Annotated in this window: 43 protein-coding genes, 2 tRNA genes, 15 pseudogenes and 1 other annotated feature (1 of these 61 running past the window's edge); of the genes and pseudogenes, 15 read left to right on the forward strand and 45 right to left on the reverse strand. The window is 57.7% G+C overall.

From position 1 onward, the window contains the following. Window positions 1–221 precede the first annotated feature (221 nt). The 3 genes from clpB to rluD all read right to left on the reverse strand — a co-directional run bounded on the left by clpB (window position 222) and on the right by rluD (window position 4,625). Window positions 222–2,795 (reverse strand): ATP-dependent chaperone ClpB, encoded by a 2,574-nt coding sequence (clpB, locus tag EIO60_RS08820; protein ID WP_258576563.1) that lies wholly within the window; start codon window positions 2,793–2,795, stop codon window positions 222–224. 124 nt (window positions 2,796–2,919) lie between these two features. Further along, entirely contained in the window at window positions 2,920–3,648 is a 729-nt protein-coding gene (gene yfiH / locus EIO60_RS08825; protein ID WP_258576564.1) for a purine nucleoside phosphorylase YfiH, read from the reverse strand. Next, on the reverse strand, window positions 3,645–4,625 hold the full coding sequence (rluD, locus tag EIO60_RS08830; RefSeq protein WP_258576565.1) for a 23S rRNA pseudouridine(1911/1915/1917) synthase RluD: 981 nt from the start codon (window positions 4,623–4,625) through the stop codon (window positions 3,645–3,647). The genes yfiH and rluD overlap by 4 nt, the downstream gene beginning before the upstream one ends. Window positions 4,626–4,766: 141 nt before the next feature. Between rluD and bamD the strand changes: the two genes are divergently transcribed. The 4 genes from bamD (at window position 4,767) to pheA (ending at window position 7,512) form a co-directional block, all read left to right on the forward strand. Beyond that, entirely contained in the window at window positions 4,767–5,501 is a 735-nt protein-coding gene (gene bamD, locus EIO60_RS08835; protein ID WP_258576761.1) for an outer membrane protein assembly factor BamD, read from the forward strand. Window positions 5,502–5,772: 271 nt separating this feature from the next. Continuing rightward, window positions 5,773–6,099 (forward strand): ribosome-associated translation inhibitor RaiA, encoded by a 327-nt coding sequence (raiA, locus tag EIO60_RS08840; protein ID WP_258576566.1) that lies wholly within the window; start codon window positions 5,773–5,775, stop codon window positions 6,097–6,099. 99 nt (window positions 6,100–6,198) lie between these two features. After that, window positions 6,199–6,323 (forward strand) — a sequence feature (Phe leader region). After that, window positions 6,200–6,247 carry a pheA operon leader peptide PheL gene (gene pheL, locus EIO60_RS08845; RefSeq protein WP_100703679.1) on the forward strand — a complete coding sequence of 16 codons (48 nt, stop codon included), beginning with the start codon at window positions 6,200–6,202 and terminating at the stop codon, window positions 6,245–6,247. Its footprint overlaps the feature before it by 48 nt. 22 nt (window positions 6,324–6,345) lie before the next feature. Beyond that, window positions 6,346–7,512, forward strand: coding sequence for a bifunctional chorismate mutase/prephenate dehydratase (gene pheA / locus EIO60_RS08850; protein ID WP_258576567.1), 1,167 nt, complete (start codon window positions 6,346–6,348; stop codon window positions 7,510–7,512). Between the two features lie 32 nt (window positions 7,513–7,544). On the opposite strand, the gene tyrA is transcribed toward pheA, so the two are convergent. Further along, on the reverse strand, window positions 7,545–8,666 hold the full coding sequence (tyrA, locus tag EIO60_RS08855; protein ID WP_258576568.1) for a bifunctional chorismate mutase/prephenate dehydrogenase: 1,122 nt from the start codon (window positions 8,664–8,666) through the stop codon (window positions 7,545–7,547). A 6-nt stretch (window positions 8,667–8,672) separates the two neighbouring features. Continuing rightward, window positions 8,673–9,752, reverse strand: coding sequence for a 3-deoxy-7-phosphoheptulonate synthase (locus EIO60_RS08860; RefSeq protein ID WP_258576569.1), 1,080 nt, complete (start codon window positions 9,750–9,752; stop codon window positions 8,673–8,675). A gap of 289 nt (window positions 9,753–10,041) precedes the next feature. Here EIO60_RS08860 and EIO60_RS08865 point away from each other — a divergent pair. Further along, a pseudogene (locus EIO60_RS08865) lies at window positions 10,042–10,458 on the forward strand (GNAT family N-acetyltransferase). Between the two features lie 80 nt (window positions 10,459–10,538). On the opposite strand, the gene rplS reads toward EIO60_RS08865, so the two are convergent. The 5 genes from rplS to ffh form a co-directional block, all read right to left on the reverse strand. Further along, complete coding sequence (gene rplS, locus EIO60_RS08870) at window positions 10,539–10,886, reverse strand: 50S ribosomal protein L19 (protein ID WP_258576570.1); 348 nt, start codon at window positions 10,884–10,886, stop codon at window positions 10,539–10,541. A 42-nt stretch (window positions 10,887–10,928) separates the two neighbouring features. After that, window positions 10,929–11,690: a tRNA (guanosine(37)-N1)-methyltransferase TrmD gene (gene trmD, locus EIO60_RS08875; RefSeq protein ID WP_258576571.1), complete on the reverse strand. Its 762-nt coding sequence runs from the start codon at window positions 11,688–11,690 to the stop codon at window positions 10,929–10,931. Window positions 11,691–11,725: 35 nt separating this feature from the next. Next, window positions 11,726–12,274, reverse strand: coding sequence for a ribosome maturation factor RimM (rimM, locus tag EIO60_RS08880; protein ID WP_258576572.1), 549 nt, complete (start codon window positions 12,272–12,274; stop codon window positions 11,726–11,728). Beyond that, window positions 12,240–12,545 carry a 30S ribosomal protein S16 gene (gene rpsP / locus EIO60_RS08885; RefSeq protein WP_258576573.1) on the reverse strand — a complete coding sequence of 102 codons (306 nt, stop codon included), beginning with the start codon at window positions 12,543–12,545 and terminating at the stop codon, window positions 12,240–12,242. Before rpsP ends, rimM begins: the two co-directional genes overlap by 35 nt. Before the next feature lie 144 nt (window positions 12,546–12,689). Beyond that, the gene (gene ffh / locus EIO60_RS08890) at window positions 12,690–14,051 is read right to left on the reverse strand and encodes a signal recognition particle protein (RefSeq protein WP_258576574.1); all 1,362 of its coding nucleotides are present in this window, start codon (window positions 14,049–14,051) and stop codon (window positions 12,690–12,692) included. A gap of 167 nt (window positions 14,052–14,218) precedes the next feature. Here ffh and EIO60_RS08895 point away from each other — a divergent pair, with 167 nt between their 5' ends. Next, window positions 14,219–15,016, forward strand: a complete 798-nt coding sequence (locus tag EIO60_RS08895; protein WP_258576575.1) for a cytochrome C assembly family protein — start codon at window positions 14,219–14,221, stop codon at window positions 15,014–15,016. Window positions 15,017–15,033: 17 nt separating this feature from the next. After that, a pseudogene (locus EIO60_RS08900) lies at window positions 15,034–16,147 on the forward strand (CNNM domain-containing protein). 56 nt (window positions 16,148–16,203) lie between these two features. On the opposite strand, the gene luxS reads toward EIO60_RS08900, so the two are convergent. From luxS to tam, 12 genes and pseudogenes are all read right to left on the reverse strand, one after another. Next, window positions 16,204–16,719 carry an S-ribosylhomocysteine lyase gene (gene luxS / locus EIO60_RS08905; protein WP_258576576.1) on the reverse strand — a complete coding sequence of 172 codons (516 nt, stop codon included), beginning with the start codon at window positions 16,717–16,719 and terminating at the stop codon, window positions 16,204–16,206. Between the two features lie 151 nt (window positions 16,720–16,870). Next, window positions 16,871–18,475: a glutamate--cysteine ligase gene (gshA, locus tag EIO60_RS08910; protein ID WP_258576577.1), complete on the reverse strand. Its 1,605-nt coding sequence runs from the start codon at window positions 18,473–18,475 to the stop codon at window positions 16,871–16,873. 33 nt (window positions 18,476–18,508) lie between these two features. Then, window positions 18,509–18,939 (reverse strand): annotated as a pseudogene (locus EIO60_RS08915) (YqaA family protein). Next, window positions 18,936–19,504, reverse strand: a pseudogene (yqaB, locus tag EIO60_RS08920) (fructose-1-phosphate/6-phosphogluconate phosphatase). The pseudogenes EIO60_RS08915 and yqaB overlap by 4 nt, the downstream one beginning before the upstream one ends. 399 nt (window positions 19,505–19,903) lie before the next feature. Then, window positions 19,904–19,980 (reverse strand) — tRNA-Arg (locus EIO60_RS08925). Window positions 19,981–19,989: 9 nt separating this feature from the next. Further along, window positions 19,990–20,082 (reverse strand) — tRNA-Ser (locus EIO60_RS08930). A 277-nt stretch (window positions 20,083–20,359) separates the two neighbouring features. Beyond that, window positions 20,360–20,545, reverse strand: coding sequence for a carbon storage regulator CsrA (gene csrA / locus EIO60_RS08935; protein ID WP_004155916.1), 186 nt, complete (start codon window positions 20,543–20,545; stop codon window positions 20,360–20,362). Window positions 20,546–20,794: 249 nt separating this feature from the next. Beyond that, window positions 20,795–23,422: an alanine--tRNA ligase gene (gene alaS / locus EIO60_RS08940; protein ID WP_258576578.1), complete on the reverse strand. Its 2,628-nt coding sequence runs from the start codon at window positions 23,420–23,422 to the stop codon at window positions 20,795–20,797. Between the two features lie 135 nt (window positions 23,423–23,557). Continuing rightward, a pseudogene (locus tag EIO60_RS08945) lies at window positions 23,558–24,069 on the reverse strand (regulatory protein RecX). A gap of 111 nt (window positions 24,070–24,180) precedes the next feature. Then, a complete protein-coding gene (gene recA / locus EIO60_RS08950) occupies window positions 24,181–25,254 on the reverse strand; it encodes a recombinase RecA (protein ID WP_258576579.1) in 1,074 nt (357 codons plus the stop codon). A gap of 96 nt (window positions 25,255–25,350) precedes the next feature. Beyond that, window positions 25,351–25,845, reverse strand: a complete 495-nt coding sequence (gene pncC / locus EIO60_RS08955; RefSeq protein ID WP_258576580.1) for a nicotinamide-nucleotide amidase — start codon at window positions 25,843–25,845, stop codon at window positions 25,351–25,353. A gap of 98 nt (window positions 25,846–25,943) precedes the next feature. Beyond that, window positions 25,944–26,726, reverse strand: a pseudogene (gene tam, locus EIO60_RS08960) (trans-aconitate 2-methyltransferase). 141 nt (window positions 26,727–26,867) lie between these two features. Here tam and EIO60_RS08965 point away from each other — a divergent pair. Next, window positions 26,868–27,757, forward strand: a pseudogene (locus EIO60_RS08965) (dihydrodipicolinate synthase family protein). A 34-nt stretch (window positions 27,758–27,791) separates the two neighbouring features. Here the strand turns inward: EIO60_RS08965 and EIO60_RS08970 are convergent. After that, window positions 27,792–28,082 (reverse strand): annotated as a pseudogene (locus EIO60_RS08970) (zinc ribbon domain-containing protein YjdM). A gap of 36 nt (window positions 28,083–28,118) precedes the next feature. Then, window positions 28,119–29,161, reverse strand: a pseudogene (gene mltB, locus EIO60_RS08975) (lytic murein transglycosylase B). 515 nt (window positions 29,162–29,676) lie between these two features. Here mltB and EIO60_RS08980 point away from each other — a divergent pair. The 3 genes from EIO60_RS08980 to mutS all read left to right on the forward strand — a co-directional run bounded on the left by EIO60_RS08980 (window position 29,677) and on the right by mutS (window position 33,159). After that, on the forward strand, window positions 29,677–29,721 hold the full coding sequence (locus tag EIO60_RS08980; protein ID WP_258576762.1) for a hypothetical protein: 45 nt from the start codon (window positions 29,677–29,679) through the stop codon (window positions 29,719–29,721). Between the two features lie 30 nt (window positions 29,722–29,751). Then, entirely contained in the window at window positions 29,752–30,243 is a 492-nt protein-coding gene (locus EIO60_RS08985) for a prepilin peptidase (RefSeq protein ID WP_258576581.1), read from the forward strand. Between the two features lie 345 nt (window positions 30,244–30,588). Beyond that, window positions 30,589–33,159 carry a DNA mismatch repair protein MutS gene (gene mutS, locus EIO60_RS08990; protein ID WP_258576582.1) on the forward strand — a complete coding sequence of 857 codons (2,571 nt, stop codon included), beginning with the start codon at window positions 30,589–30,591 and terminating at the stop codon, window positions 33,157–33,159. A gap of 103 nt (window positions 33,160–33,262) precedes the next feature. Here mutS and rpoS read toward each other — a convergent pair whose 3' ends face one another. The 13 genes and pseudogenes from rpoS to cysG form a co-directional block, all read right to left on the reverse strand. Beyond that, on the reverse strand, window positions 33,263–34,255 hold the full coding sequence (gene rpoS, locus EIO60_RS08995; protein WP_258576583.1) for an RNA polymerase sigma factor RpoS: 993 nt from the start codon (window positions 34,253–34,255) through the stop codon (window positions 33,263–33,265). A 50-nt stretch (window positions 34,256–34,305) separates the two neighbouring features. After that, window positions 34,306–35,358, reverse strand: coding sequence for a murein hydrolase activator NlpD (nlpD, locus tag EIO60_RS09000; protein ID WP_258576763.1), 1,053 nt, complete (start codon window positions 35,356–35,358; stop codon window positions 34,306–34,308). A gap of 168 nt (window positions 35,359–35,526) precedes the next feature. Further along, window positions 35,527–36,153, reverse strand: a complete 627-nt coding sequence (locus EIO60_RS09005) for a protein-L-isoaspartate(D-aspartate) O-methyltransferase (RefSeq protein ID WP_258576584.1) — start codon at window positions 36,151–36,153, stop codon at window positions 35,527–35,529. Further along, window positions 36,147–36,908 carry a 5'/3'-nucleotidase SurE gene (gene surE, locus EIO60_RS09010; protein ID WP_258576585.1) on the reverse strand — a complete coding sequence of 254 codons (762 nt, stop codon included), beginning with the start codon at window positions 36,906–36,908 and terminating at the stop codon, window positions 36,147–36,149. The genes EIO60_RS09005 and surE overlap by 7 nt, the downstream gene beginning before the upstream one ends. Next, window positions 36,889–37,913: pseudogene (gene truD / locus EIO60_RS09015) on the reverse strand (tRNA pseudouridine(13) synthase TruD). Before truD ends, surE begins: the two are co-directional and overlap by 20 nt. Further along, window positions 37,910–38,392, reverse strand: coding sequence for a 2-C-methyl-D-erythritol 2,4-cyclodiphosphate synthase (gene ispF, locus EIO60_RS09020; RefSeq protein WP_309484706.1), 483 nt, complete (start codon window positions 38,390–38,392; stop codon window positions 37,910–37,912). The pseudogene truD and the gene ispF overlap by 4 nt, the downstream one beginning before the upstream one ends. Then, entirely contained in the window at window positions 38,392–39,108 is a 717-nt protein-coding gene (gene ispD / locus EIO60_RS09025) for a 2-C-methyl-D-erythritol 4-phosphate cytidylyltransferase (protein WP_258576587.1), read from the reverse strand. Before ispD ends, ispF begins: the two co-directional genes overlap by 1 nt. A gap of 3 nt (window positions 39,109–39,111) precedes the next feature. Beyond that, a complete protein-coding gene (ftsB, locus tag EIO60_RS09030) occupies window positions 39,112–39,426 on the reverse strand; it encodes a cell division protein FtsB (protein WP_258576588.1) in 315 nt (104 codons plus the stop codon). Window positions 39,427–39,595: 169 nt separating this feature from the next. Continuing rightward, window positions 39,596–39,919 carry a DUF3561 family protein gene (locus EIO60_RS09035; RefSeq protein ID WP_258576589.1) on the reverse strand — a complete coding sequence of 108 codons (324 nt, stop codon included), beginning with the start codon at window positions 39,917–39,919 and terminating at the stop codon, window positions 39,596–39,598. Between the two features lie 55 nt (window positions 39,920–39,974). Continuing rightward, complete coding sequence (cysC, locus tag EIO60_RS09040; protein ID WP_258576590.1) at window positions 39,975–40,580, reverse strand: adenylyl-sulfate kinase; 606 nt, start codon at window positions 40,578–40,580, stop codon at window positions 39,975–39,977. Beyond that, window positions 40,580–42,007 carry a sulfate adenylyltransferase subunit CysN gene (cysN, locus tag EIO60_RS09045; RefSeq protein ID WP_258576591.1) on the reverse strand — a complete coding sequence of 476 codons (1,428 nt, stop codon included), beginning with the start codon at window positions 42,005–42,007 and terminating at the stop codon, window positions 40,580–40,582. The genes cysC and cysN overlap by 1 nt, the downstream gene beginning before the upstream one ends. A 10-nt stretch (window positions 42,008–42,017) precedes the next feature. Continuing rightward, entirely contained in the window at window positions 42,018–42,926 is a 909-nt protein-coding gene (cysD, locus tag EIO60_RS09050; RefSeq protein ID WP_258576592.1) for a sulfate adenylyltransferase subunit CysD, read from the reverse strand. A 9-nt stretch (window positions 42,927–42,935) separates the two neighbouring features. Beyond that, window positions 42,936–44,351, reverse strand: a complete 1,416-nt coding sequence (gene cysG / locus EIO60_RS09055) for a siroheme synthase CysG (RefSeq protein ID WP_258576593.1) — start codon at window positions 44,349–44,351, stop codon at window positions 42,936–42,938. A gap of 253 nt (window positions 44,352–44,604) precedes the next feature. Between cysG and EIO60_RS09060 the strand changes: the two are divergent. Next, window positions 44,605–45,593: pseudogene (locus EIO60_RS09060) on the forward strand (aminopeptidase). A gap of 8 nt (window positions 45,594–45,601) precedes the next feature. Further along, window positions 45,602–45,896, forward strand: a pseudogene (locus EIO60_RS09065) (YciI family protein). A 36-nt stretch (window positions 45,897–45,932) separates the two neighbouring features. On the opposite strand, the gene EIO60_RS09070 reads toward EIO60_RS09065, so the two are convergent. Genes EIO60_RS09070 through cysJ form a run of 3 tightly spaced genes read right to left on the reverse strand, consistent with a single transcriptional unit; the run spans window position 45,933 to window position 50,193 of the window. Then, window positions 45,933–46,667: a phosphoadenylyl-sulfate reductase gene (locus EIO60_RS09070; RefSeq protein ID WP_258576594.1), complete on the reverse strand. Its 735-nt coding sequence runs from the start codon at window positions 46,665–46,667 to the stop codon at window positions 45,933–45,935. Continuing rightward, window positions 46,664–48,388 (reverse strand): assimilatory sulfite reductase (NADPH) hemoprotein subunit, encoded by a 1,725-nt coding sequence (gene cysI / locus EIO60_RS09075; RefSeq protein ID WP_258576595.1) that lies wholly within the window; start codon window positions 48,386–48,388, stop codon window positions 46,664–46,666. Before cysI ends, EIO60_RS09070 begins: the two co-directional genes overlap by 4 nt. After that, window positions 48,388–50,193, reverse strand: coding sequence for an NADPH-dependent assimilatory sulfite reductase flavoprotein subunit (cysJ, locus tag EIO60_RS09080; RefSeq protein WP_258576596.1), 1,806 nt, complete (start codon window positions 50,191–50,193; stop codon window positions 48,388–48,390). The genes cysI and cysJ overlap by 1 nt, the downstream gene beginning before the upstream one ends. 292 nt (window positions 50,194–50,485) lie before the next feature. Between cysJ and queD the strand changes: the two genes are divergently transcribed. Both queD and EIO60_RS09090 read left to right on the forward strand, forming a co-directional pair. Beyond that, on the forward strand, window positions 50,486–50,848 hold the full coding sequence (queD, locus tag EIO60_RS09085) for a 6-carboxytetrahydropterin synthase QueD (protein WP_258576764.1): 363 nt from the start codon (window positions 50,486–50,488) through the stop codon (window positions 50,846–50,848). 130 nt (window positions 50,849–50,978) lie between these two features. Next, window positions 50,979–51,663: pseudogene (locus EIO60_RS09090) on the forward strand (inorganic diphosphatase). Here the strand turns inward: EIO60_RS09090 and queE are convergent. The 5 genes and pseudogenes from queE to relA form a co-directional block, all read right to left on the reverse strand. Further along, the gene (queE, locus tag EIO60_RS09095) at window positions 51,628–52,299 is read right to left on the reverse strand and encodes a 7-carboxy-7-deazaguanine synthase QueE (protein WP_258576597.1); all 672 of its coding nucleotides are present in this window, start codon (window positions 52,297–52,299) and stop codon (window positions 51,628–51,630) included. The pseudogene EIO60_RS09090 and the gene queE sit on opposite strands and share 36 nt — an antisense overlap. A 161-nt stretch (window positions 52,300–52,460) precedes the next feature. Beyond that, on the reverse strand, window positions 52,461–53,759 hold the full coding sequence (gene eno / locus EIO60_RS09100; protein ID WP_258576598.1) for a phosphopyruvate hydratase: 1,299 nt from the start codon (window positions 53,757–53,759) through the stop codon (window positions 52,461–52,463). Window positions 53,760–53,835: 76 nt separating this feature from the next. Next, window positions 53,836–55,473 (reverse strand): glutamine hydrolyzing CTP synthase, encoded by a 1,638-nt coding sequence (gene pyrG / locus EIO60_RS09105; RefSeq protein ID WP_258576599.1) that lies wholly within the window; start codon window positions 55,471–55,473, stop codon window positions 53,836–53,838. Between the two features lie 209 nt (window positions 55,474–55,682). Continuing rightward, window positions 55,683–56,483, reverse strand: a pseudogene (gene mazG, locus EIO60_RS09110) (nucleoside triphosphate pyrophosphohydrolase). A 12-nt stretch (window positions 56,484–56,495) separates the two neighbouring features. Then, window positions 56,496–57,671, reverse strand: a pseudogene (gene relA, locus EIO60_RS09115) (GTP diphosphokinase) (it continues 1,082 nt past the right edge of the window).

The following is a 57,671-nucleotide window of genomic DNA, read 5'->3' on the forward strand; positions in this document are numbered from 1 at the left end:
CGACTCAGCTGCCTGCACCTCCTGAACACCGCATTCCGTAAGCCGTTGTGCCGTGTCAGTGGAGGCGCGTTATAGGGAGTTCTTTCCGGCTGATAAGCGTTAATTCAAATCAAACTTTTTATCTGACCGCCTAATTTCCAGGCGCTGCGCAGCAATTTAGCGCAAAAGTGGTGTTTTTTGCACAAAAAAACGGGCCCGCAGGCCCGTTTCGCTTTCGACAATTACTGATGCGCGACGATTGCGCCCTCTTCGACATCCATTTCGATAGTTTTGCCCGGCACCAGCTGGCCGGAAAGTATCTGCTGCGCCAGCAGGTTTTCGATCTGCTGCTGAATAGCACGTTTCAAAGGACGCGCGCCGTAAACCGGATCGTAACCGTTTTCTCCCAACAGCTTCAGCGCGTCGTTGGAGATATGCAGCTGATAGCCGCGTTCATCCAGACGCTGATAAAGCCGCTGCAGCTGTATCTGCGCAATCAACGCGATCTGTTGTTCGCCCAGCGGATGGAACACCACCACTTCGTCGATTCGGTTAATGAACTCAGGGCGGAAATGATGACTCACGATGTTCATCACGATATTTTTCATTTCGCCATAGTTGAGCTCGCCGAAACGCTCCTGGATCAGATCGGACCCCAAGTTGGAGGTCATAATCACCACCGCGTTGCGGAAGTCTACGGTACGTCCCTGGCCATCCGTCAGACGGCCATCATCCAGCACCTGCAGCAGAATGTTGAATACATCCGGATGCGCCTTCTCCACTTCGTCCAGCAGAATCACCGAGTAAGGACGACGACGCACCGCCTCTGTCAGATAGCCGCCCTCTTCATAGCCGACATAGCCCGGAGGCGCGCCGACCAGTCGCGATACGGAGTGTTTCTCCATAAACTCCGACATATCGATACGCACCATCGCGTCATCGCTGTCAAAGAGGAAGCTCGCCAGCGCCTTGCAGAGTTCAGTCTTACCGACACCGGTTGGCCCCAGGAACAGGAACGAACCGATGGGACGATTCGGATCCGACAAGCCGGCGCGGCTGCGGCGAATCGAATTTGATACCGCCTCTACCGCTTCGTTCTGACCAATCACGCGTGCATGCAGCTCCTGCTCCATACGTAACAGCTTATCGCGCTCGCCTTCCATCATGCGCGCCACAGGAATACCGGTCCAGCGCGCCAGCACGTCGGCAATTTCAACGTCGGTCACGCGATTACGCAGCAGCTTCATCATCTTGCCTTCTGACTGCGTGGCGGCCGCCAGCTGTTTTTCCAGCGCAGGGATCTTGCCGTACTGCAGCTCAGACATCTGCGCCAGATCGCCGATTCTTCGCGCCTGCTCCAGCGACAAACGCGCCTGCTCCAGCTCGGCCTTGATACTCTGCGTGCCAGAGAGCGACGCTTTTTCCGCCTTCCACTCCTCCTCCAGCTCCGCATACTCGCGTTCTTTCTGATCGAGCTCACTTTCCAGCATCTCCAGACGTTTGATGCTGGCATCGTCAGAGTCTTTCTTCAGCGCCTGCTGTTCCAGCTTTAGCTGGATGATGCGGCGTTCAAGGCGATCCAGCGCCTCGGGCTTGGAGTCGATTTGCAGACGAATGCTGGAAGCGGCCTCATCAATCAGGTCGATGGCCTTATCCGGCAGCTGGCGATCGGCAATATAGCGATGCGACAGGGTTGCTGCTGCCACAATCGCCGGGTCGGTGATTTGCACATGGTGATGCAGCTCATAGCGCTCTTTCAGGCCGCGCAGAATCGCAATAGTGTCCTCTACGCTCGGCTCCGCGACATAGAGTTTCTGGAAGCGACGCTCCAGCGCCGCATCTTTTTCAATATACTGACGATACTCATCCAGCGTGGTGGCGCCAACGCAGTGCAGCTCGCCGCGCGCCAGCGCAGGCTTCAGCATATTGCCGGCGTCCATCGCGCCATCCGCCTTACCGGCTCCGACCATGGTGTGCAGCTCGTCGATAAACAGAATGACATTGCCTTCCTGCTTGGCCAAATCGTTGAGCACGCCTTTCAGGCGCTCTTCGAATTCACCGCGGTATTTCGCACCCGCCACCAGCGCGCCCATATCCAGCGCCAGCACGCGTCGGCCTTTCAGGCCTTCCGGCACTTCGCCATTGATGATGCGCTGCGCAAGACCTTCGACGATGGCGGTTTTACCCACGCCGGGCTCACCGATCAGCACCGGGTTGTTTTTCGTACGGCGCTGCAATACCTGAATGGTGCGGCGAATCTCTTCGTCGCGTCCGATGACTGGGTCAAGCTTGCCCTGTTCAGCGCGCTCGGTCAGGTCGATTGTGTATTTCTTTAATGCCTGGCGCTGGTCTTCAGCCCCTTGATCGTTCACGTTTTCTCCTCCACGCAGCTGTTCAATAGCCCGGGTCAGCTTATCGCTGGTCGCGCCAGCTGATTTTAGCAGATCGGCTAAAGAGCCGCGTGAGTCGAGGGCCGACAGAACAAAGAGTTCAGATGAAATAAAATTGTCGCCGCGCTTCTGCGCCAGCTTGTCGCAAAGGTTAAGAACGAGTATCAGGTCGGACGAGGGCTGGACGTCTCCTGCGCTGCCTTCTACCTGAGGCAGGCGATTGATGGCCTGTTTAATGCTGGTACGTAGCGCCGCGACGTCAACGCCGGCAGAAGCTAATAAAGGGCGAACGGATCCGCCTTCCTGATTGAGCAGCGCGCTCATCAGATGCTGTGGTTCAATAAACTGGTTGTCGTGTCCCAGAGCAAGGGACTGCGCGTCGGCAAGGGCCAGTTGGAATTTGTTGGTAAGACGATCCAGACGCATGATTCCTCCCATTACAGGTCAAAATGCTACTGGAGATTAAAATGAGGTAATCCCTCAAATTTTCAAGGTTAATGACCTGATTCTGAGCAAAAAATCCGCTGCTGGATCGTCTTGTGGCGTAAGGTTACCTCAGCCAAATCAAAGAAGCCATACGCCCGGTAGTCCCGTCGCGTCGGTAGGAGAAAAAATCATCCCTTTCATGGAAAGTGCAGCGCCGCGCCGCGCTCACCGATTTCACGCCGGCCACCTGTAAACGCTGCTGCGCCAGTAGCCAGATATCGGCGAAATACTTCGCGCCTGCCGGACGGAAGGCCTGCTTCGCGCGCGTATCTTTGGCGATAAAGGCGGCGCGAACCTCACCGCCGATCTCAAACGCTTCTGGTCCTATCGCCGGCCCAAGCCAGGTATGAATGCGGCTGGCAGGCAAGGCGAACTGCATCAGCGTCTGCTCCAGCACGCCGCCGCACAGGCCGCGCCAGCCGGCATGGGCCGCGGCGACCTCTGACCCGTCGTCAGAACAGAACAGCACGGGTAAACAATCTGCAGTCATCACCGCGCAAACCACGCCCATTTCGCGCGTGATGCAGGCATCCGCCTGTAGGCTTTCCTGTTGCGATAAAAGCAGACGCGCCACCTCCGTGCCATGCACCTGCTCCAGCCAGCGCGGCATCGCCGGCAAGTCAGCCTTTGTCACCAGACGCTGCCGGTTGGCCGCTACGTGCGCCGGATCGTCGCCGACGTGCGCGCCGAGATTAAATGTATCCCAAGGCGCCAGGCTCACGCCGCCGCGACGCAGTGTCGAGCAGGCGCGAACGTTGGCCGGCGCGGGCCAGTCCGGCAGCAGCAGGCTCATAGCCAGTCCAGCTGATCGCGGAACTCATCGGTATCGGCTTTCAATACCTCGATCAGATTAACCATGTCCTGCGGCAGCGGCGCATGCCACTCCATTCCAATGCCGGTAATCGGATGATAGAGACGCAGCATCGTCGCATGCAGCGCCTGGCGATCGAAGGCACGCAGCGTCGCGATGAACTGCTCGGAAGCGCCTTTTGGCAGACGCGGACGGCCGCCGTAAAGCGGATCGCCCACCAGCGGGTGATTGATGTGCGACATGTGCACGCGGATCTGGTGCGTACGTCCGGTTTCCAGACGCAGACGCAGACGCGTGTGCGCCCGGAAGTGCTCCATGATGCGATAGTGCGTAATCGCCGGTTTCCCCATCGGATACACCGCCATATGGGTGCGCTTTATCGAGTGACGACTGATCGGCTCGTCTACCGTGCCGCCCGCCGTCATGGTGCCAATCGCCACCGCTTCATATTCACGGGTGATTTCGCGCAGCTGCAGCGTTTCCACCAAGTGCGTCTGCGCCGGTACGGTTTTCGCTACCACCATCAGGCCGGTGGTGTCTTTATCCAGGCGATGCACGATACCGGCGCGCGGAACATCGGCAATAGCAGGATAGTGATAAAGCAGCGCGTTCAGCACCGTGCCGTCAGGGTTGCCCGCGCCGGGATGCACCACTAAATCGCGTGGCTTATTAATGACGAGGATATCGTCATCTTCATAGACGATGTTCAGCGCGATATTCTGCGCTTCCCAACGCTGCTCTTCTTCTATTTCCGCGTCGATAGCGACCTGATCGCCGCCCAGCACTTTCTCTTTGGGCTTATCGACGATCGCGCCGTTAATGCTGACGCGACGGTCCAAGATCCATTCTTTTATGCAAGAACGTGAATAATTAGAGAACAATTCCGCCAAAGTTTGATCTAAGCGTTGTCCCAGCTGCGCTTCGGAGACCGTCGCGGTGAGTTTAACTTGTTGTGCCATATACAGCTTCTTCGTTAACGTTGGGTTTTCACGGCGATGCCGTTTAATATCGTTTAATATAATGTACTATCGTACTTGGTCATTACCGGGAGCTATGCGGACAGCTTCCGCCATAACAAATTTGAGGATAACCATTTTGTCATGACGCGTATGAAATATCTGGTGGCTGCTGCCACACTGAGCCTGGCCCTTGTGGGTTGTTCCAGCTTAAAGGACACAGTACCGGACAACCCGCCTTCCGAAATCTACGCTACCGCGCAGGAAAAGCTGCAGGACGGTAACTTTAAAGCGGCGATTAAGCAACTGGAAGCACTGGACAAACGTTATCCTTTCGGTCCCTATTCTCAGCAGGTACAACTGGATTTAATCTACGCCTACTATAAAAACGTCGATCTGCCGTTGGCGCAGGCCGCGATCGATCGTTTCATGCGCCTCAACCCGACCCATCCGAATATTGACTACGTCATCTATATGCGCGGTCTGACGGATATGGCGCTGGATGGCTCCGCGCTGCAGAGCTTTTTCGGCATTGACCGTTCCGATCGCGATCCCCCCCATGTGCGCAGCGCCTTCCGCGATTTCTCGCAGTTGGTTCGTAATTACCCGAATAGCCAGTATGTAGCCGACGCGCAGAAGCGCCTGGTCTATCTGAAGAATCGTCTGGCGAAATATGAACTCTCGGTGGCACAATTCTATACCAAGCGCGAGGTCTATGTCGCGGTTGTTAACCGCGTTGAAGGCATGATGCGTGATTATCCAGATACGCAGGCCACGCGCGATGCGCTGCCGCTGATGGAAAATGCTTACCGTAAACTGCAGCTCACCGCGGAAGCGGATAAAGTGGCGAAGATTATTGCCGCCAACTGCGCAGCCTGAGTATCTCCCGATAAAGAAAAAGCAGCCGTCTGGCTGCTTTTTTTATGCGCGTAAAACCGACACTTTTTCGGTTCTGCCGCGCGACTAACTTACTACTGATTATGCCCTTCTCTTTTATCGGGTTCAAGGCTTTTGCGCATCATTCCAGGCCCTCCTCACAAAATGTCTTCCTTGACAAAAAGTGACATTTTCGTGCTCCATATCACATGTTTCATTCTTCAAAGGGCTATTCTAAACTTATCCAGACGGAAATGACAGAGGAGGTAGACTTATGATTCTGAACATTACTAGTAAACAAATGGAAATCACTGCGGCTATCCGCAACCATGTCGAAGATCGTCTCGCCAAGCTGGAAAAATGGCAAGCTCATCTGATAAACCCCCATATCGTTCTGTCCAAAGTGCCTAAAGAGTTCGTGGCTGATGCAACCATCACGACGCCAAACGGCACGCTTGTTGCCAGCGCTAAACACGAAGATATGTACACTGCCATTAACGAACTTATCGGCAAGCTGGAGCGCCAGCTGAACAAGGTTCAGCATAAGCCAGAAGCTCGCCGCGCGGCTGCAAACGTGAAAGCCTTTTCGCCGGCCAGCTAGACAACCCGTTTTTTGAATGACGCGCCTGCGGGCGCGTTTTTTATTGACAGCCTTAAATCAGTGCAGGTACTCTCAGGTCACTTCTTGAATGGAAATCAACATGAAACATCTGCCGTTTTTCTTCGCTTTCTTTTTTACCTTCCCCTGACTGGGAGGCGATTCGTCGTGTGAAAACGAAAGCGAAGACGAATAAAAAAGCCTCCCAACCGGGAGGCTTTTTTATTGGACAGCTTACAGGTGAGCCCTATGAATCCCGATAATCCTTTGCTGGCGCTGCGTGACGAAATCAGCTCCGTTGATGAGAAATTGCTGACGCTGCTGGCGGAGCGTCGCGCGCTGGCGGTGAAAGTTGCCGAAGCGAAACTGGCGACGCACCGCCCGATCCGCGATATCGAACGCGAGCGCGCACTGCTGGAGCATTTAATTGTGCTTGGCAAAAAGCATCAGCTGGATGCGCACTACATCACGCGGCTGTTTCATCAAATTATTGAAGATTCCGTGCTGACGCAGCAGGCGCTGCTGCAGAAAAACCTGAATAATGCGCACGCGCTGGCGGCGCGCATCGCCTTCCTCGGGCCGAAGGGCTCTTATTCGCATCTTGCCGCACGCCAGTACGCCGCTCGCCACTTTGACAATATGGTGGAGATCGGCTGCCTGAAGTTTCAGGACATTATTCGTCAGGTGGAAAATGGCCAGGCCGACTATGCGGTATTACCCATTGAAAACACTAGCTCCGGCTCGATTAACGACGTTTACGATCTGCTACAGCAAACCAGCCTCTCAATCGTTGGCGAGCTGACCCAGCCTATCGATCACTGCGTACTGGTCACGGGCAATACCGATCTGCAGCAGATTGAAACCGTCTACAGCCATCCGCAGCCGTTCCAGCAGTGCAGCCAGTTTATTAGCCGTTTCCCGCACTGGAAGATCGAGTACACCGAAAGCACCGCCGCCGCGATGGAGAATGTCGCCGCGTTCAACTCGCCGAAAGCGGCCGCGCTGGGCAGCGAAGCGGGTGGCAAGCTGTATCATCTACAGGTGCTGGAGCGCAACCTGGCCAATCAGCAGCAAAACCATACGCGGTTCATTGTGCTGGCGCGTAAGCCGATTGCGGTCTCCGATCAGATTCCGGCTAAAACCACGCTGCTGATGGCGACGGGCCAGCAGGCGGGCGCGCTGGTAGAGGCGCTGCTGGTGCTGCGCCAGCATAACCTCATCATGAGCAAGCTAGAGTCGCGCCCGATTAACGGCAATCCGTGGGAAGAGATGTTTTATATCGACGTGCAGGGCAACCTGGAATCGGAGAGCATGCAGCAGGCGCTGCAGGAGTTAAAAGGGCTGACCCGTATGCTGAAGGTGCTGGGATGCTATCCCGGCGAAAATATCGTGGCGGTAGAGCCGCGCAGCGCATAAACGAAAGGCATCCTGATGGATGCCTTTTTCATTTATGGCCTGCTGTCGTTAGCGGAGCGCAGCAGGCTGCGGCTTTCGACCATAAAGCGTTTGGCGTGATCGCCGAACCAGTGCTCAACGCGGTTAAAGCTGTCGATAAAAGCCTGCTTATCGCCCTGCTCCAGCAGCCCTATCGCTTCGCCGAAGCGCTGATAGTAGCGCTTAATCAGCGCCAGATTGCTTTCCGACGACATAATAATGTCTGCGTAAAGCTGAGGATCCTGGGCGAACAGGCGCCCTACCATCGCCAGCTCCAGCCGGTAAATTGGCGAGGAGAGCGCCAGCAGCTGATCGAGATTGACGTTCTCTTCCGCCAGATGCAGTCCGTAAGCGAAAGTCGCGAAGTGACGCAGCGCCTGGATAAACGCCATATTCTGGTCATGCTCGACCGCGCTGATGCGATGCAGCCGCGCGCCCCATACCTGAATCTGCTCAAGGAACCACTGATAGGCTTCCGGCTGCCGTCCGTCGCACCAGACCACCACCTGTTTCGCCAGGCTGCCGCTGTCAGGGCCGAACATAGGATGCAGTCCGAGTACCGGACCAGCATGCGCCGCCAGCATCGCCTGCAGCGGACGGTTTTTTACCGACGCTAGATCCACCAAAATGCAGTCATCTGGCAGCGGCGGCAGCTGAGCAATGACCTGCTCCGTCAGGTGAATCGGCACGCTGATGATCACCATACCGGCATCGCTCAGGATAGATGCGGCGTCGTTCCAGTCATCTTTATCCAGCGTCTTCACGCTGTAGCCTGACAGCGTCAGCATGCGGGCGAACAGGCTGCCCATCTGCCCTTTTCCGCCGACAATGACGACCGGGCGCAGCGCCGGATTCAGCGTCTTGAAGCCTTTGTCGTTTTCACTGGTATAGGATTCGCGCATAACCCGGCGCAGCACATCCTCAATCAGATCGGGTGGCACGCCGAGCACCTCCGCCTCTTTGCGACGCGACGCCAGCATCGACGCTTCACGTTCAGGGACATAGATGGGCAAGCCATAGCGGCTTTTCACTTCGCCCACTTCCGCTACCAGTTCCAGCCGTTTCGCCAGCAGATCCAGCAGCGCCTTATCGACAGTGTCTATTTGATCGCGCAGTGCGGTCAGTTCAGCCACCATTGCTCATTACACCTCGTGTGACAGACGCGCCGACAGCACCTCTTGCAGATCCTGATGCATATCACGCAGCAGCGCGGCGGTAGTTTCCCAGTTGATGCAAGCATCGGTGACGGAAACACCGTATTTCATTTCGCTGCGCGGCTGCTCGGAAGATTGATTGCCTTCATTGATGTGGCTCTCCAGCATCAGGCCAATAATCGAGCGGTTGCCATCTTTGATCTGGGCAATCGCCGATTCGGCGACGCCAGGCTGGCGGCGGTAGTCTTTGTTAGAATTGCCATGGCTGCAATCTATCATCAAGGCTGGACGCAGTCCCGCATTGCGCATCTCTTTTTCACACTGCGCGACATCTTCCGGACCATAGTTCGGCGTTTTGCCGCCGCGCAGAATCACATGTCCGTCTGGATTGCCCTGCGTCTGTAGCAGGCAAACCTGACCCGCCTGGTTGATGCCAACAAAACGATGTGGCATCGAGGCGGCGCGCATGGCGTTGATGGCGGTGCCGAGGCTGCCGTCAGTACCGTTTTTGAAGCCAACCGGCATTGAGAGTCCAGAGGCCATCTCGCGGTGAGTTTGCGACTCTGTGGTGCGCGCACCGATCGCCGACCAGCTAAAGAGATCGCCGAGGTACTGCGGACTGTTGGGATCGAGCGCTTCAGTAGCCAGCGGTAGGCCCATCTCTACTAGGTTCACCAGCAGCTGGCGCGCAATGTGCAGACCCGATTCCATATCAAACGAGTTATTCATATAGGGATCGTTGATTAACCCTTTCCAGCCCACGGTGGTACGGGGTTTTTCAAAATAGACGCGCATAACGATATAGAGCCGATCCTTTAGCTGTTCAGATAGATCTTTCAGGCGACGTGCATAATCCAGCGCAGCTTCGGTGTCATGAATAGAGCAAGGACCGCACACGATCAGCAGGCGCGGATCGCGGCCCGCAATGATGTCGGAAATTGTCTGGCGTGACGCAGCAATCTGCGCTTCCTGCTGGGCGTTCAGCGGGAATCGCGCCTTCAGCTCCTCAGGAGTGATTAAAATCTGCTCATCAGCGATATGCACATTGTTCAGCGCGTCTTTTTGCATGGCTACGATCCTTTTTTTCCTCATTATGCGGGTAAATGATCCTCTGAAAGGAGGGAGATACTTTATCATAGAGCGTAAAACAAACAACCCATTCATGTACACTTTTATTAACACAATGGCAATCCCATCCACGGTAAATATAATTTATTATATAAATTCAGTTATTTAATATATGAATTTACGCCTGAATTTATCCTCTAAGTGTAAACTTATAATTACATGCACGTTTTAGCCTTTGTAAAATCCGCCTAAGTAAGCTTGCCTTACGCCTCTTTCAATTGGATAGCCTATGCCTTGTCCCTCCATTCAATTACACCCGTTTACCCCGGCCGATATAGCGGCGTTTACCGCTGCCGTTAATGCCTCGCTGGATACGCTGCTGCCCTGAATGGCATGGGCGTATCCTGATATATCAATCTGAGGAAGCCGCCAGCTGGATTGCCTTTACGCAGCAGCAGCGAGAAAAAGGCGAAGCGGAGGAGTTCGCCATCGTTGACGCTGATGATCGGTTACTGGGCGGCGCCGGGATCCGCTTTACTCGCGCGCCTGGCCAGTTTGCCGGTATTGGGTGCGCAGCGGCAGGGGGATCGCCAGCCGCGCGATGGCAGAACGCTGCGGCGCACGTTTTATAGATATGCGTTACGGGTTGATTATCTTGCAGAGCGGGCCTGTTAATACGGCCATTTATCACTGCCGACGCCCATAATACGGCCATAAAAAAAAGGGGCTAGCACCACGCCAACCCCTTGCTTGCTATTAACTTTTAGATGTCGCGTTAGCGATACCTTAGTTAAGACGCTCTTTGATACGAGCAGACTTACCAGTACGCTCACGCAGGTAGTACAGTTTGGCTTTACGCACAGCGCCACGACGTTTGACAGCGATGCTGTCGATGACCGGAGAGTGAGTCTGGAAGACACGCTCAACGCCTTCGCCGTTAGAAATCTTGCGAACAGTGAATGCAGAGTGCAGACCGCGGTTACGAATAGCGATAACCACGCCCTCGAATGCCTGCAGACGTTTCTTAGAACCTTCAACGACCCATACTTTCACTTCCACGGTATCACCCGGACGGAAGGAAGGTACGTCCTGTTTCATCTGCTCTTGTTCAAGTTGCTTGATAATGTTGCTCATAATTAAATCTCTTATCCTGGGTAAACTGATAGTTGCGGTAGATTACTCTGCCGCCTCATCGTTTTGTTGCTGCTGTTCCAGCTGGAACGCTTTCAGCAACCTTGCTTGCTCTTCAGTCAGAGCCAGGTTTTCCAGAAGTTCAGGTCTTCTTAGCCAGGTCCGGCCCAGCGACTGTTGCAGGCGCCAGCAGCGAATCTCTGCATGGTTGCCGGACAGTAACACTGCCGGTACCTCCATGCCTTCCAGCACTTTAGGTCGGGTATAGTGCGGGCAGTCCAGCAAACCGTCAGAGAACGAATCCTCATCGGCCGACGCCTGTTTGCCCAGTACGCCGGGAATTAACCGGGCGACTGAATCAATCATCGTCATGGCTGGCAGCTCACCGCCGCTGAGTATGTAATCGCCGATTGACCACTCTTCATCAATTTCGGTTTGAATCACGCGCTCATCAATACCTTCGTAGCGACCGCAGACCAGAATCAGCTTCTGCTGCGTCGCCAGTTCGCAAACGCCCTGTTGGTCAAGTTTGCGTCCCTGAGGTGACAGATAGATCACCCTGGCCCCTTCTCCCGCCGCCACTTTCGCTGCGTGGATTGCATCCCGTAAGGGCTGCACCATCATCAGCATTCCCGGTCCGCCGCCGTATGGACGATCGTCCACCGTGCGGTGCCGGTCGTGAGCAAAGTCGCGAGGACTCCAGCTCTCGATGCTGAGCAGGCCATTTTTTACTGCCCGGCCAGTTACCCCGTAATCGGTCATAGCACGAAACATCTCTGGAAAGAGGCTAATAACACCAATCCACATCGTTCTCGCCGTTACATTACCTTGTGATTCGGAGATCAAAAACTAAGATCCCAGTCTACTTCAATGACGCCAGTAGCGAGATCGACTTTCTTGATAACCTGTTCATCAAGAAACGGTATTAACCGCTCCTTCACACCGAACGCATCTTTCAGGTTTGCCTTCACGACGAGGACGTCGTTCGAGCCGGTCTCCATCATATCGATAACTTTGCCCATCTCGTAACCGTCGACGTTGACCACCTGGCAACCCATTAGGTCTTTCCAGTAGTAGTCGCCATCGTTCAGTTCCGGCAGCTGCGTCGAGTCGACCATGATTTCGCAATTGGTCAACTGCGTCGCCGCATCCCGATCGTCAATGCCTTTGACTTTGATGATCAGGTCCTGATTGTGATGCCGCCAACTTTCCAGCTCAACCTGCTGCCATTTACCGGCGCGCTGAATGAACCAGGGTTGGTAGTCGAAGATACTTTCGGCCACTTCGGTGGAGGAAAACACTTTGAGCCAGCCACGAATGCCGTAGGCAGCGCCCATTTTGCCTAGTACAAGGGGCTTAACGGGAGCCTGTGCGGCAATTTCTTTGCTCATGCTCACCACCGTGACAGATTAAGCTACTTTTTTTTTTTGCTTTTTTGATCAGCGCGTTAACGCGATCGGAAAGCGTTGCGCCCTGGCCAACCCAGTGTTCGATGCGGTCCAGATCTAGACGCAGCGTTTCAGCCTGACCAGAAGCGATCGGGTTAAAGAAGCCTACGCGCTCAATGAAACGACCGTTACGTGCATTGCGGCTGTCAGTAATGACGACCTGATAAAACGGACGCTTTTTCGCGCCGTGACGTGCCAAACGAATTGTTACCATAACATCCTCTTCAAGTTAATAAAACAATCGGGCCCCATCGAGGAACGGGGCCCGGGTGCTGTATAAAAAGCCCGGGATTTTTACTCATTTCGGCGCAAAAAGCAACCTGTAAGCGTAACCTTTCGGGCTTTTACTGTCGAACGCTTAGCATCCGGGGAATCCTGGCGGCATCATGCCTTTCATACTGCGCATCATTTTCGCCATGCCGCCCTTCTTCATTTTCTTCATCATGCGCTGCATGTCGTCGAACTGTTTAAGCAGGCGGTTAACGTCCTGCACCTGCATGCCGGAACCCACGGCGATGCGGCGCTTGCGCGAACCTTTGATAATTTCCGGTTTCTCGCGCTCTTTGCGCGTCATGGAGTTGATAATCGCCTCCATACGCACCAGCACTTTGTCGTCCATCTGCGACTTAACGTTGTCCGGCAACTGGCCTATGCCCGGCAGCTTGCCCATCAGGCTCGCCATGCCGCCCATATTGCGCATCTGCTTGAGCTGCTCAAGAAAATCGTTGAGGTCGAAGCCGTCGCCAGTTTTAAGTTTCTTCGCCAGCTTTTCCGCCTGATCGCGGTCAACTTTGCTCTCGATATCTTCGATCAGCGACAGCACGTCGCCCATGCCGAGAATACGCGAGGCTATACGATCGGGATAGAACGGCTCCAGCGCCTCGGTCTTCTCGCCGACGCCCATGAACTTGATCGGCTTGCCGGTAATGTGACGAATCGAGAGCGCCGCACCGCCGCGCGCGTCACCGTCGACCTTGGTCAGGATGACGCCAGTCAGCGGCAGCGCTTCGTTAAAGGCTTTCGCGGTATTCGCCGCATCCTGACCGGTCATGGCATCGACCACAAACAGCGTCTCGACCGGATTAATCGCGGCGTGCACCTGTTTGATTTCGTCCATCATCGCTTCGTCAACGTGCAGACGACCGGCGGTATCCACCAGCAGCACGTCGTAGAACTGCAGCTTTGCCTCTTTCAGCGCGTTTTTAACAATATCGACCGGCTTCTGACTGAGATCGGAGGGGCAGAAATCGACGCCGACCTGCTGCGCCAGCGTCTTGAGCTGTTTGATCGCCGCCGGGCGATAGACGTCCGCGGAGACGACCAGCACTTTATTCTTGTGCTTTTCGCGCAGGAATTTACCCAGTTTACCGACGCTGGTGGTTTTACCCGCGCCCTGCAGACCCGCCATCAGCACCACGGCCGGCGGCTGCGCGGCCAAGTTAAGCGCTTTGTTGTCCGCGCCCATCGCCGTAACCAGCTCGTTGCGGACGATTTTGATAAGTTCCTGACCGGGCGTCAGGCTTTTGTTAACATCCTGACCTATCGCGCTCTCTTTGACGCGGTTGATAAAGTCGCGCACCACCGGCAGTGCGACGTCCGCCTCCAGCAGCGCCATGCGCACTTCGCGCAGCGTGTCTTTGATGTTGTCTTCGGTCAGCCTTCCGCGGCCGCTGATATTGCGCAGGGTTTGCGACAAACGATCGGTTAAATTATCAAACATGGTCTCTCACTTTCAGAAAAATCGCGAGGCGCCTGATCGGCATAATGCAGCAGATTATAACACGAAGCTGCAGCGATCTCTGCAATTGCGCCTCAGATCGGTTGGAGGTGGCAGCTGCTGGCGCTATACTGCTCTTTTCCTTTTTATCTGACTGATACCTATGATCTATGTCCGTTTTCTCGCTCCTGGCGCTGTTCGCCTACTCCCTGAGTCTTGCACTGATTATTCCCAGCCTGCTGAAACGCAACAGCGGATGGCGGCGAATGGCGGTGCTTTCTGCCTGCGTCGCGCTGGTGGCGCATGCCGTGGCGCTGCAGCAGCGGATCTTCTCGGGCTACAGCGGACAAAACCTCAGCCTGTTGAATATCGGCTCGCTGGTAAGTCTGCTGATCTGCGCCATCATGACCATTGTCGCCTCGCGCAATCGGGGATGGCTGCTGCTGCCGATCGTCTACAGCTTTGCGCTGATCAATCTTGCGTTCGCCACCTTTGTGCCGAACACCTTTATCATCCACCTGGAAACCACGCCGGGCATGATGATCCATATCGGCCTGTCGCTATTCGCCTATGCGACACTGATTATCGCCGCACTCTACGCGCTGCAGCTGGCATGGATCGACTATCAGCTAAAAAACAAAAAGCTGGCGTTTACCCAGGATATGCCGCCGCTGCTGAGCATCGAGCGCAAAATGTTTCATATCACTCAGGTCGGCGTGGTGCTGCTGACGCTAGTGCTCTGCACCGGCCTGTTTTATATGCATAATCTGTTCAGCGCCGAGAATGTGGATAAGGCGGTGCTCTCGATCCTCGCCTGGTTCGTCTATATCGTTTTGCTGTGGGGGCACTATCATAAAGGCTGGCGCGGTCGTCGCGTAGTGTGGTTTAACTGCGGCGGCGCGCTGCTGTTGACCATGGCCTATTTCGGCAGCCGTATTTTACAGCATCTGCTTACTCACTCCTCTTAATAAAAGGAACACCTGCGTTGGAACCGGTTTCAACCATCCCCCTCATTATTATTCTGGTCGTTATGGTGCTGGTTTCCGCCTGGTTCGCCGGGTCGGAAACCGGCATGATGACGCTTAACCGCTATAAGCTGCGCAATCAGGCGAAAAACGGCAGCCGCGCTGCCCGCCGAGTGGAAAAGCTGCTGCGTCGCCCCGATCGCCTGCTCAGCCTGGTGCTGATCGGCAATAACCTGGTGAATATTCTGGCTTCCGCGCTTGCTACCATCGTGGGAATGCGTCTGCATGGCGACGAGGGCGTCGCGGTTGCTACAGGCATCCTGACTTTTGTGGTACTGGTGTTTGCAGAGGTGCAGCCGAAAACCGTAGCGGCTCTCTATCCCGAGCATGTCGCTTTCCCAGCAGCCTGCTGCTAGGAGCGTTGCAGATTGTTATGTCGCCGCTGGTCTGGCTGCTGAACACCATAACGCGCCTGCTGATGCGCATGGCTGGCATTAAAACCCAGGGTGCCACCAGTTGGGCGCTGAGCAAAGAGGAGCTGCACACCATCGTCTACGAGTCGCGTAGTCTGATGTCGCGGCGTAATCAGAACATGCTGCTGTCGGTGCTCGATCTGGAGAAGGTCAGCGTTGACGATATTATGATTTCAATAAAGAGATGCTGCTGCGCGCGACAAATGAGATTTATTATGTGCCGGAAGGCACGCCGCTTAACGTTCAGCTGGTGAAATTTCAGCGCAACAAGAAAAAGGTCGGCCTGGTGTTCGATGAGTATGGGGATATTAAAGGCCTGGTGACTATCGAAGATATCCTTGAGAAGATCGTTGGCAACTTCACCGCCTCGATGTCGCCGACGCTGGCGGAAGAAGTGATGCCGCAGAACGATGGCTCCGACCTGGTAGAAGGCAGCGCCAATGTGCGCGAAATCAACAAAGCCTTTAACTGGCATCTGCCGGAGCAAGAGGCGCGAACCATCAACGGCATGCTACTGGAGGCGCTACAGGAGATCCCGGAAATCAACACGCGCATCGAGGTCTCTAACTACGCCATCAATATTCTCGACGTGCAGGAAAATATGGTGAAGCAGGTGCGCATTACCCCTCAGACGCCATTAAAAGCCTCCATCGGCTCCTGAACCGCGCCCATAAAAAAACGCCGCAGTGATGCGGCGTTTTTTTCAGTCGTCAGCCACTAGATATGCAGCGCCTGCAGCTTCTCTTGCGGCAGTTTCAGATCTTCGTTGCGGTTGACGCCGATATTATGTGCCAGCACGTTGCGCGCAATCTGCTGCGCTTCGTACAGCGAGTGCAGCTTGTAGCTGCCGCACTGATATTCGTTCAGCTCCGGGATCTGGTTCTGCTCCTTAACCTTCAGAACATCTTCCATCGCCCCTTTCCAAGCGCTGGCGACACGCTGTTCGTCCGGCGTGCCGATCAGGCTCATATAGAAACCGGTACGGCATCCCATCGGGGAGATATCGACGATTTCTACGCCGTCGCCGTTGAGGTGGTCACGCATAAAACCGGCAAACAGATGCTCCAGCGTATGGATACCGCGCTCGGTAAGGATCTCTTTGTTCGGACGGCAGAAACGCAGGTCAAAAACGGTGATGGAATCGCCATGCGGAGTCTTCATGGTCTTCGCAACACGCACTGCGGGCGCGGCCATAATAGTATGGTCAACGGTAAAACTGTCCAGTAGTGGCATACGTCACCTCCTGTTTTGAGAATTTTTTTATAAACGATGAAACTTTTCTGTTCTCCCAGCGTCTATATATGAAAGACGCGCATTTATCATCATCATCATCTCTGACAACAGGGATGCTGATTTGGCCACATTCGTGTGGCCTTTTTCTTTTCTAGCCTTCGCGACCGGCAAGATACGCCTCAAAATCCAGCGTGTCGCTCTCTTCCAGCGCTTTTTGCGCCGCAACCGACTCAAGCGCCTGTCGCATAAATTCCTCTTCGCTGATCACTTCCAGCGGCTCTCCGCACAGCATATGACGATACTTCTCCGCCAATGCGATGCCCGTACCGGCCATGCCGTTTTCTTTGATGGCCTGCAGAATGCGCGCCGAGTAGGTTAGCTCAGGATCGTCGAAGGATGCGACCAGTTGATCGCACACCTGTTGATATTGCGTGCTGCCCTGATTGCTGTCGAGCACTTCTGCCACGCAGTGCAGATCGGCGAACAGCGCTTTGCCAACGTCGATCAGTGGATGTTCGGTCTCGCTGCAGCCAACGGAGATAGTCTGATTCGGCTTGCACCCTTCCAGCACGACGCGATTCCAGTTTTTACTGCTGCACAACAGTTCATCAGCGCTCATTTCGGGCGCGTCGGCCAGCGTACACCAGATCAGAAACAGGTCGAGGAAACACACCTGGGTCGCATCGACGCCGGTTGCAGAGAACGGGTTGATATCTAGCGAGCGGACTTCGATATATTCGATACCGCCACGCAGCAGCGCATCGGACGGCGCCTCGCCCGACCGCGTCACCCGTTTTGGGCGAATCGGCGCATAGAGCTCATTCTCAATCTGCAAGACGTTGGTATTCAGCTGCAGCCAGTTGCCGTCTGCGTCTTTGGTCCCCATCGCGGCATACTCGTCCGACGGTGTTTTAATCGCGGCCTTAAGAGCCTTGACGTAGCCTTCCAGCGAGTTGAAGGTAATGCCGAGACCGCTCTGCGACTTATTGGTGTAGCCCAGATCGCTGAGGCGCAGCGAGGTGGCGTAGGGCAGCCACAGCGTCTCTTTGCCGTCGGTTTCAAAGGGCAGCTTGCTTTCGCGCCCCTGCAGGAAGCTGGAGCTGATGGCTGGCGAGGCGCCGAACAAATAGGGGATCACCCAGCCAAAACGGTAGTAGTTGCGAATCAGGCGCAGATAGCCGGCGGAGATAGTTTCTTTCCCGCTCTCGGCGTCTTTCACGTCTGCCCACTCTTGCCAGAAGTTGAGCGGCAGCGAAAAGTTGTAGTGAATGCCGGAAATGGTCTGCATCAGCACGCCGTAGCGATTTTTCAGCCCCTGACGATAGAGCGTCTTCATGCGGCCAATGTTGGAGCTGCCATACTGCGCCAGTTCAATGCGATCGGCGTCGTCGATCAAACAGGGCATGCTGAAGGGCCACATCCGCTCGTCGCCAAGCTCGCGCGCGACGTGGCGGTGGATGTCGCGCAGGAACGTCAGCATATGATCGATATTGCGATCGACCGGCGTGATAAATTCCAGCAGCGTTTCGGCAAAATCTGTGGTGATCCAGTCATGCTTGAGTGCCGATCCCAGTGATTCGGGATGGCCGCTGTCAGCCAAGTGACCATTAGGCTTTACGCGCAGCGTCTCGCGTTCAATACCGCGGCCAATGCCTTTCAGGGCATTGGGGTGCGCCTCCAGCCAGGAGAGCGCTTTAGATACGTCCGGGATCACATTAACCTCCCGCTGGGACAATAATTTATTTTTGTTCAGCATAATGTTAACCCCCTAGCCTCGAATCTGTGCGAATCAATACCGCCATTGCAAACCTTTCAAGGTGGCGGTCGCGATAACGATATAACGCAGTGTTTTCCCGACGGCGAGAAACAGCAGGACCGGAAGCCAGGCAAAGCGCAACCAGCCTGCCAGTACGCAAAGCAGGTCGCCAATCACCGGCACAGCCAGCTGAACAGCAGCACAGCAGGTCCTAGTCGGTTCAACCACGTTATTGCTGTGTCATGCCATCGCCCCTGCCGTTTCAGCGGCAGCAGGCGACCAAGAAAAATATTGGTCAAACCGCCCAGCGTATTGCCCACTGATGCGGCGATAATCAAACTATAAACGGACGCCTTTTTTGCCAGCAGCAACGCAATCAGCAGCGCTTCGGAACTGCCAGGCAGCAGCGTCGCGCTCAGAAAGCTGCTGCCCAGCAGAGAAGCGAGCGCCAGCGCGTCGCTCACAGTAAGCGCACGTCTACGACATCCATACCGGCCGATTTCGCCGCCTGCACGCCGAAATCGGCGTCTTCAAATACCACGCAGCGCGCCGGATCCACGCCCATCAGCGCGGCGCAGCGTAAAAAGGTATCGGGTCCAGGCTTATGCCGCTCGACGTCATCCACGCCGACCACGGCGGTGAAAAGCTGCCGCACGCCCAGCTGATTGAGCAGCGCATCCGCCATGCTGTGTTCACTGCCGGTGCCGACCGCCATAGGACGTTTTCCGTGATAGGCCTTGACCACCTCCATGAGCGGAAGCGGCCGGACATTCTCCAGCAGTATCGCTTTAACCGCGGCGGTTTTCTCTGCGGCCAGCACGTGCGGATCCTGTGAAGAGTGGTTTGTTTCGATAATAAACTGCGCGAGGCGCCAGAGCTGGGCGCGCCGTTGAAGCCGACCATGCGCGATTTGTCCAGAGTCAGTCCATAGCGTTCTAGCACCTGATGCCACGCTTCTCGATGTGTCGGCTCGGTATCTAAAATCGTGCCGTCCATATCGAAAATCAGTGCGTCATATTGATCGTACATTACCACTCCGGACCTTCAACAAATGTGCCCTTACTTTAGCGTAATGCGCCCAGGTTGTCGCCAGGTGGCATGAACAGCAAATGCTTTGAAAGCATTAGCAATTTTTCTTTTCAGAAAAAGGTGATCGGGCGATGCCGGGCGTAATTGCCGGAAATGTCAGTAGGTTTGGCTTTTGTCGCAGGGGAAAAAGGTAAGCGCGCAAGAAGTATAAAACGGGTTGGAAAAGGGGTCAGGCATATTCGGTCGGAGGATGGAAACAGAGTGTGGGTATCCGGGAGGATGACTCGGCTGTTGCCTCGCGCTGCGGGTTATTGTTGACGCAATGGTTTCTTCCCTCGAACTGCCTAGCGCTACGCGTTGCCATGTCAGGTCGAAGCAGAGTATTTGTAACGAGAAAGGTGGTGCATCCGGGAGGATTCGAACCTCCGACCGCTCGGTTCGTAGCCGAGTACTCTATCCAGCTGAGCTACGGATGCATGGGAAAATGGCGGTGAGGCGGGGATTCGAACCCCGGATGCAGCTTTTGACCGCATACTCCCTTAGCAGGGGAGCGCCTTCAGCCTCTCGGCCACCTCACCTTACGCGTTCTCCCGACCTGTGCGTCTGAACTTTGTGTCCGCTCATCGGCACTGCGTGGCGCACATATTACTTTCCCGCACTTATAAGTCAAACAATTTTTCCCGGTTTTCGATCGTTTGCACAAATGACGCTCAATTGACGCGATTTCACGGCAAAAAGAGTTATTTATCAACAATGAAAGCGGTTGCAGATGAAAATCAAACGAGAAAAATCGGGAAGGAATAGCGCGAAGGAAAGCTGTCGCGCCTCGCAGAATCATGCGAGGCGCTGAATCCGTTAGTAACTCGTTTGCTGAGTTTTTTCGGCCTGAATGCGCTGATAAATCTCTTCGCGATGCACTGAGACCTCTTTCGGCGCGTTCACACCGATACGAACCTGGTTACCTTTCACACCCAGCACCGTTACAGTTACCTCATCGCCAATCATGAGGGTTTCACCAACTCGACGAGTTAGAATAAGCATTCTTTGCTCCTTGAAAGATTAAAAGAGTCGGGCTCTGTTCGGGCTCCCGGCATCATCCATCATTTAACGCTGAACATTGACTATGACAAATACACCAATGTACGTCGCTACGCCAATACATTCTGCTGATCGTTAGTTTAGCCGAAATACACTACATCAACCTGACGTTGTCGTTACCTTATGCATATCGTGTTAAAAAGCGCCGGAACGTTAGTCCCTGGCGCTTTTCACGATGCATTGTTCATTTCATTAAAGGCGGCTGCTGACCCAGCTTTCCACGCCTGCCAGCGCGCCTTTCAGCGCCTGCGCATCGGTTCCGCCAGCCTGCGCCATATCGGGACGCCCGCCGCCTTTGCCGCCGATCTGCTGCGCCAGCTCGCCCACCAGCTCGCCCGCTTTAACGCGATCAGTCAGATCTTTGGTTACGCCCGCAATTAACGACACTTTTCCTTCCGCCACGGTGGCCAGCACAATGACGGCCGAACCCAGCTGATTCTTCAAATCGTCGGCCATGGTACGCAACATTTTCGGTTCAACATTGCTCAGTTCGCTGACCAGCAGTTTCGCGCCCTTGACATAAATAGCGCGGCTGCTCAGCGAGGCGCTTTCCTGTGCGGCCTGCTGATCACGCAGCTGCTGCAACTCTTTCTCAAGCGCCCGAACGTGATCGACAAGGCCGCGCACTTTGTCATTCAGGTTGCTGCTGTTCGCTTTGACCAGCTGCGCAATATCCTGCAGCTGATTGCTCTGTGCATAGATCTGCGCCAGCGCGCCCTCGCCCGTTACGGCTTCGATACGACGCACACCCGCCGCCGTGCCGGATTCAGACTGAATACGAAACAGACCGATGTCGCCGGTGCGTGCCGCGTGCGTGCCGCCGCACAGTTCGATTGAAAAATCGCCCATGGTCAGCACGCGTACATGCTGATCGTATTTTTCACCGAACAGCGCCATCGCACCCTTTCCTTTGGCCGCGTCGATATCCATCACTTCGGTATCCACAGGCAGGTTGCGACGAATCTGCGCGTTGACGATCTCTTCGACCTGACGAATCTCCTGCGGTTTCATCGCCTCAAAATGGGAGAAGTCGAAACGCAAATATTTATCGTTAACCAGCGAGCCTTTCTGCGCGACATGCTCGCCCAGAACCTGACACAGCGCCGCATGCAGCAGGTGCGTTGCCGAGTGATTGAGACGAATGCGCGCGCGGCACGCTTCATCGACCCGCGCGTCGACGCGATCGTTGATACGTATATGGCCAGAGGTCAGCTTACCGATATGGCCAATAGCCTGGCCATATTTTTGTGTATCCTGGACGGTAAATTCAGCATTCTTCCCTGTCAGCAGGCCCGTATCGCCTACCTGTCCGCCAGATTCACCATAAAATGGCGTTTCATCTAGCACCACAATCGCTTCCTGTCCTGCGGCGACTTCCTGTACCGCGACGCCATCAACGTAAATGGCGGTGACCGCAGCCGTCAGGTCAAGCTGGTCATAGCCTTTAAAGGTAGAGGCGGTATCGATACTGATAACGTTGCTGTAGTAGGCGCCGAAACCGCTGGCTTCGCGCGCGCGCTGGCGCTGCTGCTCCATCGCTTTTTCAAAGCCAGCTTCATCAATTTTCAGGTTACGCTCACGGCAGACGTCCGCAGTGAGATCGACCGGGAAGCCGAAGGTGTCGTAGAGGCGGAAGAGGGTCTCGCCATCCAGCGTATCGCCCTGCAGCTTCGCCAGCTCGTCGTCCAGCAGCGTCAGACCGCGCTCCAGCGTTTTCGCAAACTGCTCTTCTTCGGTCTGAATGATGGTTTCGACCTGGCTTTGCTGACGCTTGAGATCGTCACCGGCGGCGCCCATGGCTTCAACCAGCGGCGCGACCAGCTTGTAGAAGAAGGCCTCTTTCGCGCCCAGCATATTGCCATGACGTACCGCGCGACGAATGATGCGACGCAGGACATAGCCGCGGTTTTCATTCGACGGCACAACGCCGTCGGCGATCAGGAAGGCGCAGGAGCGAATATGGTCGGCGATGACGCGCAGCGATTTGTTGCTCAGATCGCTCGCGCCGGTTACCGCGGCAACCGCCTTGATCAGTTTTTCAAACAGGTCGATTTCGTAGTTGGAGTTGACGTGTTGCAGTACGGCGGAGATACGCTCCAGACCCATGCCGGTATCCACCGACGGCTTCGGCAGCGGCAGCATAGTGCCGTCCGGCTGGCGGTTGAACTGCATAAAGACGATATTCCAGATCTCGATATAGCGATCGCCATCCTCTTCCGCGTTACCCGGCGGGCCGCCCCAGATGTGGTCGCCGTGATCGTAGAAAATTTCGCTGCAGGGGCCGCAAGGGCCGGTATCGCCCATCTGCCAGAAGTTGTCAGAGGCGTATGCGCTGCCTTTGTTATCGCCGATACGGATAATATGCTCGCACGGCACGCCGATATCGTTGGCCCAGATATCATAGGCCTCGTCGTCGGTTTCATAGACGGTAACCCACAGGCGCTCTTTTGGCAGGGCGAACCAGGTTTCTCCGGTCAGCAGTTCCCAAGCGTAGGCAATCGCTTCTTTTTTGAAATAGTCGCCGAAGCTGAAGTTGCCCAGCATTTCAAAAAAGGTGTGATGACGTGCGGTGTAACCGACGTTTTCCAAATCGTTGTGCTTCCCGCCGGCGCGCACGCAGCGCTGCGACGTGGTTGCGCGGGAATAATCACGTTTATCCTGGCCTAGGAAAACGTCTTTAAACTGAACCATTCCAGCGTTGGTAAACAGCAGCGTCGAGTCGTGGTTCGGTACGAGGGAGCTGCTGGCTATAACCTGATGTCCTTTGCTATGGAAAAAGTCGAGAAACGCTTGACGGATCTCAGCAGTGCTCTTGCTCATATATATCCTGGAATCACGCTAACGAAGGTTCCGTCCAGTCAGACGCGCCGCATCCACGCAGCGGCCTGTTAAGAGGAACAAAAAGTGGGAATAAGATAAATTTTCTTCACTGGGAAGTAAAACCCCGCGCGACTTTCAGTCGTCAAATTTTCTGAAAACGGCCTGAATATCCTCCGTGAAGAAGCCTTTTGACTGTAAAATAGCGCTGAACTTTGGCTTTCGCCTTCCATTCCGTCGGCAAAGGAAGCCCGAACTTGCACTCCGCCAGCTGTGCCGCGCTGGCGCTCCAGTCGATTTAACAGGCTTCCATCGCGATATCGATGTCGGCGCGCGCGATGCCTTTTTGCCCCAGCTCCAGCCGGATGCACTGTGGGCTAGCCTTTACGACTACGACTTTGAATAAACCGCTCGGTAAATCGCGCGTCGTTAAGCCAGCCATTTTCATGGCACCAGCCGATCACTTTATCTAACTGCGCGTCGGTGATGATTTCGGGTTCGCTCTGCTGCATAAAGGCCGTGCGCTGTACCGACTGGCGCAGTTTGCGACGCAGTTCTTCTTCGCTGTGATCACGCTGCGCCAGAATGCGCATCGTGCGGTCAAGCAGGCGTGGAAAAGCGATCTCCCTGGGTTGCGATTGCTCAGTCATATGACTCACCTTAATCAAACAGGAGGGAAATTATGGCGGTGAAACGGGGAGAAAGAGAAGTGCGGGCTGCAGAAAAGAAAACGGGAGTGGTTTCCCACTCCCGTTGACAGATTAAAAGTCTTCGTTGGTCTCGCTAGCGGCGTTCTCAGCCTCGCCCCCAGGAGCCTCTGCCGCGCCAGCTTCAGCCGCCGCGCTGTTTAGCAGCATGTCACGCAGCTTCACGTCCAGCTCATTAGCGATAGCCGGGGTTTCCTTGAGGAAGTTGGTCGCGTTCGCTTTACCCTGACCGATTTTGTCGCCGTTATAGCTGTACCAAGCACCGGCTTTTTCTACCAGCTTGTACTTCACGCCCAGGTCAACTAGCTCGCCGAAGGTGTTGATACCTTCACCGTACATGATCTGGAACTCAGCCTGCTTAAACGGCGCAGCGATCTTGTTCTTCACCACTTTAACGCGGGTTTCGCTGCCGACAACTTCGTCGCCCTCTTTAATCGCGCCGATACGACGGATATCGAGGCGCACGGAAGCATAGAACTTCAGCGCGTTACCGCCGGTGGTGGTTTCCGGGTTACCGAACATCACACCGATCTTCATACGAATCTGATTGATAAAGATCAGCAGCGTATTGGACTGCTTCAGGTTACCGGCCAGTTTACGCATCGCCTGGCTCATCATACGTGCCGCAAGGCCCATGTGAGAGTCGCCGATCTCGCCTTCGATTTCCGCTTTCGGCGTCAGCGCCGCAACGGAGTCGACGATGATGACGTCAACCGCACCGGAGCGCGCCAGCGCGTCACAGATTTCCAGCGCCTGCTCACCGGTATCCGGCTGAGAACAGAGCAGGTTATCGATATCAACGCCAAGCTTTTTCGCATAGACCGGATCTAGCGCGTGTTCAGCATCGATAAAGGCGCAGGTCTTGCCCTTGCGCTGCGCTGCGGCGATAACCTGCAGCGTCAGGGTGGTTTTACCGGAAGATTCCGGTCCATAAATTTCGACGATACGGCCCATCGGCAAACCGCCGGCGCCCAGCGCGATATCCAGCGAAAGCGAACCGGTAGAGATCGTTTCTACGTCCATTGAGCGGTCTTCACCCAGACGCATGATGGAGCCTTTACCGAATTGCTTTTCAATCTGGCCCAGCGCAGCAGCTAAAGCCTTCTGTTTGTTTTCATCAATTGCCATTTCTACTCCTGACTCATACGGGGGGTAAGCACACTACAAATGCCTGCTCGCTTTCTGTTGCTGCTAATTATACTGTATGGTCATACAGCATCAAGCTTAATTTACCAAAAAATCGTCATGCAGCATCTGCAGCGCCCAGGCCACGGACTGACGGCGAACAGCCTCACGATCTCCTTGAAAAAATTGGCGTTTTGCAGTGACTGCGCCACCCGGCGCCGCGAAGCCGAACCACACCGTTCCGACCGGTTTTTCCACGCTTCCGCCCTCGGGTCCGGCGATGCCGCTGACCGACACCGCGTAGTCCGCGCGCGCGGCAAGCTGCGCGCCTGACGCCATCTCTCGCACCACGGCCTCACTCACCGCGCCGTGCTGCGCCAGCACGTCGGCGGATACCCCAACCAGGGTCTGCTTGGCGTCGTTGCTGTAGGTGACGAAACCGCGCTCAAACCAGGCGGAGCTGCCGCTGATGTCGGTCAGCACCTTGGCTATCCAGCCGCCGGTACAGGATTCGGCGCAGGTTATTGTGGCGCCTTGCGCCTTCAGGCGTTCGCCCACCGCCGCGCTTAATTGCTGCAACTGCTGATCGTTCATGGCATCTAATCCTTTCTGCTCAGTAAGGAGGACATGGTGTAAAGGCGGGATATTTTAACCCGGTAAGCCGACAGGTTGCCGCCGTTGCGCATTCGCTCTCATGACGCTGCGCTTTTTTTCACCGCCACGATAAAAAGACGCGGGAAAGCCAGCAAAACGCGACCGTCGGCGCGCAATGGATAAGCCTGCTGGAGCGCCTGCAGATATTGCTCCAGAAAGCATGTCTGTTCATCAGGCATAAGCGCGGCAAGAAACGGACTCAGCCCGGTCGACGGTAGCCAGCTGACGATCGCCTGAGCGTCCGCCATGACGTAATAGTAGGTCGTGCGCCAGAGATCCACCTAACACACCGCTCGCATCAGCAAATCGTAGTAGCTCTCGGCGGAGAGCAATCTTTTACGCTCCGCGGCGGGGTCGATACGCTGACGCCAGGGATCGCAGGCGGCGATTTCACGCATCAGCCGATGCGAAGGCTCGTCTAGGTTATCCGGCATCTGCAGCGCCAGCGCGCCGCCGGCATCCAGCTGTCCTGTCAGCCGCGGCAATAGCGTATCGTGGCGATCCAGCTACTGCAGCGAGGCGTTGGCGTAGATCACCTGCTGCGGCGTCGACGCCTGCCAGCGAGCGATATCCTCTTGCAGAAAAGTACAGCGTGGCAGCCGCTCTCGCGACTGTGCCAGCATCGCCTCCGAGCCATCGACGCCCTGCACCTGCGCCTCAGGCTAGGCGCGCGCCAGCAGCTCGGTGCTGTTGCCCGGACCGCAGCCTAAATCCGTGGCGAAGCGCACATCCGTTACGGGAATGCGCGCTAACAGCTCCTGCGCAGGTCTGGTTCGTTCCGATTCAAACTGTCTGTAAAGGGCGGGATTCCGGTCTTGCATAGCGTGCCTCTTGCGTTCGCTTATCAGCGCTCTGTCCAGGAAAGTGGGAGGTGTCACTCAATTTTACACGCTGCGCTGGCAAGCGCCTGGGTCGCGAATCAGGTTAAAACGGTGTTTCATTTTTCACTCTCAGGAGCTTTTATGCATTCGCAGCCTGCTTTTTCCGGCGTAATGGTGCCCATCCGTCACACCTTTCACTGCCCAGGGCCAGCCTGATATTGACGCGCTGGGCCGTCATTTCGAGCGGCTGAATCATTCGGGCATTGATGCCCTGCTGCTGATGGGCAGCATTGGCGAATTCGCCTTGCTGACGCAGCAGGAGCGACTGCTGCTGATTCGGGAGGCGCGCCAGCTTACGTCGCTTCCCCTGATTGCCAAAATCTCCAGCTGCTGTGTGCCGGATATGCTGGAACTGGCGGCGGCAGCGTGGCGCAGCGGCTTTGATGCGGTCATGGTGCTGCCGCCCTACTACTACGGCCAGACGCCGCAGCTGCTGCTGAGCTATTTTCGCGCCCTTGATACCCAGATCGGCGGCAACTGGTTCGCCTGTAACTTTCCGGCGCGCACCGGCTGCGATCTGACCCCAGCCCTGATCATCGAGCTGGCGGCTGAGTTGCCGCATTTTATCGGCATCAAAGACACGGTCGACTGCCTGTCGCACAACCGCGCGCTGATTTAAGAGACGAACAAGGTGCGCGACGACTTCGCCGTGCTCTCCGGCTACGACGAATATCTGCTGCCGAACCTGCTGGCGGGCGGTGCGGGGGTGATCTCCGGATTAAACAATATCGTGTCGGAACTCTTTGCGGCGGCGATGCGCGCCTGGCGTGCACAGGATCTGTGCCGAACTGGCGCGCATTCAGAAACGCATCGGCAGGCTGATGGCGATTTACACCATTGGGGAGGATTTCGTCACCACGATCAAAACCGCCGTGTCCCGGCGTTTTGATTCGATGTCCAGCCAGTCGTGCAACTATGGCGGTGCTCTGAGCGCTGCGCAATGCAGCGCGATCGATCGGCTGTTTGAGTAGGTTACTGCGAGGGCGCGTCCGGAGTCCGTTTACGTTACGCGCGCTTCACAAATTCCGATTTAAGCTTCATGGGGCTGAAGCCGTCAATCTTACAGTCGATATTGCGATCGCCTTCGCTCAGGCGAATGCCCTTCACGCGCGTCCCGATTTTAGGCGTCGATGCGCTACCTTTCACCTTTAGATCTTTGATCAGCACCACAGTGTCGCCCTCTTCGAGCATATTGCCGTTGGCGTCGCGCTCCACAATGCGATCCGGCTGGCTGTCGCCTTAGCTCAGCGTCCAGATATGGCCGCAGGCGGGACAGTTAGTTCTTAAGGACAGCAATCAGAGTATGGCGCCGGAACGCGCTTTACTGACCGCCTAGCCCAGCTGCCACACCGCCATCGCATAGCGCGTGCTGTGGTTATAGCGCGTGATGACATAAAAGTTCGGCAAGCCATACCAGTACTGATAGCTGGTGCCCATGTCGAGCCGCAGCAGGCTGACCTGCGTATTGCCGTCCAGCGAGCCTTGTGGAGCGAGGCCGGAGGCCGCCAGCATCTGCGGCGTATAGCTGGTTTTAAAACCGTTCTCCAGCAGCGGCGCCTGGCCGCTGGCGGGCACCGCTACGCCTTCGCCGCTGCGCCAGCCGTGCTCTTTAGAAATAGTGCGCCACGCCGCCGATAGCGTCCACGGGATCCCACAGATTGATATGGCCGTCGCCGTTGAAGTCCACAGCGTATTGCTGATAGGACGAGGGCATAAACTGACCGTAGCCCATCGCGCCGGCAAAGGATCCCTCGAGATCCAGCGGATCGTCTTCTTCATTGTGCGCCATCAGCAGAAAGGTCTCCAGCTCGCTGCTGAAGTAGCTGGCGCGACGCGGATAGCTAAACGACAGCGTGGCAAGCGCGTCCAGAATGCGCGTTTTGCCCATCACGCGGCCCCAGCGCGTCTCCACGCCGATAATGCCGACGATAATCTCTGGCGGCACGCCGTAAACCTGCTGCACGCGCGTCAGGGCGTCCTGGTACTGATCCCAGAAGGCAACGCTGTTTTGCACGTTATCCTGCGTAATAAACTGCTTGCGGTAGTGCAGCCAGGGGCAACGTTGGGGCCTGCCGGCGGCGTATAGCTCGGCGCCTGACGATCCATCAGCCGCAGGACGTAATCCAGTATTTTGGCCTGACCGATAACGGCGTGCAGCTGCTGGCGATCGAAGCCGTGTTTCTTAACCATTTTGATCGATGAACTGTTCAGCTGCCGGGTTTCCGGCGAAATCGCCGAACATTGGCTACGACGGCTCCAGCAGGAAGCCCCCCTTTCGGTGCCGTCAGGGCGGCAGTCTGCGGCGCGGATTCCGGTTTGCTGCTGCAGGCGGCCAGTAAGGCCACGAGCGGAAATAGGGTGAACTTGAATCGCATCAGATATCCATGAGCATGCAGTGAAGGTAACAAATTATGTAAACATTCACTCACAAAATGGACAGGGCGGAACGGAAAAATAGAGCCAGCGTAACCTTGCCTCGTTGCGCCGTGCGCACCAGGCTCTGACGTTGGCAGGCTCTCCGCTGCACGAAAGGCGCCTCCTTGCGTGTGACCTCTCGCAAAGCTGAATGAAAAGCCAGTGAAAACCCTTTCTCAGAATGCAGCGCCGCGGCCTGCGCGCTAGAGTGCCAGCAACCCTGAACGCCGCAGCGAAGCAGGCGGTAAGCGGTGCTGTTTAAGGAGAGAAGATGAAAGAGAACCTGTTTTTTGGCTGCTGCTCGGTGTGCTGGCGCTCAGCGTCGGCAGTTTTCTTAACGTCGTGATTTATTGTCTGCCGCGCATGATTCTGCAGCCGTGGCCCGGCTTCTCGCTGATGCGGCCTCCTTTGCACTGTCCGTACTGCGCAGCGCCGGTGTGGCGGCGCGATCGCAATCCCGCTGCTGAGCTGGCTGATGCTGGGCGGCCGCTGCCGTCACTGTCGGCAGGCCATCTCCTAGTGTTATCCTGCCACGGAAGCGGCGAGCACGGTGCTCGCCTTGCTGCTGGCCCTGCGCTTGCCGTGGGACGGCGCGCTGCTGGCACTGCTGCTGAGCGTGTGGCTGCTGGCGCTGTCGCTGATCGATCTCCGCTGGCAGCTGCTGCCGGACAGCCTCACCCTTTCCCTGCTCTGGCTCGGGCTGCTGTTTCATTCAGGCCAGCGGCACGCTGCCGCACAGCGATCCGGCCAGCGCCATTGTCGGCGCCGCCGGCGGCTATCTGCTGTTCCGGCTGCTGGCGTGGGCATATCGCTCCTTGCGTCAGTAAGAGGGCTGGGCGGCGGCGCCAAGCTGCTCACCGCGCTCGGCGCCTGGCTCGGCTGGGAAAAGCTGCCGCTGCTGCTGCTGCTGATAGCCGCCAGCACGGCGCGGTCGGCTGTTCTGCTGGCGCGCCTGCTGATGTGGTGTCCCTGCTCGCTGCCGCTGCCATTCGGTCGCTGCCTGGCGCTGGCGGGTGCGCTGCTGCTGCATGCGCCGGGCTAATCTTTGCGTAACGTTTCGCATGGCACGCTGTCCGAACGGAAATCCGTTAGGCTTTTGCTACGCAGCCTGATAACGTCACGCGCATATCAGGCTGCTGTGCTGAAGCGATATCATCGCGGCGCGGCGGCGGACAGCCTTGATGTTAAGCGGACAATTTTTCATAATGACCGCCAGACGCTGCATACCACGCAGCCAAAGCCGCCTGCTCCAGCGCACCTTCTCTGTTTCGACGCGCGTTGAGACGGAGATATCCCGATTAACGCAGCAGCACTCCTGACGTACGCCAGAACATGCAGTCGATATAAGGCTTGCCCATTAACCGAATGATTTAAGAGTTGATTACTTATGAACAAGTCAGTCGATAAGGACATCACCGCCCATACGCCCATGATGATGCAGTATTTACGCCTGAAGGCGGAACATCCTGACATCCTGCTGTTTTACCGCATGGGCGATTTTTATGAGCTTTTTTACGACGATGCCCGCCGCGCGTCGCAGCTGCTGGAAATTTCGCTCACCAAACGTGGCGCCTCGGCCGGCGAGCCGATTCCTATGGCGGGCGTGCCCTATCACGCGGTGGAAAGCTATCTGGCGAAACTGGTACAGCTGGGCGAATCTGTGGCGATCTGCGAACAGATCGGCGATCCCGCGCTCAGCAAAGGACCGGTCGAGCGCAAAGTGGTGCGCATCGTCACGCCGGGCACCATCAGCGACGAGGCGCTGCTGCAGGAGCGTCAGGACAACCTGCTAGCTGCGCTGGTGCAGGGGCCGCAAGGCTTTGGCTACGCCACGCTGGATATCAGCTCGGGCCGTTTTCGCCTGAGCGAGCCGTCGGACAAGGAAACCATGGCCGCCGAGCTGCAGCGCACCAATCCCGCCGAGCTGCTCTATCCGGAAGATCTGCAAGCGATGTCTCTGATTGAACAGCGACGCGGTTTGCGTCGTCGCCCGATGTGGGAGTTCGAGATCGATACCGCGCGCCAGCAGCTGAACCTGCAGTTCGGCACCCGCGATCTGAATGGATTTGGCGTAGAGCAGGCGCATCAGGCGCTGTGCGCAGCGGGCTGCCTGCTGCAGTACGTCAAGGATACGCAGCGCACCAACCTGCCGCACATCCGCTCACTCAGCATGGATCGCCAACAGGACAGCATCATTATGGATGCCGCCACGCGCCGCAATCTCGAGATCACGCAGAATCTGGCAGGCGGCACGGAGAATACGCTGGCGGCGGTGCTGGACCGCACCGTCACGCCGATGGGCAGCCGCATGCTCAAGCGCTGGCTGCATATGCCGCTGCGCGACGCAGCGGTCATTGCGCAGCGTCAGGATGCGATTGCCGAGCTGCAGCCGCTGAGCGACGCGCTGCAGCCGGTGCTGTGCCAGGTTGGCGATCTAGAGCGCATTCTGGCGCGCCTGGCGCTGCATACGGCGCGCCCGCGCGATTTAGCGCGTATGCGTCACGCCTTCCAGCAGCTGCCGGAGCTGAATGCGCTGCTAGCCGACGCCCAGAGCGCGCAGCTCATCCGGCTGCGCCAGCAAATGGGCGAATTTACTGCGCTGCGCGAGCTGCTGGAAAACGCCATTATCGACTCGCCGCCAGTGCTGGTGCGCGACGGCGGCGTGATCGCGCCAGGCTACAACGCGGAGCTGGACGAGTGGCGCGCGCTGGCGGACGGTGCGACGGACTATCTCGACAGGCTGGAGATCCGCGAGCGGGAAAAACTGGGGCTGGATACGCTGAAAGTCGGCTTTAATGCGGTGCACGGCTACTATATTCAGGTCAGCCGTGGCCAGAGCGACCATGTCCCCATTAACTATGTGCGTCGCCAGACCCTGAAAAATGCAGAACGCTATATCATCCCCGAGCTCAAAGAGTACGAGGACAAGGTGCTGACCTCGAAAGGCAAAGCGCTGGCGCTGGAGAAAAGCCTCTACGACGCGCTGTTCGATCAGCTGTTGCCACATCTGGAAGCGCTGCAGCTTAGCGCCGCGGCGCTCGCCGAGCTGGATGTGCTGAGCAACCTAGCGGAGCGCGCCTGGACGCTGAACTACTGCCGCCCGACGCTGCAGGATAAGCCGGGCATCAGAATCACCGGCGGACGCCATCCGGTCGTTGAGCAGGTGCTGAAAGAGCCATTTATCGCCAACCCGCTTACGCTCGCGCCACAGCGCCGCATGCTGATTATTACTGGCCCGAACATGGGCGGTAAGAGTACCTATATGCGTCAGGCGGCGCTGATGGCGCTGATGGCGTGGATCGGCAGCTTTGTGCCAGCGGAAGAGACGCTGATCGGTCCGCTGGATCGCATCTTTACCCGCATCGGCGCGGCGGATGACCTAGCGTCGGGACGATCAACCTTTATGGTGGAGATGACGGAAACCGCCAATATCCTGCATAACGCCACCGAGCACAGCTTGGTGCTAATGGATGAAATCGGCCGCGGCACCTCGACCTATGACGGCCTGTCGCTCGCCTGGGCCTGCGCGGAGAATCTGGCCAATCGCATCAAAGCCATGACGCTGTTCGCCACCCACTATTTCGAGCTGACAACCCTGCCGGAAAAAATGGAGGGCGTGGTCAACGTCCATCTGGACGCCGTTGAGCACGGCGACACCATCGCCTTTATGCACAGAGTTCAGGACGGCGCTGCCAGCAAAAGCTACGGCCTGGCGGTAGCGGCGCTGGCTGGCGTGCCGAAAGAGGTGATCAAGCGCGCGCGCTCCAAGCTGAAGGAGCTGGAGTCACTATCGAATAATTCCACCGCGACTACCGTAGATGGTTCGCAGCTGCCGCTGCTGGTGGAAGAGACCTTGCCCGCCGTGGAGGCGCTGGAGGCGCTGGAGGCGCTGGATCCCGACACGCTGACGCCGCGTCAGGCGCTGGAGTGGATCTACCGGCTCAAGTCGCTGATATAACGTCTGCCTGTGGCCTGCGGATGCTCTGCGCAGGCGCAGCGCGCGGCCTGGCTTAAGAAGCGGTGGCTTTCGCCACCGCTTTTTTATGCTTGCAGGCTGCTAATTATTCACGAAACAGTGCTTCGATGTTCAGCCCCTGCGTCTGCAGAATTTCCCGCAGACGACGCAGACCTTCTACCTGAATCTGACGGACGCGCTCACGGGTCAAACCGATTTCGCGACCGACATCTTCCAGCGTTGCCGCTTCATAGCCCAGCAGGCCGAAACGACGTGCCAGCACTTCGCGCTGCTTGGCGTTCAGTTCGAACAGCCATTTGACAATGCTCTGCTTCATATCGTCATCCTGTGTGGTATCTTCCGGACCGTTGTCTTTCTCATCGGCCAGAATATCCAGCAGCGCTTTTTCGGAATCGCCGCCCAGCGGCGTATCAACCGAAGTGATGCGCTCGTTGAGACGCAGCATACGGCTGACGTCATCAACAGGTTTATCCAGCTGCTCCGCAATCTCTTCCGCGCTCGGCTCATGATCGAGCTTGTGGGAGAGTTCGCGCGCGGTGCGCAGATAAACGTTCAGCTCTTTCACAATGTGAATAGGCAGACGGATGGTACGGGTTTGATTCATGATCGCCCGTTCAATCGTCTGACGAATCCACCAGGTGGCGTAGGTTGAGAAGCGGAACCCACGCTCGGGGTCAAACTTCTCAACGGCACGGATTAGACCGAGATTACCCTCTTCAATCAGGTCCAGCAGCGCCAGACCACGATTGCTATAGCGACGAGCAATCTTCACCACCAGTCGTAAGTTACTTTCAATCATGCGGCGACGAGAAGGAATATCGCCCCGTAATGCGCGGCGAGCGAAGAATACCTCTTCCTCTGCCGTTAACAGTGGGGAATAGCCAATCTCCCCGAGATAGAGCTGCGTCGCATCCAAAACGCGTTGCGTCGCACCCTGTGACAATAACTCCTCTTCCACAACGTCGTTATCACCAGGTTCGTTTTCAACAAGAGCCTTCTCATCAAAAAACTCAGCTCCGTTCTCCTCGAATTCCGCATCTTCATGTAACTCGTTTACTTTCAGCGTATTCTGGCTCATAAGCGGCCCCTACCCGTGATCCCAGGGCAGAACAGCAGGGTTCTGCCGGTTTATCGCTGCGGTAAATAACGCAACGGGTTTACGGATTTCCCCTTGTAACGAATTTCAAAATGTAATCTAACTGAACTGGTTCCGGTGCTACCCATGGTAGCGATCTTTTGCCCCGCCTTAACTTCCTGTTGTTCCCGGACCAGCATTGTATCGTTATGGGCGTAGGCACTGAGATAATCATCATTATGCTTAATTATGATCAGATTGCCGTAACCCCGGAGCGCGTTACCTGCGTACACTACCCTTCCTGATGCAGTAGGGACGACAGGCTGTCCACGCGAACCAGCGATATCGATTCCTTTATTTCCCCCTTCGGAAGCGGAGAAGTTATCGATAATCTTCCCATCGGTCGGCCAATGCCAGCTTCCAACCGGCGTCGAACTGTTCGTTGTACTGCTGACCGTAGGCGGTGCGACAACCACGGGGGGCGCTGTTGTCGTTGCAACATTTGTCCCTTTCGACGGCAACATTTTGCTGCCTGTCGAATCACCCGAATCATCAGAATACGTAATAACTGGTTGCTGTGCAACAGGGGCCGGTTTAATTTGCGGCGCGACAGGGATGCCACCCTGAGTTGCGTCCGCTGCAGTGATGGCATTTCCGCCAGTAATTGGCTGGCCGGCGCCGTTGCCAACCTGCAGCGTCTGGCCTACGTTCAGGCCGTACGGGGCCGCGATATTATTGCGCTGCGCCAGATCGCGGAAGTCATTGCCGGTAATCCAGGCGATGTAGAACAGCGTATCACCGCGCTTGACGGTATAGGTCTCGCCCGCATAGCTACCTTTCGGAATGTTCTGATAACTGCGGTTGTACACAATACGGCCGTTTTGCATAACGACATTATCATTGCCGCTAACCATTCCATTCTGAGACGGAGCGGAAGGAACGCCGCCTGACGAGCTTAACATGCCGCCGCCGCCGCCGTTGTTACCTCCAACCTGGCTAATGGGTGCCTGTGTGTTGTCGCCGAAACTACAGCCTGCCAGCCAAAATCCTACCAGAGAAAGCGCCGCAAGGCGGCGTAACTGAAATATTGGGCTTCCCGTGCTCATTAGTTCCCCCCCCTGATGGCAAACCTGAATAACGTTGTTTTGCTCACGCGCCAGCACAAATCTCTGCGAGGCGCATAAAAGCCTGCGTATTACGCATGAAAATGGATAGTAACAAGACCAAAAGGATGGTGCTATGAAACAGTTGTGAAGAAATAAGTAGGGAAAATCTCAGGCCAGGTCGCCCTGCACCAGCGGAACAAACCGCACCGGCTCAATATTTTCTTCCACAATGCCGCCACCCTGACGACGAAGACGCTTCAGCACCTGCTGGTCGTCTCCAACCGGCAGCACCATAATGCCGCCTTCATCCAGCTGCGCAATCAGCGCAGTCGGAATTTCCGGCGGCGCGGCCGTGACGATAATCGCATCGAACGGCCCGCGCGCCGGCCAGCCCTGCCAGCCGTCGCCGTGACGCGTTGAGACGTTGTGCAGATCGAGCTGCTTAAGGCGGCGCTTCGCCTGCCACTGCAGACCTTTGATGCGCTCGACGGAGTAAACGTGATCCACCAGGTGCGCCAGAATAGAGGTCTGGTAGCCGGAACCGGTGCCGATCTCCAGCACGCGCGAGTGAGGATGCAGCTCCAACAGCTCGGTCATGCGCGCCACCATATAGGGCTGTGAAATGGTCTGGCCTGAGCCAATAGGCAGCGCCACATTATCCCAAGCTTTATGCTCGAAGGCTTCGTCGATAAAACGTTCACGCGGCACCGCAGCGATGGCCTTTAACAGGTTCTCATCCTGAATGCCCTGCTGGCGCAGCTGCTCCAGCAACGTTTCAATCCGGCGGTTTACCATGCGAGATGGACCTCCGACTTGTTCAGCCAGTCGATAAGCACCTCTTGCGCGCCGTGCGCGGTTAAATCGACATGCAGGGCGGTCACCGAGACGTAGCCCTGATCCACGGCGGCAAAATCGGTGTACGGGCCGGCGTCGAACTTCTCGCTCGGCGGCCCAATCCAGTAAAGCGTATTGCCGCGCGGATCCTGCTGGGCGATCACCTGATCGGCGGGATGACGGCTGCCGCAGCGCGTCACGCGAATGCATTTGATCGCCTCAAGCGGCAGATCCAGCACGTTGATATTGAGGATACGTCCGGTGCGCAGCGGCTCATGCGTCAGCGCCTGTAAAATGGCGCGAGTGACTGCCGCCGCCGTGTCGTAGTGCTGATAGCCGTAAAGGGAGACCGCCAGCGCCGGCAGCCCCAGATGAAGCCCCTCCATCGCCGCCACCACGGTGCCGGAATAGATCACGTCGTCGCCCAGATTGGGTCCAGCATTGATGCCGGAGACCACGATATCGGGCCGCGGCTGTATCAGGGCGTTGACGCCAAGATAGACGCAGTCGGTTGGCGTACCCATCTGAACGGCGATATCGCCGTTCTCATAGGTAAAGGTGCGCAGTGGCATTTCCAGCATCAGCGAATTAGAGGCGCCGCTGCGATTGCGATCGGGCGCGACAACCTGCACGTCCGCGATAGCGCGCAGCGCGTTTGTCAGCGTCTGAATGCCCCGCACATGAATTCCGTCATCATTACTCAGCAATATCCGCATCGTCACCCTCCTGTCGCAGAAGCTCCCGAATTATGCTGGTCGCAAAGCTGCCGGCCGGCAACCAGAACTGCAGCTCCAGCGTGACGTCGTCCCACCAGCTCCAGCGCAGATCGCGCGGCACCACCAGCATCGCGCGGCGCGCCGCGTCCACGCGCTCTCGCTCAAGCAGTGTAACTAATTATACTGCGCCCGCCAGAGATTGCTGTTCGAAGGCGAGCGCCTCCGCCTGCGGGCCAGGCTCGCCGCGTCCCGGCAGCGGCGCGGTAATGCGCAGCTCATGCTGATCGACGCGCGCCTGCAGCTCAGGCAGCTCTGCGGCCTGCGCGACAAACCAGCGCCGCGGCCGGTAAGCTGCAGCGCATCGCCGTCAATCACCTGCGTCAGCGTTCCCTGCTGCGTCAGGCGCACGCTGGTGACCTGATTGAACAGTGCGCTGCGCGCTGCCGACAGGATCAGGCTGCGCTTGTTGCGATCGCGCAGGCTGATTTCGCCGCTCGCCCACTGCTGCGCCATGGTCAGGTTATTGCCGACGCGCCCAAAGCGCTGCATGCCGAAATAGTTGGGCACGCCGGCGTCGCGGATCAGCTCGAGGCACGACTCGACCGCCTCGCGATCGCTAATCTGGCGCACTACCAGACGAAAGGCGTTGCCCGCCAGCGCGCCCACTACGTCGAGGATCTCGACCCCTTCCAGCTGAAACGCGCTCAAGTCGGGCATCGCGTTACCCGGCATGCGGAAGCAGAGCGTCTTCTCGGTCACCGCATGGCGGTCCTTCATACCGGCATAGCTCATGTCGCGCTGATGCACGCCGAGGAATTTCGCCAGCGCCTCCGCCACGAAGCGGGTATTGGCGCCGGTTTTACGAATGCGCACCAGCAGGTGCTTCCCTTCGCCGTCGGCGGCGTAGCCCAGATCTTCCACCACCACAAAATCTTCCGGGCTGGCTTTGATCGCGCCGTACGCGGTCGGCTGGCCGTGTAGATAAGCCTGCTGCGCCAGCATCATGCCGCGTCCGCCTTCAGCAGCAGCGCGACCGCCTCGCAGGCAATGCCTTCGCCGCGGCCGGTAAAACCCAGCTTTTCAGTGGTGGTCGCCTTCACGTTGACCTGATCCACATGGCAGCCGAGATCTTCGGCAATATTGACGCGCATCTGCGGCACATGCAGCAGCATTTTCGGCGCCTGCGCGATAATCGTCACGTCGACGTTACCGATGCGGTAGCCTTTTTCAGCGATGCGTCGCCAGGCTTCGCGCAGCAGACCGCTGCTGTCCGCGCCTTTAAAGGCGGGATCGGTATCGGGGAACAGTTTGCCGATGTCGCCCATCGCCACCGCGCCAAGCAGCGCGTCGGTGAGCGCATGCAGCGCCACGTCGCCGTCGGAATGGGCGATAAATCCCTGCTCGAAGGGAATTCGCACGCCGCCAATCAACAGCGGACCTTCGCCCCCAAAGGCGTGAACGTCAAAACCGTAACCGATACGCATCATGCGCTCTCCTTTAACTCAATCTGGGTTAGATAAAATGCCGCCAGCGCCAGATCTTCTGGCCGGGTGACTTTGATGTTATCACTGCGTCCGCTGACCAGCAGCGGATGATAGCCGCAATACTCTAGCGCGGAGGCTTCGTCAGTAATGATCGCGCCCTCTGTCAGCGCCCGCGTCAGGCAGGCGGTCAGCAGCGTGTGCGGAAACAGCTGCGGCGTCAGCGCGTGCCAGAGATCGTCGCGCTCGACGGTGTTCGCCACCGCGGCCTTGCCCGGCTCTCCGCGCTTCATGGTGTCGCGCACCGGCGTGGCCAGAATGCCGCCGACGCAGCTGGTTTCGCGCACCTGCAGCAGGCGCGCAAGATCGTCGGGATGCAGACAGGGGCGCGCCGCGTCATGCACCAGCACCCAGCTGGCGCCCTGCGCCGCGTGCAGCCCGGCCAGCACCGATTCCGCGCGCGTCTCGCCGCCCGTTACGCGCAGCACGCGCGGATCGCACGCCAGCGGTAGCAACGCAAACTGCGCGTCGTCCGGACTGACGGCGACGATAACCTGCGTGATAGCGGGATGGGAAAAGAGACGGGCAATGCTGTGCTCAAGAAGCGTGTGCTGACTAATGGTCAGGTACTGTTTGGGGCATGCCGCCTGCATACGGCTGCCGATACCGGCAGCAGGCACGACGGCAATCACCTCCGCAGGGGAAGAGAGCGTGTTCATGAATTATCGTCGTTGGTTTTGCGCAGCCTGCGCGTTGCGTTTGTTCTGGTCCGGCACCAGACGATAGAAGGTTTCCCCGGGCTTAATCATGCCCAGTTCATTGCGCGCGCGTTCCTCGATCGCCTCAGAGCCGCCATTGAGATCGTCAATTTCGGCAAACAGCTGATCGTTACGCGCTTTAAGTTTGGCGTTGTTCACCTGTTGTACCGCGACGTCGTCATTGACGCGCGTGTAGTCATGAATACCGTTTTTGCCCAGCCATAGCGAGTATTGAAGCCAGCCGAGCACCACCAGTAGCAGTAACGTCAGTTTTCCCATCCCGCCCCCTAAAAAACGGCTCAATCATCCCATAACTTTGCACAGGACTCCACTCCAGCCGCGAAAATAGCCCGCTTTCGCAGCCGTCTGCACAAATTTTGATTAGGATGGCGAGAAGGCAGGCGGATAAAATTTTGTAACCTGCCGACGCGTTTGCACATCCGGCAGATTACCAGTCGGAGAGAAAAGAGAAGAGCAGCCAGAAAAGGCAGATCACTACCGCTGCGGTGGCGAGCGTGGTCCAGAGCAGATTGCCGCGCAGCGTGATGCCGAGAATAATGCCGATCAGCACCGACACCGGCAGCAGCAGCACTAGGAAAAAGAGCCAGTTATAAAGGAAGAAAAAAAGCGTATTGGAGCCGTACAGCAGGAACGGGATCGCCAGCGCGCACCAGTAGAAGATAAAGCCGATGATGCCGCCCGGCAGTGAAGAGCGAGGCTCCTCCGGCGTGCGTTCATCTTTACGGGCCAGCATGGGGGTTACGTTCTGCATAGAAATCCTGTTGACGCTAAGGCGGCAAATCAACGTCGATTTGCTGCTTGTCTATTCAGGATCCGATGATATCGTGGCGGCGCAGCAAGTCTAACAATTGGTCGGCGAGTTTTGTAACCAATTGTTCCCCTTCAAGGAGGATTTCAGGCCGCTCTGGCGCCTCATACACGCTGTCGATGCCGGTAAAATTGCGCAGCTCGCCGGCACGGGCTTTTTTGTATAAGCCCTTGGGATCGCGCGCTTCGCACACCGCCAGCGGCGTATCGACATACACCTCGATAAAGCGCCCTTCCGGCAGCAGATCGCGCACCATCTGACGCTCGGCGCGATGCGGCGAGATAAAGGCGGTTAGCACTACCAAACCGGCGTCCACCATCAGCTTCGCCACTTCGCCGACGCGGCGGATGTTCTCTTTGCGATCCGCGTCGCTGAAGCCGAGGTCGCGGCACAGGCCGTAGCGCACATTGTCGCCGTCCAGCAGATAGGTGCTGACGCCGAGCCGGTGCAGCGCCTGCTCCAGCGCGCCGGCGACCGTCGATTTGCCGGAGCCGGAGAGGCCGGTAAACCACAGCACCACACCCTGATGGCCGTGCTGCTGCTCGCGCTCGGCGCGCGTCACCGGATGATCGTGCCACACTACGTTTTCATCGTGCTGCGCCATTACTTACCGACCAGCAGATCGCGCGCGTTCCAGTGCGGGAAGTGACGACGGATCAGCGTGTTCAGCTCCAGCTCGAAGTAGCCGAACTGCCCCGCCTGCGCCGCCGCGCCGCTGAGCGGCTCGCGGATCATGCCGGCGCCCACGGTAACGTTGCTCAGGCGATCGATAAAGATCATCCCGCCGGTCACCGGGTTTTGCTGATAATTGTCCAGCACCATCGGCTCGTCGAATGTCACCTCTACCAGCCCGATGCCGTTCAGCGGCAGCGTGTCGGCGGCGCGCTTCTCCAGCGTATTGATCTCAACCTGGTGAATAATCTTCGCCACCCGAGCGCACGTCTTCTTGCCCGCGATCTTCACGTCGTAGCTCTGGCCCGGCTGCAGCGACTGCTCCGCCATCCACACCACGTCGACCGTTGCGGACTGCACCGCGCTCAGCTGCGCCGCGCTGTCCACCAGTAGATCGCCGCGGCTGATATCGATTTCGTCGTTCAGCACCAGCGTAATGGCTTCGCCCGCGCCCGCTTCCTGCAGATCGCCGTCAAAGGTAACGATACGCGCTACCGTGGACTCGACGCCGGAAGGCAGCACCTTCACGCGCTGGCCGACCTTCACCACGCCGGACGCCAGCGTGCCCGCATAGCCGCGGAAATCCAGGTTCGGGCGGTTTACGTACTGCACCGGGAAGCGCATCGGCTGCGCATCCACCACGCGTTTCACCTTGACGATTTCCAACACGCCGAGCAGCGTCGGGCCGCTGTACCACAGCATAGTCTGGCTCGGCGTGGCGACGTTGTCCCCTTCCAGCGCGGACATCGGCACAAAGCGGATGTCGAGGTCTTCCGGCAGCTGCGCCGCAAAGTCGAGGTAATCCTGTTTGATCTGCTCGAAAGTGTCCTGGCTGTATTCCACCAGGTCCATTTTATTGATCGCCACCACCAGATGCTTGATGCCCAGCAGCGTCGAGATAAAACTGTGGCGGCGCGTCTGGTCCAGCACCCCTTTTCGCGCGTCGATCAGCAAAATTGCCAGGTCGCAGGTCGAGGCGCCGGTCGCCATATTACGGGTGTACTGCTCATGTCCCGGCGTGTCAGCGATAATGAATTTGCGCTTCTCGGTAGAGAAGTAGCGGTAGGCCACATCGATAGTGATGCCCTGCTCGCGTTCTGCCTGCAGGCCGTCCACCAGCAGCGCCAGGTCGAGCTTTTCGCCCTGGGTGCCGTGGCGCTTGCTGTCGTTGTGCAGCGAAGAGAGCTGATCTTCATAGATCTGGCGCGTGTCGTGCAACAGGCGGCCGATCAGCGTACTTTTGCCGTCGTCGACACTGCCGCAGGTCAGGAAACGCAGTAGGCTTTTGTGCTGCTGCGCGGTCAGCCAGGCTTCGACGCCGCCTTGATCGGCGATCTGTTGTGCAATAACGGTATTCATAGGCGTCTCCTTAGAAATAACCCTGACGTTTTTTCAGTTCCATCGAACCGGACTGATCGCGGTCAATCACGCGGCCCTGGCGTTCGCTGGTAATGGAGACCAGCATCTCTTCGATAATTTCCGGCAGCGTCTGCGCGTCAGACTCCACCGCGCCAGTCAGCGGCCAGCAGCCAAGCGTGCGGAAACGCACCATGCGCTGTTTGATCACTTCGCCGGGCTGCAGATCGATACGATCGTCATCCACCATTATCAGCATGCCGTCGCGCTCCAGTACCGGACGCGGCGCGGCAAGATAGAGCGGCACGATCTCAATGTTTTCCAGAAAGATGTACTGCCAGATATCGAGTTCGGTCCAGTTCGACAGCGGGAAGACGCGGATGCTTTCGCCCTTGTTGATCTGCCCGTTGTAGTTGTGCCACAGCTCTGGACGCTGGTTTTTCGGGTCCCAGCGGTGGAAGCGGTCGCGAAAAGAGTAGATGCGCTCTTTGGCACGCGACTTCTCTTCGTCGCGGCGCGCGCCGCCGAAGGCGGCGTCAAAGCCATACTTGTTCAGCGCCTGCTTCAGCCCTTCGGTTTTCATGATATCAGTGTGCTTAGCGCTGCCGTGCACGAAGGGGTTAATGCCCATCGCCACGCCTTCCGGATTGTGATGGACCAGCAGCTCAGCGCCCATCTCCTTCACGGTGCGGTTGCGGAAGGCATACATTTCGCGGAACTTCCAGCCGGTATCCACGTGCAGCAGCGGAAACGGCAGCGTGCCCGGGAAAAAGGCCTTGCGCGCCAGATACAGCATCACCGACGAATCTTTGCCAATGGAGTACATCATTACCGGATTGCTGAACTCCGCCGCGACTTCGCGGATGATATGGATGCTCTCCGCCTCTAACTGACGCAGATGAGTGAGTCTTTTTTGGTCCATGATTTTTCCTCAAGCCAAATTGACAACGGCGGACTCGCGGGTCGCCTGCTGTGCAGAATGTTGGAACCAGGCCAGCTGCCCGTGCAGATTGACTACTTCGCCGATCACCAGCAGCGCGGGCGTCGGCGCGGCGGCTGCCAGCCTCTCCAGATCGTTCAGGGTGCCGGTCAGCACCTGCTGATCCTGCCGCGTGCCGCGGCCGATCACCGCGACCGGCGTATCGGCGGCGCGACCGTGCGCGATCAGCTGCGCGCTGATCTCCGCCGCTTTGACCGTGCCCATATAGATCGCCAGCGTCTGGCGCGCGCGCGCCAGCGAAGACCAGTCAATGCCGTCGCCGTCGGCGCGGCAGTGACCGGTGATAAACAGCACGCTTTGTGCGTGATCGCGGTGCGTCAGCGGAATGCCGGCATAGGCGGTGGCACCCGCCGCCGCCGTAACGCCAGGCACTACTTGGAAGAGAATGCCCGCTTCCTGCGCCGCCTGCAGCTCTTCGCCGCCGCGGCCAAAGATAAAGGGATCGCCCCCTTTCAGGCGCACCACGCGTTTGCCTTTGCGCGCCAGCTCCACCAGCAGGCGATTGGTCTCCTCCTGCGGCACCGAATGGGCGCCGGCGCGCTTGCCGACGCAGATCCGGTCGGCGTCGCGCCGCACCAGATCCAGCACCTCGTCGCTGACCAGATGGTCATAGAGCACCACGTCGGCCAGCTGCATCACCTGTAAACCACGCAGTGTCAGCAACCCGCTGTCGCCCGGTCCGGCGCCGACCAGAATAATTTCGCCCGCGCGGTTCGACTCCTCCTGCAGTTCGCGCTGCAGGATGCGCGTCGCCTCATTGACATTACCGGCCGCCATCTGACTGGCAAACAGGCCGTTAAAGGCGCGCTCCCAGAAGCGGCGGCGGTCGGTCATGCGGCTGAAGCGCTGCTTCACGCTATCGCGGAACGAGCCCGCCACCTCCGCTATCTGCCCCAAGCTAGCGGGCAGCAGCGCCTCCAGCTTTTCGCGCAGCATGCGCGCCAGCACCGGCGCGGTGCCGCTGGATGAGATCGCCACCACCAGCGGCGAGCGGTCTACGGTAGAGGGAAAGATAAAGCTGCACTTCGGCTGATCGTCCACCACGTTAACCAGCCGGTGACGGGCGTTGGCCTCGTCGTATACCTGGCGATTAAGCTGGTTATCGTCGGTGGCGGCAATGACGAGAAAAACCTGGTCCAGCTGGGCCGGCTCGAAGGCGGTCGCCAGCCAGGCTATCTGCTGCTCCTGATGCAGCGCCTGCAGTTCAGGGCAAAGCTCGCGCGAGACGACAAGCACCTGCGCAGATGCGCGGCGCAGCAGTTCGATTTTACGCGCCGCGACGTCTCCGCCGCCTACAACCAGCACCGGACGACCCTTGAGATCAGCGAACAGAGGCAAGTAATCCACGATAACCCTAATGTTGTAACCGTAATTTAATGCGACTATACGTTGCGCCCTTCCGCCAGATGAAATTACGAATTGGAATGAGTAGTTACCGAATGGAATAACGCACCGGGCAAGCTCATAACAATATGTGCTTAACGGATGATCCGACGAGGCTTTCAGAGCGAATCAAATTGTTTAATGGCGATCACAGTTTCATACTAGGCAGCAAAAAAATTTTGGCTTCTGTCACAGGATGACCTACAAGGAACACAGCATGTTTGCCTTTCTCCGCCTGGCCGCGCTGTTAACTTGCGGTTTCGCTTTGCCCGCCCAGGCCACGCAGACGGCACCCGGGCAGTTCGCTGAGCAGCAGCTTCGCCACATCGCCACCTACTTCCCGGGCCGCATGAGCGGCAGCCCGGCCGAACTGATGACCGCCGAACTATCTGCAGCAGTTCGCCACGCTCGGTTTTCAGAGTAATACCCGTCAATTCAATACCGGCTATCGTTGGCGTGATCAACGCGGCGAGACGCGGTGGCATAAGGTGACGGCGACCTCAACCATCGCCGCGCGCGCCGGCAGCGTACCGCAGGAGATCCTGATTGTGGCGCATCTCGACACCTGGACGCCGCTCAGTAGCCGCGACGAGGCGCGCTATCCCGGCAGCCTGCTCCTGCAGGGCGTAGATGACAACGCCTCAGAGCTGGGCGTGATGCTGGAGCTGGCGCAGCAGCTGAGCAAGCGGCCGCTGCACTACAGCGTGCGCTTTGTGGCGCTAAGCGCAGGCGACAGCGCGCTGGACGGCATGCAGGACTAATGTGGCGCGTATGAGCGCGAAAGAGAAAAAGAACACGCTGCTGGTGGTAGATCTCAACAGCCTGATCACCGGCGATCACCTCTGCCAATACGCCGCGCGCGGTACGCAAGCAGACCAGCGAACGCGCCCTGCGCAGCAGCTCGGCATCTCCGCCGCCAGCCACCAGCTGTCGGCGCGCGACTATGCGGGCGTGAACGCCTTCGATAAGGCGGGCTTTCCGCTGCTGGACGTCACGGCGAGCAACTGGGCGCTGGGCGGCAAAGATGGCGCGCAGCAGCGCAGCCGCACGCCCCATTTCCCCGACGGCACCACGCGCCATCAGACCGATTGCGATAATCTCAGCTACCTAGATCGCTGGCTGCCGGGCCACATTTCGCTACGCACCCGCGACAGTGTGCGCGTGCTGCTGCCGCTGCTGGGCGAGCTGACTAACCCCAAAGTGTGAGGATAATCATGTATATCGTCTCGTTAAGCTATGTTCGCCCGATGGAAGAGGTCGAGGCGCTGCTGGCGCCGCATATTCAGTGGCTGGATCGCTATTTCGCGGCTAAGGTGTTTATCGTCGCCGGGCGCAAAGATCCGCGCACGGGTGGTCACGGGTGGTATCGTGCAGGTAAAAGATATCGACCGATCGCGGCTGGATGACATTCTGGCGGAGGATCCCTTTATAGCGGTGGCGAACTATGAGGTGACAAGGCTGAACGTGACGCGCATAGCGGAGGATTTCGCGGCGCTGGCCGCGCTGTAAAGCAGCCGGCGCGCAGAACACGCGACGACAGCGGGTTTAGCCTTCGTGCAGGCCGCACTCGCGCTTCAGACCGAAGAAGCGCGTCTCCTCTTCCGCCATACCGGGTTCCCATTTGCGCGTGGTGTGGGTATCGCCCACCGACAAATAGCCCTCACCCCACAGCGGATGGTACTTAAGGTTGTGCTGCTGCAAATACTGATGAATCTGGCGGTTATCCCAGTCGATAATCGGCAGCACCTTAAAGACGCCGCGCTGCACGCCCAGCACCGGCAGATTGGCGCGGCTGCCGGACTGATCGCGCCGCAGCCCGGCGAACCAGCTCTGCGCGCCCAGAGTCTGCAGCGCGCGGTTCATCGGCTCGACCTTGTTGATCTGGTTGTACTGCTCAATGCCTTCCACGCCCTGCTCCCACAGCTTACCGTAGCGCGCCTCCTGCCAGGCGGCCGAAGTTTCGGCGCGGAATACCTGCAGGTTGAGGTCCAGCTGCTCCGTCAGCTGGTCGATAAAGCGGTAGGTCTCCGGGAACAGATAGCCGGTATCGGTGAGGATCACCGGAATATCCGGCATCTGACGCGTTACCAGATGCAGCGACACCGCCGCCTGAATGCCGAAACTCGACGAGAGCAAAAAGGCGCCCGGCAGGTTCTCCAGCGCCCAGCTGACGCGCGCCTCCGCCGAGCTTTTCTCCAGCTGTGCATTGGTCGCCGCCAGCACTTGGGTGCGCTCGACTTTTTTCATTTCGCTCAGTGCTGCAAGATCTAACTGACTCATACTGCCTCCGAATCCCAGAAGTCTCGTGCAGGATCCACCACCGGCTTGACGATGCCGACGCGGATCGCAAAGTCGCCGAAGCCTTCATCGCCGTGACGCTCTTGCGCCCAGCGCGCCACCAGCTCGTCGATGCTGGCGAGGATTTCGCTCTCGGTGATGTTTTCGCGGTGCATGCGCGGAATGCGCGTACCGGTGCGGTTGCCGCCGATATGCAGGTTGTAGCGGCCCGGCGCTTTGCCCACCAGGCCTATTTCCGCCAGCAGCGCGCGGCCGCAGCCGTTGGGGCAGCCGGTCACGCGCAGTACGATATGCTCGTCACCGACGCCATGGCGGTGCATGATCTCTTCCACGCGCGTCACAAAGGCGGGCAGAAAACGCTCCGCTTCCGCCATCGCCAGCGGGCAGGTTGGGAAGGCGACGCACGCCATGGAGTTCTCGCGCTGCGCGCTGACGTTCTCCATCAGGCCATGCTCGCGGGCGATCGCCTCGATGCGCGCCTTCTCGTTCTCTGGCACGCCGGCGACTATCAGGTTCTGGTTCGCCGTTAGGCGGAAGTCGCCTTTATGCACGCGGGCAATGGCCGCGATACCGCTCTTCAGCGGGCGCTGCGGATAGTCGAGCAGGCGACCGTTTTCCACAAACAGCGTCAGGTGCCATTTGTTGTCGATACCCTTGATCCAGTCGAAGCGGTCGCCGCGGGTGGTGAATTCGTAAGGACGAATCGGCTCAAAGGTGAGGCCGGCGCGCTTCTCGACTTCCGCCTTGAAGGTGTCGACACCGACGCGCTCCAGCGTGTATTTGGTTTTGGCGTTTTTACGATCGGTGCGGTTGCCCCAGTCGCGCTGCGTGGTCACCACGGCAGCCGCTACATCCAGCGTCTTGTGCAGCGGCAGATAGCCGATTTCGCTGGCGGTACGCGCATAGGTCGCCTTGTTGCCGTGCTCGATCGACAGCCCGCCGCCCACCAGCAGGTTAAAGCCGATCAGCTTGCCCTTCTCCGCCACGGCGATGAAGTTCAGATCGTTGGCGTGCAGATCGACGTCGTTGTGCGGCGGGATCACCACGGTGGTTTTGAACTTACGCGGCAGATAGGTTTCGCCGAGGATCGGCTCCTCGTCGGTAGTGGCAACCTTCTCTTTGTCCCACCAGATCTCCGCATAGGCGCGGGTGCGAGGCAGCAGGTGCTCGGAGATCTTCTTCGCCCACTCGTAGGCTTCCTGATGCAGCTCCGACTCAACCGGGTTTGAGGTGCAGAGCACGTTGCGGTTGACGTCGTTGGCGGTCGCCAGCGCGTCGAGCCCCACTTCGTGCAGCATCTGGTGCGACGGCTTCACGTTCTTCTTCAGAATGCCGTGAAACTGAAAGGTCTGGCGGTTGGTCAGACGAATGCTGCCGTACAGCGTCTTCTCGGTGGCGAACTTGTCGATCGCCAGCCACTGCGTCGGCGTGATAATGCCGCCCGGCAGACGGCAGCGCAGCATCATGGCGTGACGCGGCTCGAGCTTCTGCTCGGCGCGCTCGGCGCGAATATCGCGGTCATCCTGCTGATACATGCCGTGGAAGCGGATCAGCAGAAAGTTATCGCCTCGGAAGCCGCCGGTCAGGCCGTCGTCGAGATCTTCCAGAATAGTGCCGCGTAAATAGTTACTCTCTTTTTTAAGGCGCTCGGCGTCAACCAGCTTGCCTTCAACAACCAGCGGTCCAGGGTGCTTTTCGCTCATCAGTAAACGTCTCGTTGATAACGGCGCTCAATGCGCAGCTCACTTAAAAATTCGTCGGCCATGTCACGATCCATTGCGCCGTGTTCGACCACCACATCCAGCAGCGCCTGCTCGACATCTTTCGCCATGCGATTGGCGTCACCGCAGACATAAATATGGGCGCCCTCTGCGATCCAGCGCCACACTTCCGCCCCTTTGGCGCGGATTTTGTCCTGTACGTAAACCTTCTGCTCCTGATCGCGCGACCAGGCGAGGTCGATATGGGTCAGTAGTCCCTCTTTCACATACTGCTGCCACTCCACTTGATAGAGGAAATCTTCGGTAAAGTGCGGGTTACCGAAGAAGAGCCAGTTTTTGCCGCCGGCGCCGTCGCTCTCGCGCTGCTGCATAAAGGCGCGGAACGGTGCGATGCCGGTGCCCGGTCCAATCATGATGACCGGCGCGTAAGGGTTTTCAGGCAGACGGAAGTGGTCGTTATGCTCGATAAAGACGCGCACTTCCGCCTCCTCTTCCAGCCGATCCGCCAGGTAGCCCGAGGCGCCGCCCGTGCGGGGGCATCCGTCAATATCGAAGCGCACCGCGCCGACGGTGATGTGCACTTCCGTTTCATTCTCCGCCTGCGAAGAGGCGATAGAGTAGAGGCGCGGCGTCAGCGGACGCAGCAGCGCGATCAGCTGTTCGGCGTTAAGTTCGGTCAGCGCGTTACGCACCATATCGACAATCGGGAAGCTCTGCGCATAGTGCTGCAGCTTCGCCTTGTCGCCCGTCAGCGCCAGCAGCGCGTCGTTGCGCGACAGCGCGGCATACTGCTCGACGATCTGCGCGGTGTTGACCGTCAGCTCAAAGTGCTTTTGCAGCGCCTCACTGAGCGGCAGGGTTTCATTGTTGACCTGAACCGGCTCGTCGCCCTTCAGCCACAGCAGGCTCAGCAGCTCCGCCACCAGCGCGGGATCGTTTTCATACCAGACGCCGAGCGCGTCGCCCGGCTGGTAGCGCAGGCCAGAGTCGCCCAGATCGATTTCAATATGGCGCACGTCCTTATCGGAGTTGCGGCCGGTAATCTTTTGATTCAGCGCCAGGCTGGCGGTCAGCGGCGCCTCTTTCGTATAGGGGCTGCTGTGCACTTCGTTCACGCTGCCCACGATACTGGCAGCCGCCTGCACGGGGGTTTCGGTCGGCACGCGCTGTTTCAACACCTCGACCAGCGCGCGGCGCCAGTTGGCCGCCGCTTCGGCGAAGTCGACGTCGGCGTCAACGCGATCCAGCAGGCGCTCCGCGCCCAGCTCTGCCAGGCGACTGTCGAAATCTTTGCCCGCCTTGCTGAAGAACTCATAGGAAGTGTCGCCCAGGCCCAGCACCGCAAAGGCGGCACCGTCGAGCTTCGGCGCTTTTTTCGACATCAGGAATTTATGTAGCGCCACAGCCTCTTCCGGCGGATCCCCTTCGCCCTGGGTGGAGGTCACCACCACCAGCAGTCTCTCCTGGCCGATCTGCTTGAACTTATAGTCGCCGGCGTTGACCAGCTTAACGTTCAGCTTTGCCGCCTGCAGGTCGTCGCGCAGCTGTTCCGCCACGCGGCGGGCGTTGCCGGTCTGCGAGGCCGAGAGCAGCTTAATCGCCGGTGCCTCCGCCGCTGCCGGGGCGCTGGCCGCGACGCTGCCGGGGGCCTGATTGATCATTCCCCAGAAGTAGCCGGAGAGCCATGCCAACTGGGTGGGAGAAAAATCCGTCGTTGCCGCCTGTAAGCGTGCAAGCTGCTCCGGGTTAAGCGGGAGCAGAGAACCTGGGGGTGCCTGAGTTGTCATCGCGTTAAAAATTCCAGTATCTAGAGTCCGGACCGAAAAGTGGCGGGAAAAGTGGTAGGTTACCGGCCCGTATATTAACGATTAAATACGGCTTCGATATAAATAATAACCAAAATAGCTAAGTGGTTTTTTGGGTAGAGTTAATCGGTAAAACTGGTAAAAAGGCGCTTTTTATCAGCCTTTTATGGTTTTCCGCCGTGCGTGGTGCGGCCGGCAGTGCGCCAGAACGCTATCCGGATGCGAAAATTCTGAATTTCAGGTAGAATTCCCCGGTTTTTTTAGCCTGAGAGCCATTATGTCTACCACACTGTTTAAAGAGTTCCAGTTCGAAGCCGCTCATCATCTGCCTAATGTTCCGCAAGGACACAAATGCGGTCGCCTGCATGGCCATTCGTTTCTGGTGCGACTGGAAATTACTGGCGAAGTGGACGCGCATACCGGCTGGGTGATGGATTTCGCTGAACTGAAGGCGGCGTTCAAGCCCCTTTACGAGCGCCTCGATCACCATTACCTAAATGAGATCCCCGGGCTTGAGAATCCCACCAGCGAAGTGCTGGCGAAGTGGATTTGGGATGAGACGAAGCCGCTGCTGCCCGAGCTGAGCGCGGTGATGATCAAAGAGACCTGTACCGCGGGCTGCGTCTACAAAGGTTGATTTTCGTCAGTGCTGTCGCGCGTACAGCCCCTGTTTTCCCACCCGACACTTCTTTACGCCTGCGTCATCTCTCTGTCATTCGCCGCCTCTACGTTGTTCTCTCCTTCATTAAAGATCAAGAGAATCAACAATGAACCTGAAAAAGCTTTCAGCCATCGCGCTGCTTGTTACTGTCTCTGCTGCCGCTCAGGCGCAAAACATGCTCGACTTCCCGTAGCCAGAAAATATGCCGGAGGAGTTTTATGCCCTGAAGGAGATCCCGGCGGGCGGCGTGATTAAGTATGAGACCGACGCCAAAACCGGCTTTATCGTCGCGGACCGCTTTCAGTCGATGCCGGTGGCCTGTCCGGCGAACTACGGCTCTCTGACCCAGTCGCTAGGCGGCGATAACGATCCGCTCGACGTGATCTTCTATACCCGCGCCCCGATGCAGCCGGGCACGCTGATCAAACTGCGCCCCATCGGCGTGCTGAAGATGATTGACAGCGGCAAAGTGGACGACAAGATCGTCGCTGTGCCAGCCAGCAAGATCGATCCCACCTATGATGAGATCAAAAGCCTAAACGCTCCTGCCGAAGCTGGAGCAGGAGCGCCTGCAGGCCTTCTTCCGCGTGTACAAGCAGCTGCCGGATGGACGCAAAAAGGTCGAGCTGAACGGCTTTGAAAGCGCCGATGCGGCGAAGGGCGAAATCAAAAAAGCGTTCGACGCGTATAAAAACGAAGCAGCAGGCGGCGCAGTAAGCGCAGCGGGCGGCGCGTGGCCGCCCGCCTCTTCGCCGTCAGGCGATATTAAGATATTTGTGGGTCTGCATTGAGAGGCGCCAGTTGCGCACGATGCAGGTTTCAATACAGAGTCTGGTGGCCGCCTCTTTGCGGCTGATAGGCTGCAGGGCGATGATGCGCGCTTTGCTGTCCGTCAGCGTCGCCAGCAGTTCGTCCAGCGCCTCTACGTCGCGCTCGCGCCCCACCGGATGTTTGATCTCGTCGGCGCGCTGCAGCGCCTGCGCCAGCACGTCGTAGCCGCCGCGCATATTCACTTTCGGCGATACCGTCACCCATGTGCCCTCCGAGCAGCGTACCTCATGGGTGCCGCTGGTTTCGATCTGGCAGTGAAAGCCGTGCGCTTCCAGCGCACTGGTCAGCGGCCGCAGATCGTAAATCGAGGGCTCGCCGCCGGTGATCACCACGTGGCGCGCCGTCCAGCCCTGACGCTGGATGGTGTCGATCAGCGTCGCCGCGCCGGCATTGCCCCAAGCGTCGCTCTCCACCGTTTTCACCAGAATATCGCCGATCGCCGTTTCCCGATCGGCCAGCTTCTCCCAGGTATGTTTGGTATCACACCAGCTACACCCCACCGGACATCCCTGTAAGCGGATAAAGATGGCTGGCACGCCGGTATAAAAGCCTTCGCCCTGCAGCGTCTGGAACATTTCATTAATCGGGTATTGCATCACGGACTCGCGAGAAAAAACAGGGCGCTGATTATGGCAGATTTGCCACGCAGCTCAACCACGTGATGTGCCTTTTCTCTGTACCAATTAAAGAAAAAGCCCCGCACAAGGCGGGGCTTTGTTTCAGGCTCGTGCCGTCAGCCGACGGCACCGGCAGGCGATTACGCCTGGCCTTTCACCTCTTTCAGACCGTTGAACGGCGCTTTTGAACCCAGGGCTTCTTCGATACGAATCAGCTGGTTGTACTTAGCGACGCGGTCAGAACGGCTCATTGAACCGGTTTTGATCTGGCCTACTGCGGTACCGACCGCCAAGTCAGCAATGGTAGCGTCTTCGGTTTCACCTGAACGGTGTGAAATCACCGCGGTGTAGCCTGCGTCTTTAGCCATCTTGATCGCTGCCAGGGTTTCGGTCAGAGAACCGATCTGGTTGAACTTGATCAGGATAGAGTTAGCGATGCCCTTCTCGATGCCTTCTTTCAGGATTTTGGTGTTGGTGACGAACAGGTCGTCGCCCACCAACTGGATTTTGTCGCCCAGCACTTTGGTCTGGTAGGCGAAGCCGGTCCAGTCTGACTCGTCCAAGCCATCTTCGATAGAGACGATCGGGTACTGTTTGGTCAGATCTTCCAAGAAGTGGGTGAACTCTTCAGAGGTGAAGGCTTTGTTGCCTTCGCCCGCCAGCACATATTTGCCGTCTTTGTAGAATTCAGAAGCCGCGCAGTCCATCGCCAAGGTGATGTCTTTGCCCAGCTCGTAGCCTGCTGCTTTTACCGCTTCCGCGATAACGGCCAGCGCTTCGGCGTTAGAACCCAGGTTCGGCGCGTAGCCGCCTTCGTCGCCCACGGCGGTGTTCATGCCTTTCGCCTTCAGCACCTTTGCTAGGTGATGGAAGACTTCTGATCCCATGCGGATCGCTTCTTTCACGGTGGGCGCGCCAACCGGCTGGATCATGAATTCCTGGATGTCGACATTGTTGTCGGCGTGCTCACCGCCGTTGATGATGTTCATCATCGGCAGCGGCATAGAGAATTTGCCCGGGGTGCCGTTCAGCTCGGCGATGTGCTCGTACAGCGGCTGACCTTTAGAGGCCGCAGCCGCTTTCGCCGCAGCCAGCGAGACCGCCAGGATGGCGTTTGCGCCAAAGTTGGATTTGTTTTCAGTACCGTCCAGGTCGATCATGATCTTGTCGATGTTCGCCTGATCTTTCGCGTCTTTGCCTTTTACCGCATCCGCAATCGGACCGTTAACAGCAGCAATAGCTTTAGTTACGCCTTTGCCCAAGAAACGAGATTTGTCGTCGTCACGCAGCTCCAGCGCCTCGTGTGAACCGGTAGAAGCCCCTGACGGCACCGCTGCCAGCCCCACAAAACCACCTTCCAGATGTACTTCCGCTTCTACAGTCGGGTTGCCACGGGAGTCGATGATTTCACGACCGATGACTTTAACGATTTTGGCCATTACGATTTTCCTCAGTACGAGTTAGTCAATGCTAAGACAAACAACGCGCGAAAAATTCGCGCGTTGCTCGTGAAACTTACTTCGCTAAACGCTTTTGGTGATTCTGCGCAGCCTTCACAAAGCCTGCGAACAGCGGATGCCCGTCGCGCGGTGTCGACGTAAACTCCGGATGGAACTGGCACGCGACAAACCAGGGATGGTCAGGGATTTCGATAATCTCAACCAGCTGGTCGTCGCCAGAACGTCCGGCGATGCGTAGCCCTGCGGCTTCAATCGGCTTCAGCAGCAGATTGTTGACTTCGTAGCGGTGGCGATGACGCTCGACAATAGTGTCAGAACCATAGAGCTGGCGCACTTTGCTGTCCAGCGTCAGCTGACACTGCTGGCTGCCGAGGCGCATGGTGCCGCCCAGATTACTGCTTTCGCTGCGCTGCTCAACGTTGCCGTTTTCGTCGCGCCATTCGGTGATCAGCGCCACCACCGGGTATTTACAGTCTGGCACAAATTCAGTGGAGTTGGCGCCTTCCATCCCGGCCACGTTGCGCGCGAACTCCATCAGCGCGACCTGCATGCCGAGACAGATGCCAAGGTAAGGCACGTTGTTTTCACGCGCGTACTGCGCGGTCATCATCTTGCCTTCTACGCCGCGATAGCCGAAGCCGCCGGGGATCAGAATTGCATCGAGATCTTTCAGAATTTCGACGCCGCGCATGTCGACATCCTGTGAGTCGATCAGCTTGATGTTGACCGTGACGCGGTTCTTCAGGCCGCCGTGCTTCAGCGCTTCAATCACTGACTTATAAGCGTCCGGCAGTTCGACATATTTGCCGACCATGCCGATGGTCACTTCGCCGCCCGGGTTCGCCTCTTCATAGATCACCTGCTCCCATTCGGAGAGGTTGGCTTCCGGCGCATTGAGGTTGAAGCGCTTGCAGATATAGTCGTCCAGACCCTGCGATTTCAGCAGGCCCGGGATTTTGTAGATGGAATCGACATCTTTCAGCGAGATAACCGCTTTTTCCGGCACGTTACAGAACAGCGCGATTTTGCCGCGCTCGTTCGCCGGCACGGCGCGGTCGGAACGGCAGATCAGCACGTCCGGCTGGATGCCGATAGAGAGCAATTCTTTAACTGAGTGCTGGGTCGGCTTAGTTTTCACCTCGCCCGCCGCCGCCATATAGGGCACTAGCGTCAGGTGCATATACATGGTGTGCTCGCGGCCAACGTCGACCGCCATCTGGCGAATCGCCTCGAGGAACGGGAGCGATTCGATATCCCCTACGGTGCCGCCGATCTCCACCAGAACGACGTCGTGACCTTCGCCGCCTGCGATAATGCGCTCTTTAATAGCGTTGGTAATGTGCGGGATAACCTGAATTGTGGCGCCGAGATAGTCGCCGCGGCGCTCTTTGCGCAGCACTTCAGAGTAGATACGGCCAGTGGTGAAGTTGTTGCGGCGCGTCATTTTGGTGCGAATGAAGCGCTCATAGTGACCCAAATCCAAATCGGTTTCGGCCCCGTCGTCGGTGACGAACACTTCACCGTGCTGGGTAGGGCTCATGGTGCCCGGATCGACGTTGATGTAGGGATCCAGCTTCATGATGGTCACGTTCAGACCACGAGCTTCGAGAATGGCTGCGAGGGAGGCTGCGGCAATGCCTTTGCCCAGAGAGGAAACGACCCCGCCGGTCACAAAAATATAATTCGTTGTCATGCTGAACCTGAGAGCTTAGGTTTAAAGACGGTAGAATAACCAGGATGGAAAAACAGTATACTCGAAAGCCCTTCGAGCCACAATTGATGACTCACCGCCATTCTCCAACGCATTGCCACGGGCTATATAGCGGATAGCGACAGGGGAAATACTGACGCCGATCACAAATTTTTCTCGCGCTGAATCGAGTAAGCGCAACCGGCTAGAATCTACGCGGCGCTGGAATAATCAGCGTTTTTCCTGCGCCTTGACCTGCTGGCCTCCATCTGCGCCAGCGTCGCCCCGGCATGCTCATGCCCTGCGCGGCAACGATCGCTTCAACCGCGCGGAAGCGGCGCTCGAATTTGTCGTTGGCCTTCTGCAGCGTGCTCTCTGCCTTGCTGCCGAGATGGCACGACAGGTTCACGGTGGCGAACAACAGATCTCCGCTCTCCTCTTCCTGCTTTTGCTCGTCCACCACCGCCTGCTGCGCCTCGTGCATCACCTCGTCGATCTCTATACATGCACCTTGTCGAGCACCGGCCCCAGCTCTGTCCAGTCAAAGCCGACGTTATGGCAGCGCTTCTGAATTTTATGCGCACGCATCAGCGCCGGCAGCGCTTTCGGGATATCGCGAGCGCCGAATGCTGCGCCTTTTCCGCCCGCTCTGCGTCCTTAATCGCTTCCCAGTTCTTCAGCACCTCGGCGCTGTTCTCCGCCGTCGCATCGCCGAAGATGTGGGGATGGCGGTGCTCCAGCTTGTCGCTGATAGCGTTGCAGATATTGTTGAAATCAAAGCGATCCTGCTCGCTGGCCATCTGCGCGTAGAACACCACCTGAAACAGCAGATCGCCCAGCTCGCCGTGCAGATCGTCAAAATCCTCGCGCTGGATGGCGTCCAGCACCTCATAGGTCTCTTCCAGGGTGTAGGGGGCGATGGAGGCGAAGGTCTGCTCGCGGTCCCACGAGCAGCCGCGTTACGGATCGCGCAGAGTTTGCATAATGCCCAACAGGCGCTCGAGTGCGCTCATAGTCGGTCCTTGTTAAATCGGGGGATAAGAAAGCGGGGACGGACGCGCGCCCGTCCCACAACAGCAGTAAAGACGACGGGCGTCGATGATATCAGGCACCTGATTGAGCCGCGACAGCACGCGGCCCAGCACCTGCTGTTGTAGATTTCGATATCCATGTCGATGGCGGCCAGCTGCTTGCGCGTGTCGCTGCGGCTAGAGACGCCCAGCACATTGACCTTTCGTTGGCGAGAATAGTGGTGATATCGCGCAGCAGGCCGCTGCGATCGTTGGCAGTGACGTGCACTACCAGCGAGTAGCCGCTGGAGTAGCTCTCGCCCCATACCGCTTCGACGATGCGCTCTGGCGCGTGGGCGATCAGCTCCGCCAGCTGGTCGCAGTCGGCGCGGTGAATGGAAATGCCGCGCCCCTGCGTAATAAAACCGACGATATCGTCGCCCGGGATCGGCTGGCAGCAGTGCGCAATATGGTGCATCAGGTTGCCGACGCCCTCGACCACCACGCGGCCACTCTCTTTGCGCGCGGAAGGCGTGTAGCTTTTCTGCGTCAGCTGGCGCAGCGCCTCGCGATCCTCCTCCTCTGCGCTCGGCTTGTTGAGCTTCGTCTGCAGGAAGTTGACCATCTGGTTAAGGCGAATATCGCCGCCGCCGATCGCCGCCAACAGCTCGTCCAGCAAGGTGATGTTATAGCGTGGCAGCAGCAGCTTTTCCGCCCCGCGCAGGCTGATATCGAGCTGGTTCAGCTCGTTGTCGAGGATCTGGCAGCCCGCGGCGATATTCTTGTCGCGATCCTGCTTACGGAACCAGTTGTGAATTTTGGCGCGCCCGCGGCTGGTGGTGATATAGCCGAGGTTGGGATTTAGCCAGTCGCGGCTTGGGTTCGGCTGCTTCTAGGTGATGACCTCGACCTGATCAGCCCATCTACAGCTGACAGGTAAAGGGCACAATGCGGCCGCCGATGCAGCAGTGGCCGATATCGCTGTGAATATGGTAGGCGAAGTTGAGCGGCGTGGAGCCAGCCGGCAGATCCACCACATCGCCTTTTGGGGTAAAGATGTAGACGCGATCGTCAAACACCTAGCTGCGTACCTCCTCCAGCATCTCTCCGGAGTCGGACATCTCCTCTTGCCAGGCGATCAGCTTGCGCAGCCAAGCAATGCGCTCTTCACGGCCGGAGGCGCCGCGCGCG

It is taken from the genome of Candidatus Pantoea persica, assembly GCF_013753875.1.
GTDB classification, from domain to species: Bacteria; Pseudomonadota; Gammaproteobacteria; order Enterobacterales; family Enterobacteriaceae; genus Pantoea; species Pantoea persica.

Coding starts and splice junctions, on each gene's coding strand:
- clpB (WP_258576563.1), bottom strand. CDS start 2,795: ATGCGTCTGGATCGTCTTACCAACAAATTCCAACTGGCCCTTGCCGAC.
- yfiH (WP_258576564.1), bottom strand. CDS start 3,648: ATGAGCCTGCTGCTGCCGGACTGGCCCGCGCCGGCCAACGTTCGCGCC.
- rluD (WP_258576565.1), bottom strand. CDS start 4,625: ATGGCACAACAAGTTAAACTCACCGCGACGGTCTCCGAAGCGCAGCTG.
- bamD (WP_258576761.1), top strand. CDS start 4,767: ATGACGCGTATGAAATATCTGGTGGCTGCTGCCACACTGAGCCTGGCC.
- raiA (WP_258576566.1), top strand. CDS start 5,773: ATGATTCTGAACATTACTAGTAAACAAATGGAAATCACTGCGGCTATC.
- pheA (WP_258576567.1), top strand. CDS start 6,346: ATGAATCCCGATAATCCTTTGCTGGCGCTGCGTGACGAAATCAGCTCC.
- tyrA (WP_258576568.1), bottom strand. CDS start 8,666: ATGGTGGCTGAACTGACCGCACTGCGCGATCAAATAGACACTGTCGAT.
- EIO60_RS08860 (WP_258576569.1), bottom strand. CDS start 9,752: ATGCAAAAAGACGCGCTGAACAATGTGCATATCGCTGATGAGCAGATT.
- rplS (WP_258576570.1), bottom strand. CDS start 10,886: ATGAGCAACATTATCAAGCAACTTGAACAAGAGCAGATGAAACAGGAC.
- trmD (WP_258576571.1), bottom strand. CDS start 11,690: ATGTGGATTGGTGTTATTAGCCTCTTTCCAGAGATGTTTCGTGCTATG.
- rimM (WP_258576572.1), bottom strand. CDS start 12,274: ATGAGCAAAGAAATTGCCGCACAGGCTCCCGTTAAGCCCCTTGTACTA.
- rpsP (WP_258576573.1), bottom strand. CDS start 12,545: ATGGTAACAATTCGTTTGGCACGTCACGGCGCGAAAAAGCGTCCGTTT.
- ffh (WP_258576574.1), bottom strand. CDS start 14,051: ATGTTTGATAATTTAACCGATCGTTTGTCGCAAACCCTGCGCAATATC.
- EIO60_RS08895 (WP_258576575.1), top strand. CDS start 14,219: ATGTCCGTTTTCTCGCTCCTGGCGCTGTTCGCCTACTCCCTGAGTCTT.
- luxS (WP_258576576.1), bottom strand. CDS start 16,719: ATGCCACTACTGGACAGTTTTACCGTTGACCATACTATTATGGCCGCG.
- gshA (WP_258576577.1), bottom strand. CDS start 18,475: ATGCTGAACAAAAATAAATTATTGTCCCAGCGGGAGGTTAATGTGATC.
- csrA (WP_004155916.1), bottom strand. CDS start 20,545: ATGCTTATTCTAACTCGTCGAGTTGGTGAAACCCTCATGATTGGCGAT.
- alaS (WP_258576578.1), bottom strand. CDS start 23,422: ATGAGCAAGAGCACTGCTGAGATCCGTCAAGCGTTTCTCGACTTTTTC.
- recA (WP_258576579.1), bottom strand. CDS start 25,254: ATGGCAATTGATGAAAACAAACAGAAGGCTTTAGCTGCTGCGCTGGGC.
- pncC (WP_258576580.1), bottom strand. CDS start 25,845: ATGAACGATCAGCAGTTGCAGCAATTAAGCGCGGCGGTGGGCGAACGC.
- mutS (WP_258576582.1), top strand. CDS start 30,589: ATGAACAAGTCAGTCGATAAGGACATCACCGCCCATACGCCCATGATG.
- rpoS (WP_258576583.1), bottom strand. CDS start 34,255: ATGAGCCAGAATACGCTGAAAGTAAACGAGTTACATGAAGATGCGGAA.
- nlpD (WP_258576763.1), bottom strand. CDS start 35,358: ATGAGCACGGGAAGCCCAATATTTCAGTTACGCCGCCTTGCGGCGCTT.
- EIO60_RS09005 (WP_258576584.1), bottom strand. CDS start 36,153: ATGGTAAACCGCCGGATTGAAACGTTGCTGGAGCAGCTGCGCCAGCAG.
- surE (WP_258576585.1), bottom strand. CDS start 36,908: ATGCGGATATTGCTGAGTAATGATGACGGAATTCATGTGCGGGGCATT.
- ispF (WP_309484706.1), bottom strand. CDS start 38,392: ATGCGTATCGGTTACGGTTTTGACGTTCACGCCTTTGGGGGCGAAGGT.
- ispD (WP_258576587.1), bottom strand. CDS start 39,108: ATGAACACGCTCTCTTCCCCTGCGGAGGTGATTGCCGTCGTGCCTGCT.
- ftsB (WP_258576588.1), bottom strand. CDS start 39,426: ATGGGAAAACTGACGTTACTGCTACTGGTGGTGCTCGGCTGGCTTCAA.
- EIO60_RS09035 (WP_258576589.1), bottom strand. CDS start 39,919: ATGCAGAACGTAACCCCCATGCTGGCCCGTAAAGATGAACGCACGCCG.
- cysC (WP_258576590.1), bottom strand. CDS start 40,580: ATGGCGCAGCACGATGAAAACGTAGTGTGGCACGATCATCCGGTGACG.
- cysN (WP_258576591.1), bottom strand. CDS start 42,007: ATGAATACCGTTATTGCACAACAGATCGCCGATCAAGGCGGCGTCGAA.
- cysD (WP_258576592.1), bottom strand. CDS start 42,926: ATGGACCAAAAAAGACTCACTCATCTGCGTCAGTTAGAGGCGGAGAGC.
- EIO60_RS09070 (WP_258576594.1), bottom strand. CDS start 46,667: ATGAGTCAGTTAGATCTTGCAGCACTGAGCGAAATGAAAAAAGTCGAG.
- cysI (WP_258576595.1), bottom strand. CDS start 48,388: ATGAGCGAAAAGCACCCTGGACCGCTGGTTGTTGAAGGCAAGCTGGTT.
- cysJ (WP_258576596.1), bottom strand. CDS start 50,193: ATGACAACTCAGGCACCCCCAGGTTCTCTGCTCCCGCTTAACCCGGAG.
- queE (WP_258576597.1), bottom strand. CDS start 52,299: ATGCAATACCCGATTAATGAAATGTTCCAGACGCTGCAGGGCGAAGGC.
- eno (WP_258576598.1), bottom strand. CDS start 53,759: ATGGCCAAAATCGTTAAAGTCATCGGTCGTGAAATCATCGACTCCCGT.
- pyrG (WP_258576599.1), bottom strand. CDS start 55,473: ATGACAACGAATTATATTTTTGTGACCGGCGGGGTCGTTTCCTCTCTG.